56 protein-coding genes (2 of these 56 running past the window's edge) are annotated in these 57671 nt (G+C 33.4%); 22 read left to right on the top strand and 34 right to left on the bottom strand.

Annotated elements, in window-relative coordinates:
* Nucleotides 1–148, bottom strand: the 5' end (the start) of a protein-coding gene (locus ACHRWY_RS03265; protein WP_395352446.1) for a hypothetical protein. The gene continues 368 nt to the left of window position 1, outside the view; 148 of the gene's 516 nt are visible here — the first part of the coding sequence; it begins with the start codon at nt 146–148; the stop codon falls past the left edge of the window.
* 98 nt (nt 149–246) lie between these two features.
* Here ACHRWY_RS03265 and ACHRWY_RS03260 point away from each other — a divergent pair, with 98 nt between their 5' ends.
* The 3 genes from ACHRWY_RS03260 (at nt 247) to ACHRWY_RS03250 (ending at nt 5679) form a co-directional block, all read left to right on the top strand.
* Nucleotides 247–780: a hypothetical protein gene (locus ACHRWY_RS03260; protein WP_395352444.1), complete on the top strand. Its 534-nt coding sequence runs from the start codon at nt 247–249 to the stop codon at nt 778–780.
* A gap of 393 nt (nt 781–1173) precedes the next feature.
* Entirely contained in the window at nt 1174–2952 is a 1779-nt protein-coding gene (rpsA, locus tag ACHRWY_RS03255; RefSeq protein WP_029270489.1) for a 30S ribosomal protein S1, read from the top strand.
* A 141-nt stretch (nt 2953–3093) separates the two neighbouring features.
* Complete coding sequence (locus ACHRWY_RS03250) at nt 3094–5679, top strand: T9SS type A sorting domain-containing protein (RefSeq protein WP_395352441.1); 2586 nt, start codon at nt 3094–3096, stop codon at nt 5677–5679.
* A gap of 226 nt (nt 5680–5905) precedes the next feature.
* Here the strand turns inward: ACHRWY_RS03250 and ACHRWY_RS03245 are convergent, their stop codons facing one another.
* Entirely contained in the window at nt 5906–6430 is a 525-nt protein-coding gene (locus ACHRWY_RS03245; RefSeq protein WP_395352439.1) for an ExbD/TolR family protein, read from the bottom strand.
* A 34-nt stretch (nt 6431–6464) separates the two neighbouring features.
* The gene (locus ACHRWY_RS03240; RefSeq protein ID WP_395352437.1) at nt 6465–7004 is read right to left on the bottom strand and encodes an ExbD/TolR family protein; all 540 of its coding nucleotides are present in this window, start codon (nt 7002–7004) and stop codon (nt 6465–6467) included.
* Nucleotides 7005–7214: 210 nt separating this feature from the next.
* Here ACHRWY_RS03240 and ACHRWY_RS03235 point away from each other — a divergent pair, with 210 nt between their 5' ends.
* On the top strand, nt 7215–7769 hold the full coding sequence (locus ACHRWY_RS03235; protein ID WP_395352435.1) for a fasciclin domain-containing protein: 555 nt from the start codon (nt 7215–7217) through the stop codon (nt 7767–7769).
* 254 nt (nt 7770–8023) lie between these two features.
* Here ACHRWY_RS03235 and ACHRWY_RS03230 read toward each other — a convergent pair whose 3' ends face one another.
* The 8 genes from ACHRWY_RS03230 to ACHRWY_RS03195 all read right to left on the bottom strand — a co-directional run bounded on the left by ACHRWY_RS03230 (nt 8024) and on the right by ACHRWY_RS03195 (nt 16320).
* Entirely contained in the window at nt 8024–8869 is an 846-nt protein-coding gene (locus ACHRWY_RS03230; RefSeq protein ID WP_395352434.1) for an EamA family transporter, read from the bottom strand.
* A 103-nt stretch (nt 8870–8972) separates the two neighbouring features.
* On the bottom strand, nt 8973–9113 hold the full coding sequence (locus ACHRWY_RS03225; RefSeq protein WP_056209078.1) for a hypothetical protein: 141 nt from the start codon (nt 9111–9113) through the stop codon (nt 8973–8975).
* A 113-nt stretch (nt 9114–9226) separates the two neighbouring features.
* Nucleotides 9227–10675 carry a serine hydrolase gene (locus ACHRWY_RS03220; RefSeq protein ID WP_395352431.1) on the bottom strand — a complete coding sequence of 483 codons (1449 nt, stop codon included), beginning with the start codon at nt 10673–10675 and terminating at the stop codon, nt 9227–9229.
* Between the two features lie 17 nt (nt 10676–10692).
* Nucleotides 10693–12516, bottom strand: a complete 1824-nt coding sequence (locus ACHRWY_RS03215) for a M56 family metallopeptidase (RefSeq protein WP_395352429.1) — start codon at nt 12514–12516, stop codon at nt 10693–10695.
* Nucleotides 12517–12521: 5 nt separating this feature from the next.
* Nucleotides 12522–12893: a BlaI/MecI/CopY family transcriptional regulator gene (locus tag ACHRWY_RS03210; protein WP_395352427.1), complete on the bottom strand. Its 372-nt coding sequence runs from the start codon at nt 12891–12893 to the stop codon at nt 12522–12524.
* Nucleotides 12894–12917: 24 nt separating this feature from the next.
* Nucleotides 12918–14561: a M56 family metallopeptidase gene (locus ACHRWY_RS03205; protein WP_395352425.1), complete on the bottom strand. Its 1644-nt coding sequence runs from the start codon at nt 14559–14561 to the stop codon at nt 12918–12920.
* 5 nt (nt 14562–14566) lie between these two features.
* Nucleotides 14567–14935, bottom strand: coding sequence for a BlaI/MecI/CopY family transcriptional regulator (locus ACHRWY_RS03200; protein WP_395352423.1), 369 nt, complete (start codon nt 14933–14935; stop codon nt 14567–14569).
* Between the two features lie 167 nt (nt 14936–15102).
* Entirely contained in the window at nt 15103–16320 is a 1218-nt protein-coding gene (locus tag ACHRWY_RS03195) for an MDR family MFS transporter (protein ID WP_395352421.1), read from the bottom strand.
* 97 nt (nt 16321–16417) lie between these two features.
* Here ACHRWY_RS03195 and ACHRWY_RS03190 point away from each other — a divergent pair, with 97 nt between their 5' ends.
* The 7 genes from ACHRWY_RS03190 (at nt 16418) to ACHRWY_RS03160 (ending at nt 21274) form a co-directional block, all read left to right on the top strand.
* On the top strand, nt 16418–17017 hold the full coding sequence (locus tag ACHRWY_RS03190; protein WP_395352419.1) for a DUF1684 domain-containing protein: 600 nt from the start codon (nt 16418–16420) through the stop codon (nt 17015–17017).
* Nucleotides 17017–17664, top strand: coding sequence for a TatD family hydrolase (locus tag ACHRWY_RS03185; RefSeq protein ID WP_395352417.1), 648 nt, complete (start codon nt 17017–17019; stop codon nt 17662–17664). The genes ACHRWY_RS03190 and ACHRWY_RS03185 overlap by 1 nt, the downstream gene beginning before the upstream one ends.
* An 83-nt stretch (nt 17665–17747) precedes the next feature.
* Nucleotides 17748–18464 (top strand): ThiF family adenylyltransferase, encoded by a 717-nt coding sequence (locus ACHRWY_RS03180; RefSeq protein WP_395352415.1) that lies wholly within the window; start codon nt 17748–17750, stop codon nt 18462–18464.
* 132 nt (nt 18465–18596) lie between these two features.
* The gene (locus ACHRWY_RS03175; RefSeq protein WP_395352413.1) at nt 18597–19259 is read left to right on the top strand and encodes an HAD family hydrolase; all 663 of its coding nucleotides are present in this window, start codon (nt 18597–18599) and stop codon (nt 19257–19259) included.
* A gap of 73 nt (nt 19260–19332) precedes the next feature.
* Entirely contained in the window at nt 19333–20175 is an 843-nt protein-coding gene (locus tag ACHRWY_RS03170; RefSeq protein WP_395352411.1) for a DUF2911 domain-containing protein, read from the top strand.
* Nucleotides 20176–20333: 158 nt separating this feature from the next.
* Nucleotides 20334–20858: a TetR/AcrR family transcriptional regulator gene (locus tag ACHRWY_RS03165; protein WP_395352409.1), complete on the top strand. Its 525-nt coding sequence runs from the start codon at nt 20334–20336 to the stop codon at nt 20856–20858.
* A 2-nt stretch (nt 20859–20860) separates the two neighbouring features.
* Nucleotides 20861–21274 (top strand): DUF1348 family protein, encoded by a 414-nt coding sequence (locus tag ACHRWY_RS03160; protein WP_395352407.1) that lies wholly within the window; start codon nt 20861–20863, stop codon nt 21272–21274.
* Nucleotides 21275–21291: 17 nt separating this feature from the next.
* On the opposite strand, the gene ACHRWY_RS03155 is transcribed toward ACHRWY_RS03160, so the two are convergent.
* The 12 genes from ACHRWY_RS03155 to ACHRWY_RS03100 form a co-directional block, all read right to left on the bottom strand.
* Nucleotides 21292–21921, bottom strand: coding sequence for an MCP four helix bundle domain-containing protein (locus tag ACHRWY_RS03155; RefSeq protein ID WP_395352405.1), 630 nt, complete (start codon nt 21919–21921; stop codon nt 21292–21294).
* Nucleotides 21922–22133: 212 nt separating this feature from the next.
* Complete coding sequence (locus ACHRWY_RS03150) at nt 22134–22667, bottom strand: hypothetical protein (protein ID WP_395352403.1); 534 nt, start codon at nt 22665–22667, stop codon at nt 22134–22136.
* Between the two features lie 18 nt (nt 22668–22685).
* A complete protein-coding gene (locus tag ACHRWY_RS03145) occupies nt 22686–24410 on the bottom strand; it encodes a sodium:solute symporter (protein WP_395352401.1) in 1725 nt (574 codons plus the stop codon).
* A 122-nt stretch (nt 24411–24532) separates the two neighbouring features.
* Nucleotides 24533–27064, bottom strand: a complete 2532-nt coding sequence (locus tag ACHRWY_RS03140) for a PIG-L family deacetylase (protein WP_395352505.1) — start codon at nt 27062–27064, stop codon at nt 24533–24535.
* A 179-nt stretch (nt 27065–27243) separates the two neighbouring features.
* Nucleotides 27244–27771, bottom strand: coding sequence for a hypothetical protein (locus ACHRWY_RS03135; RefSeq protein ID WP_395352399.1), 528 nt, complete (start codon nt 27769–27771; stop codon nt 27244–27246).
* A gap of 196 nt (nt 27772–27967) precedes the next feature.
* A complete protein-coding gene (locus ACHRWY_RS03130) occupies nt 27968–29797 on the bottom strand; it encodes a hypothetical protein (RefSeq protein WP_395352397.1) in 1830 nt (609 codons plus the stop codon).
* Nucleotides 29798–29881: 84 nt separating this feature from the next.
* Entirely contained in the window at nt 29882–30982 is a 1101-nt protein-coding gene (locus tag ACHRWY_RS03125) for an AI-2E family transporter (RefSeq protein ID WP_395352395.1), read from the bottom strand.
* Between the two features lie 165 nt (nt 30983–31147).
* Complete coding sequence (locus ACHRWY_RS03120; RefSeq protein WP_395352394.1) at nt 31148–31678, bottom strand: mechanosensitive ion channel domain-containing protein; 531 nt, start codon at nt 31676–31678, stop codon at nt 31148–31150.
* 11 nt (nt 31679–31689) lie between these two features.
* Complete coding sequence (locus ACHRWY_RS03115; RefSeq protein ID WP_395352392.1) at nt 31690–32274, bottom strand: Maf-like protein; 585 nt, start codon at nt 32272–32274, stop codon at nt 31690–31692.
* A complete protein-coding gene (locus ACHRWY_RS03110) occupies nt 32267–33193 on the bottom strand; it encodes a geranylgeranylglycerol-phosphate geranylgeranyltransferase (RefSeq protein ID WP_395352390.1) in 927 nt (308 codons plus the stop codon). Before ACHRWY_RS03110 ends, ACHRWY_RS03115 begins: the two co-directional genes overlap by 8 nt.
* A 176-nt stretch (nt 33194–33369) precedes the next feature.
* Nucleotides 33370–33897: a KdsC family phosphatase gene (locus ACHRWY_RS03105; RefSeq protein ID WP_395352503.1), complete on the bottom strand. Its 528-nt coding sequence runs from the start codon at nt 33895–33897 to the stop codon at nt 33370–33372.
* Nucleotides 33881–34642, bottom strand: coding sequence for a Rossmann-like and DUF2520 domain-containing protein (locus ACHRWY_RS03100; RefSeq protein ID WP_395352388.1), 762 nt, complete (start codon nt 34640–34642; stop codon nt 33881–33883). The genes ACHRWY_RS03105 and ACHRWY_RS03100 overlap by 17 nt, the downstream gene beginning before the upstream one ends.
* Before the next feature lie 389 nt (nt 34643–35031).
* Here ACHRWY_RS03100 and ccsA point away from each other — a divergent pair, with 389 nt between their 5' ends.
* Nucleotides 35032–38235: a cytochrome c biogenesis protein CcsA gene (ccsA, locus tag ACHRWY_RS03095; RefSeq protein WP_395352386.1), complete on the top strand. Its 3204-nt coding sequence runs from the start codon at nt 35032–35034 to the stop codon at nt 38233–38235.
* 492 nt (nt 38236–38727) lie between these two features.
* Here ccsA and arsB read toward each other — a convergent pair whose 3' ends face one another.
* The 8 genes from arsB to ACHRWY_RS03055 form a co-directional block, all read right to left on the bottom strand.
* Nucleotides 38728–39786 carry an ACR3 family arsenite efflux transporter gene (arsB, locus tag ACHRWY_RS03090; protein ID WP_395352384.1) on the bottom strand — a complete coding sequence of 353 codons (1059 nt, stop codon included), beginning with the start codon at nt 39784–39786 and terminating at the stop codon, nt 38728–38730.
* A 1-nt stretch (nt 39787) separates the two neighbouring features.
* The gene (locus ACHRWY_RS03085; protein WP_395352382.1) at nt 39788–40417 is read right to left on the bottom strand and encodes a protein-tyrosine-phosphatase; all 630 of its coding nucleotides are present in this window, start codon (nt 40415–40417) and stop codon (nt 39788–39790) included.
* Nucleotides 40418–40434: 17 nt separating this feature from the next.
* A complete protein-coding gene (locus ACHRWY_RS03080; RefSeq protein WP_395352380.1) occupies nt 40435–40908 on the bottom strand; it encodes a DUF6428 family protein in 474 nt (157 codons plus the stop codon).
* An 18-nt stretch (nt 40909–40926) separates the two neighbouring features.
* A complete protein-coding gene (locus ACHRWY_RS03075) occupies nt 40927–41259 on the bottom strand; it encodes an ArsR/SmtB family transcription factor (protein ID WP_395352378.1) in 333 nt (110 codons plus the stop codon).
* A gap of 82 nt (nt 41260–41341) precedes the next feature.
* Nucleotides 41342–42076, bottom strand: coding sequence for a DUF3667 domain-containing protein (locus tag ACHRWY_RS03070; protein ID WP_395352376.1), 735 nt, complete (start codon nt 42074–42076; stop codon nt 41342–41344).
* A gap of 24 nt (nt 42077–42100) precedes the next feature.
* Nucleotides 42101–42484: a DoxX family protein gene (locus ACHRWY_RS03065; protein ID WP_395352375.1), complete on the bottom strand. Its 384-nt coding sequence runs from the start codon at nt 42482–42484 to the stop codon at nt 42101–42103.
* Between the two features lie 113 nt (nt 42485–42597).
* Nucleotides 42598–43386: an anti-sigma factor domain-containing protein gene (locus ACHRWY_RS03060; protein WP_395352374.1), complete on the bottom strand. Its 789-nt coding sequence runs from the start codon at nt 43384–43386 to the stop codon at nt 42598–42600.
* The gene (locus tag ACHRWY_RS03055) at nt 43386–43916 is read right to left on the bottom strand and encodes an RNA polymerase sigma factor (RefSeq protein WP_068840691.1); all 531 of its coding nucleotides are present in this window, start codon (nt 43914–43916) and stop codon (nt 43386–43388) included. The genes ACHRWY_RS03060 and ACHRWY_RS03055 overlap by 1 nt, the downstream gene beginning before the upstream one ends.
* Nucleotides 43917–44257: 341 nt before the next feature.
* Here ACHRWY_RS03055 and ACHRWY_RS03050 point away from each other — a divergent pair, with 341 nt between their 5' ends.
* Both ACHRWY_RS03050 and ACHRWY_RS03045 read left to right on the top strand, forming a co-directional pair.
* Complete coding sequence (locus tag ACHRWY_RS03050; RefSeq protein ID WP_395352372.1) at nt 44258–44395, top strand: hypothetical protein; 138 nt, start codon at nt 44258–44260, stop codon at nt 44393–44395.
* 399 nt (nt 44396–44794) lie between these two features.
* Nucleotides 44795–45382, top strand: a complete 588-nt coding sequence (locus tag ACHRWY_RS03045; RefSeq protein WP_395352370.1) for a glutathione peroxidase — start codon at nt 44795–44797, stop codon at nt 45380–45382.
* Between the two features lie 185 nt (nt 45383–45567).
* Here the strand turns inward: ACHRWY_RS03045 and ACHRWY_RS03040 are convergent, their stop codons facing one another.
* Nucleotides 45568–46065: a GNAT family N-acetyltransferase gene (locus ACHRWY_RS03040; RefSeq protein WP_395352368.1), complete on the bottom strand. Its 498-nt coding sequence runs from the start codon at nt 46063–46065 to the stop codon at nt 45568–45570.
* A 24-nt stretch (nt 46066–46089) separates the two neighbouring features.
* Nucleotides 46090–47268, bottom strand: coding sequence for a thioredoxin family protein (locus ACHRWY_RS03035; RefSeq protein ID WP_395352366.1), 1179 nt, complete (start codon nt 47266–47268; stop codon nt 46090–46092).
* Between the two features lie 178 nt (nt 47269–47446).
* On the opposite strand from ACHRWY_RS03035, the gene menD reads away from it, so the two are divergent.
* Complete coding sequence (gene menD / locus ACHRWY_RS03030; protein ID WP_395352364.1) at nt 47447–49108, top strand: 2-succinyl-5-enolpyruvyl-6-hydroxy-3-cyclohexene-1-carboxylic-acid synthase; 1662 nt, start codon at nt 47447–47449, stop codon at nt 49106–49108.
* A gap of 58 nt (nt 49109–49166) precedes the next feature.
* Here menD and ACHRWY_RS03025 read toward each other — a convergent pair whose 3' ends face one another.
* Nucleotides 49167–50516 (bottom strand): M28 family metallopeptidase, encoded by a 1350-nt coding sequence (locus tag ACHRWY_RS03025; protein WP_395352363.1) that lies wholly within the window; start codon nt 50514–50516, stop codon nt 49167–49169.
* A 166-nt stretch (nt 50517–50682) separates the two neighbouring features.
* Between ACHRWY_RS03025 and ACHRWY_RS03020 the strand changes: the two genes are divergently transcribed.
* The 7 genes from ACHRWY_RS03020 to ACHRWY_RS02990 all read left to right on the top strand — a co-directional run.
* Nucleotides 50683–51540, top strand: a complete 858-nt coding sequence (locus ACHRWY_RS03020; protein WP_395352361.1) for a S1 RNA-binding domain-containing protein — start codon at nt 50683–50685, stop codon at nt 51538–51540.
* A 732-nt stretch (nt 51541–52272) separates the two neighbouring features.
* A complete protein-coding gene (locus tag ACHRWY_RS03015; protein WP_035681238.1) occupies nt 52273–53106 on the top strand; it encodes a 1,4-dihydroxy-2-naphthoyl-CoA synthase in 834 nt (277 codons plus the stop codon).
* A 79-nt stretch (nt 53107–53185) separates the two neighbouring features.
* Nucleotides 53186–54148, top strand: coding sequence for a 1,4-dihydroxy-2-naphthoate octaprenyltransferase (menA, locus tag ACHRWY_RS03010; RefSeq protein ID WP_395352359.1), 963 nt, complete (start codon nt 53186–53188; stop codon nt 54146–54148).
* 30 nt (nt 54149–54178) lie between these two features.
* On the top strand, nt 54179–54856 hold the full coding sequence (locus ACHRWY_RS03005) for a metal-dependent hydrolase (protein WP_395352357.1): 678 nt from the start codon (nt 54179–54181) through the stop codon (nt 54854–54856).
* 155 nt (nt 54857–55011) lie between these two features.
* Nucleotides 55012–55527, top strand: coding sequence for a DUF2199 domain-containing protein (locus ACHRWY_RS03000; RefSeq protein WP_395352355.1), 516 nt, complete (start codon nt 55012–55014; stop codon nt 55525–55527).
* A 41-nt stretch (nt 55528–55568) separates the two neighbouring features.
* The gene (locus ACHRWY_RS02995) at nt 55569–56771 is read left to right on the top strand and encodes a tetratricopeptide repeat protein (RefSeq protein ID WP_395352353.1); all 1203 of its coding nucleotides are present in this window, start codon (nt 55569–55571) and stop codon (nt 56769–56771) included.
* Nucleotides 56772–56793: 22 nt separating this feature from the next.
* Nucleotides 56794–57671, top strand: the 5' portion of a protein-coding gene (locus ACHRWY_RS02990) for an o-succinylbenzoate synthase (RefSeq protein WP_395352351.1). Its footprint extends 157 nt past the window's final position; the window shows 878 of its 1035 coding nt (coding positions 1–878); it begins with the start codon at nt 56794–56796; its stop codon lies off the right edge, out of view.

Genomic DNA, 57671 nt, shown 5'->3' with positions numbered 1-57671 from the left:
GTTTTGCTTTTTCTCTGAATTCGAATCCTTTTAAGTTTTTGTTTTTGAGATTGTACTTTTTTAAAAGCCAGTAAACAGCATTGATCACTTGTCCGTTTTTATGGAAAGTTTCTATTTTTAGTTTTATTTCTTCGAGAGTTATAAGCATTAGATAAAAGTAAGAATTTTGAAATTTTCTATTATCATTTAGAGTATTAAAACTTATTATTTAAATCCGCTTTATTAGTTTTAAATTAAAGAAAAAATATGAAGTACGAATTAGTTTTTGATGAAGTTGTTTATAATAATCAAATGGATTTATTGTTTGATATTACCTGGAAACGAAAGATTTTATGTTATAAAAACTACCAATATTTAGGTGTTCTTTTGCTTGTGGTGGGAGCTGCTTTAATTTATAATCGACCTAATATATTTGGAATTGGTTATGCTTTTTTGTTTTTTGGATTGTCTAATTTTGTTCCGTTTGTTTATTATTATTTCAAAATCAGATCACAATACAAGAAATTTGAGAGTGCTAAAATAAGAGATAATGAGAGTTTTAAAGATGTAAAGATCGCTACGTTAGAACTGACAGAGAAATCCTGGATAATGAATGTTGAAAATAATATAATAGTTACCGATTGGGAAAATTTTGCTGCTCATTTAGTAAAAGAAGATAACCTAATTCTAATTACTAAAGATTATCGGCCTTATATATTAGGGGAGATTGAAGTAGGAGTAGAGAACTTTCGACAAATAATTTCTTTTGTAGAGGAAAAAATTAAAAGTAAAAACAGGTAATTACTAATATAGCCGCGCACAGTAAACCTAACAGGTTTCAAAAACCTGTTAGGTTTGTTACGAATTAAGCGACGAATCTAAAGTTCTAAAAACAATAAGCCTCTAATCTAGCCCCGATAGAGCGGATATCCTTTTTCCGGCTACTTTAACCGGAAAAAGACAGGAGCCAAAGCGGAACTTCAGGCCTTGAAAACCTTTAAATTTGCTGCTCCTGAACAATACACTCATAATCATATAGAATTGTTTTGCTATTACAAATAAATGTATTAATTTTGCAAACCTTTTGGCAGAGAAGAGTTTCCATTAGGTATCAACTATTTATGTAAAACAACTTCTGTTTTTTCTATCGCTTTATGAAACTCAAGAAAAGCAGAATACAAATTTTTTATCAGCATGTCTGAACAATTAAAATCACAAGAAGAGTTTTTAGCAAATTTTAACTGGCATAACTTCCAAGAAGGAATTGATGCAGTTGATGAGAAAAACTTACAAGAGTTTGAAGAACTAGTATCTAAAACTTTCATCGCTACAGATCAGGAAGAAGTAGTTGAAGGGGTTGTTGTTAGAATTACAGATAGAGACGTTATCGTTGATATCAATGCTAAATCTGAAGGTGTTATTTCTTTAAACGAGTTCCGTTACAACCCAAACTTAAAAGTTGGTGACAAAGTAGAAGTATTAATCGACATCCGTGAGGACAAAACAGGTCAATTAGTATTATCTCACAGAAAAGCACGTACTATTAAATCATGGGATAGAGTTATTTCTGCAAACGAAACAGGAGAAATCGTTAATGGTTTTGTAAAATGCAGAACTAAAGGTGGTATGATCGTTGACGTTTTTGGAATTGAAGCTTTCTTACCTGGTTCTCAAATTGACGTTAAGCCAATTAGAGACTACGATGTATATGTAAACAAAATGATGGAATTCAAAGTGGTAAAAATTAACCACGAATTCAAAAACGTTGTTGTATCTCATAAAGCGCTTATCGAAGCTGATATCGAAGTACAGAAAAAAGAAATCATCGGTCAATTACAAAAAGGACAAGTATTAGAAGGTGTTGTTAAAAACATTACTTCTTATGGTGTGTTCATTGACTTAGGTGGTGTTGACGGATTAATTCACATTACTGACCTTTCTTGGAGCAGAATCAACCACCCAAGTGAAGTTCTTGAATTAGACCAAAAATTAAACGTTGTAATCCTTGATTTCGATGATGAGAAAACAAGAATTCAATTAGGATTGAAACAATTAAACGCTCACCCATGGGATGCTTTAGATGCTAATTTAACTATTGGTGATAAAGTAAAAGGTAAAGTAGTTGTAATCGCTGATTACGGTGCATTTATCGAAGTTGCTGAAGGTGTTGAAGGTTTAATCCACGTTTCTGAAATGTCATGGTCTACTCATTTACGTTCTGCTCAGGATTTCGTAAAAGTTGGAGATGTTGTTGAAGCTGTTATTTTAACTTTAGATAGAGATGACCGTAAAATGTCATTAGGTATCAAACAATTGACTCAGGATCCATGGACTGACATTACTTCTAAATACCCGGTAGGTTCTAAACATACAGGTATCGTTAGAAACTTTACAAACTTTGGTATTTTCGTAGAATTAGAAGAAGGAATTGATGGATTAATCTACATCTCTGACTTATCTTGGACTAAGAAAATCAAACACCCATCTGAATTTGTAAATGTTGGTGAAAAACTTGATGTAGTAGTATTAGAATTAGATGTTGAAGGACGTAAATTATCTTTAGGTCACAAACAAACTACTGCTAATCCTTGGGATCAATACGAAGATTCTTTCGCTGTAGGAACTATCCACAATGGTGAAATTTCTGAAATCGTTGACAAAGGAGCTACTGTAGAATTCGGAGATGATATCGTTGCTTTCATTCCTACTCGTCACCTTGAAAAAGAAGACGGAAAGAAATTGAAAAAAGGTGATACTGCTGATTTCAAAGTAATCGAATTCAACAAAGAATTCAAAAGAGTAGTTGCTTCTCACACTGCTATCTTCCGTGAAGAAGAAGAGAAAAACGTGAAAGCTGCAACTGAAAATACTTCATCTAACTCTACTACTAATGCACCAGCTGCAACTTTAGGAGATAACAATGATGTATTAGCTGCATTAAAAGCTAAAATGGAAAAAACAGAGAAAAAATAATTTTCTAAGTTTCCTCTAAATAGAAAGTCCCACAGCAATGTGGGACTTTTTTTTGTTTTATAAATTTAATTTTAAGAAATTTTAACAAATAAAGTTGTGTTATTATCTCAAAAAGTTATTTTTGTGGTAAAATCTACACATATGAAGAAAATCTACTTTTTGGCTCTGGCTTTATGCTTTTTTAATGGTTTATATGCTCAGAATATTATTTTTCCAGATATTAATCTTAAAATGAAGTTGATATCATTAAATGTTGATACAAATTCAAATTTTGAAATTGAAGTTAATGAAGCCTTAAAAATTACCTTTTTAGATCTGAGCAATTCAAATATTGGTTCTTTAAAAGGATTAGAAAATTTCACTAATCTCCAATATTTAAATTGTAATAATAACCAAACTTTTTGGGATCTTGATATTACAAAACTAAATAATCTTCAATATTTGAATCTGTCTAATAATCAGAAAATTACTTATTTGTATATTCAAAATTCTAACCTTTCTTCACTAGTTTTAGAAGGCCTGACTAATTTAACTTATATTGAATGTACTTTAAACAAAAAACTTACTTCATTAAATATTAGCGGGGCAGTAAATTTAACAGAAATGCTGGTTTCAAATAATAATCTAACCTCATTAAATGTGGATGGATTAATAAATATAAAGAAACTATATTGTCAGGTTAATCAATTACCAAGATTAGATATCGATAATTTAACAAGCCTTGAAATTTTAGATTGCAGTGGTAATTTATTAACAGGACTAAGTTTAACTAAATTAGCAAATCTTAAGAGTTTATCGTGCCGTAATAATAGATTGTTCAAATTAGACGCCAGCAATTTATCAAAACTTACTGATTTAGAATGTGGCTCTAATGAAATATTTGACTTGAAATTAGTTGGACTGACTAATCTGAAAAGTTTAATTTGTCAAGCTAATCAATTGACAGTATTAGATACCCATGATTTAATAAGCCTGGAATCCCTTTGGTGTGGTGTAAATCAATTTAAGACATTAGATTTAAGCAGATCAACAAGACTTGTAGATTTGAGATGTGCTGATAATCAATTAACATCCTTAGACCCGAAAGGATTAGCCAATATTACCATTTTAGAATGCTTTCTTAATCAGCTCAAAGCTTTAGATTTAAGTGATTTAAAAAGTATTAAACGCTTAAGATGTGATCAGAATCAACTGACCACATTATTTATTAAAAACGGCAGTAATGAAGCGGATCTGAATTTCTCAAAGAATCCTGATTTGAAATATATTTGTGTTGACGAAATTCAAACAGAACAAGTTGAACAATTAGTTGATAATTATGGCTATACGAATTGTAATGTAAATTCATACTGTTCATTTACACCCGGCGCTAATTACTATACAGTTCAGGGAAATAATAAATTTGACAGCAATAATAACGGCTGCGATGCTTTAGACTCAAATTTTCCAAATTTGAAGTTTGCTTTATCTGACGGTAGCAATACAGGTAATTTAATTTCAGATAAAAACGGAAATTACACTATTTCTTTGCTGGCTGGTACACATACAATAACTCCGGTTTTAGAAAATCCAACTTATTTTTCTATTTCACCCGCTACAGTAAATCTTACTTTTCCAACAGAGATAACTCCATTTGAACAAAATTTTTGTACTACTGCAAATGGTACTCATCCTGATTTAGAGATCGCAATTTTACAAATTGTTCCGGCAAGACCAGGATTTAATTCGGATTATAAAATTATGTATAAAAACAAAGGAAATACAACAGAATCAGGTACTGTAAACTTAATTTTTGATGATTCTGTTTTAGATTTTATTACTGCAAATCCTATTGCAGTTACTCAAAAAACAAATAATTTATCGTGGGATTTTTCTAATCTAAAACCTTTTGAATCGGGAGAAATTAATTTTAGATTTACAGTAAATGCTCCAACGGCAGTTCCTCCGGTAAACAATGGTGATATTTTATCTTTTAAAGCAACTGTATCATCTACTAATACAGATGAAACTCCCATAGATAATACATTAACATTAAATCAAAGGGTTGTAGGTTCTTATGATCCAAACGACAAAACCTGTCTGGAGGGTTCGGTTATCACTCCAAATTTAATCGGAGAATATGTGCATTATATGATCCGTTTTGAAAACACCGGAACCTATCCAGCTCAAAATATTGTAGTAAAAGATATAATCGATTTAGCAAAATTTGATATTTCAACTTTAATTCCAACGAGTTCAAGTCATGCTTTTGTAACAAAAATTTCTGATGGAAATAAAGTAGAGTTTATTTTTGAGAATATTAATCTTCCTTTTGATGATGCGAATAATGATGGTTATGTTGCTTTTAAAATAAAAACAATACCAACTTTAAAAGTTGGAGATACCTTTGAAAACGAGGCTAATATTTATTTTGATTATAATTTCCCTGTTTTAACCAATAAAGCCACATCAAAATTTCAAACTACCTTAGGAACTTCAGATTTCGAGTTTTCTAATTATTTTACTTTGTATCCAAATCCTGCCAGTGATATTTTAAACTTTACTGCGAAACAAGATATCGAAATACAATCGGTTGCGATTTATGATGTTTTAGGGCAAGTGGTAATCGCAGTTCCAAATGCAAAAATGGTTTCTAATATTGATGTTTCAAAGCTTAGAACTGGTAACTATTTTATAAAAGTAAAATCAGATAAAGGAAGTTCAAATATTAAATTTATTAAAAAATAACAATTTAATTTAAATAGAAAGTCCCACTGTAATGTGGGACTTTTTTTATCTGTTTTGTTTCAGATTTTTCGTTGTTTCAGGTTTCAGGTTGTCACGGTGAGCGAAGTCGGGAACATTTTAATATTGGAGTTTGGACTCGGTCAACAACTAATTGGAGAAGCAATTTCGCACTGGAATTTTCAGGAACTGTTTTCTGTTTTTTCCTGCATAATGAAGCCGGAACTTTCTATTTCAAAGCCAACAAATTAGATTCTTCTTTAGTATAATAGTCATTAATACTGTAGTTAGTGATACCTGTAATTCTCATTTCATCAAGAATATCAATTAAGTTTTTGTAATTACATTTTTTACTTGGCTTTATAATTACGTAAACTCCTCTATCTGGTTTGCCAATACTGGCTGAATATGCCAGGATCTTTTTATTAATGTTTAGTAATTCCTGACGAATACCATTTTTGCCATACTTCACTTCTTTGGGATCTTCCAGAGGATAGGACAATAATCCGGCATAGGATATCAATCTATCATCCTCACCTAATAGTAAGGTATAAAAACGATCTGCTTTATAGCATCTAATCGATCCGTGACAATCTCCATAATCAGATAAGCTTAAGTCTACTGCTTTAGGTTTCGCCAACTCAATTGTTACCATAAAAAATACAATCAGCAAAAAAGAAACGCTCACCATTGCTGTCAAATCGACTCTTGTATTTGACTTTTTACTTCTCACTTTTTTAGGTAGATTGTGCATAGAACAACAATTTAATTATGCTGAAAATTATGTTTTAATTGGAAGCTAATAGTTTAGTTTCTTCTGATAAAAAATCATTTACAATTACATAAGTGTCAATATTTACAATTGCCATTTCGTCCAGGATATCAATTAGATTTTTAAAATTACTTTTTTTACCAGGTTTTATGATTACGATCGGACCATTTTTCGGCCTTCCTATTGCTGTAGAATATTCCAAAATTGCTTTCTTTTGACTAAAAAGTTCTTTTCTGATTCCGTTTTTTCCATAATTTACTTCTTTAGGATCTTTCAGGGGATTAAATAAATAGCCAGTATATGTAATGATTTTATCATTTTCATCCAATAGAACTGTTATAGTACGTTGACCACCGCCACCACCACAAACGATAACATGATTCCATTCATCGTCGACATATTTTTCCGGTAAACTTAAATCCATGATTTTAGGCTTAGCCAATTCATTTACAACCATAAAAAATATAATCAGCAAAAAAGAAACACTGACCATTGCTGTTAAATCAACTCGTGTATTTAACTTTTTACTTCTGACTTTTTTAGGCAGGTTTTCCATAATGAGTTAATTTTTTACTAAAGTTAATAATAAAACTAACATAGATGAGAGGCTAATTTCAAAAATAATTAAAAATAATTTCAGGCATTAAAAGCTTGTTTTACAGGTATGTTTGAACATATTCTAAGTTTTTTTTATTTTTTTTAAAGATTTAATAAAACCAAAACAATTATTACCGCGTAAATGAGCTTATAACTTAAAATATTAATTATGAAAACTAGAAAATTTTTAGCCGTAGCAATCTTAGCATTAGGATTTGGATTTACATCATTTGCACAAAAAACTGTAATGGTTGGTGGAGCTGCAATGTACCCAAACAAAAATATTATTGAAAATGCCGTAAATTCAAAAGACCACACGACATTAGTAGCTGCTGTAAAAGCTGCCGGACTGGTTGAGACACTAGAAGGAAAAGGACCATTTACCGTTTTTGCCCCAACAAATGCTGCGTTTGATAAATTGCCAAAAGGAACTGTTGAAACATTATTGAAACCAGAAAACAAAAAAATGTTGCAAACGATCTTAACCTATCATGTTGTTGCAGGAAAACTGAACGCTTCTGATATTGCTAAAGCAATTAAAGCCGGAAAAGGAAAAGCCACTTTTAAAACAGTTAGCGGTGGTACTCTAACTGCCTGGATGAAAGGAAAAGATTTATACATCAGTGACGAAAGCGGAAATAAAGCTAAAGTTACGATAGCAGATGTAAATCAATCTAATGGTGTGATTCATGTGGTTGATACTGTATTATTGCCAAAAAAATAATTAAAGTATATTTTGAGACCCAAAAAAGTCCTGTCATGCAGGACTTTTTTATGTATTTTTCTTTTTTAGAAAAGTAGACGATAACGCCACAAAGCAGTACAATAATTTGAGTTGAAAATAAAAATATTGACACAACTACTAATGTTTTGTTATCCGTTGTTGTAGATTTAAACCAGAAAAGCATCCAGATAAAAATTAAATAAATGCTATTACTAATTTTAATGAATTCCAGAAAATCTTTTTCATTTGTAAATTTATCTTTTAGCTGTTAGTGTTGAACCTACAGAAGCTATTACAACACAACCAACCGCCAGAATTTCATAAAAATTTAAATACTCCTGTAAAAATATAAAAGCACATATAGAAGCCGCCGCAGGTTCTAAACTCATTAAAATACTAAAGGTACGGGGAGGAAGCTCTCCTAAAGCTTTCATTTCTAAGGTAAACGGAATAGCACTTGATAAAAGAGCCAGTGCGGCTCCCATACCAAAAAGTTTCGGGGTAAGATTAGCCAATCCGTTTTCGTAGAAACCAAACGGCAGAATTAAGATTGCTGCAAATAGCATTCCTGTTGAGACAGCCTGTCCGTCATTCATGATTTGAGAAATTTTCCCTCCCAAAACAATATACGCTGCCCAAAGCGCGCCTGCTAAAAGAGCAAAAAATACCCCTAGTGTATCTACACGATCATTGGTCCAGGGAGCAATTAAAACGATCCCAGTAGCGGCCAGAAAAACCCAGCAATAATCAACTAAACGTTTTGAGCCAATGATCGCAACGAGTAAAGGCCCTATAAACTCTAAAGTAACCGCTAATCCAATTGGAATTCTTTCTATTGCCAAATAAAAAATTAAATTCATAGCTCCGAGGACTAAACCGTAAGGAATCACAATTTTCCATTGGTTAGGAGTAATGGCTCTTAAGTTTGGGCGGTACGCTAGTAATAAAATGATTGCCGAAATTCCAATTCGTATTGACGCAGTTCCTGCAGCGCCAATGGCAGGAAATAAGCTTTTAGCAATTGCAGCTCCGCATTGTACACTGATAATTGATAATAGCACAGCATAAACAGGAGGTATATTGAATTGTTTATTTTTCATGAGAAATAGCGAATGAAGTGAAAATACATGTAGAAACAAGTATTTTTTACTTCGTAAAAGTATGACTGAATTTTACTTCAGTTATTATCCAAAAGATGTCTAATTATCCTAAAGCTCTTTTAGTTACATAAGCACGATAACCAATAATAGCCATTTGCCATTTTTTTGCTTTTGAAATATCTAAACCTTGTTTGGTAAAACTGGGTAAAAGAATTTTATTTAGTTTGGCTAAAATTTTATACATGGCGGATCAATTTTGCTCAAAGATATAAAAAAAGACCTTGCGATTAGGCAAAGTCTTTTTTGAGTGTTTCTACTATAATAAGTATGAATGTATTCGGTTTTATGAAGATTGATTTACGATTTTTTAGTTAAAATTTTTTCGATCTTTTCCAGCATTTCTTTGGCATTAGAGTTATCCTGTTTTAGTTCTAATGACTTTTTATAATTTTCTTTTGAAGCTTCGAACTGATTATTTCTAAAATAACCGTCAGCTAAACTGTCAAAGGCATTTCCGGATTTTGGGTTTTCTTTTGTGTTTAATTCTAAAAGCCTGATGCCGTCGTTTAGTCTTCCGTAATCGATCAGGGTATAAGCAATAACATTTAATCGGTATTCAAAATTCCAATCCGGATTACTATTTTTTATATTTTGGTAATTTTGTTCTGCTTTTGCGATGTCGAGTTTTAAAAAATCCTGATTTATTTTTTCACCGGCAAGATAATACTCATCTGTCAAGGTTTTGTCTACAATGGAAGCAACATGGTTGATAACCTGACTTTGAACATACAAAGCAGAATATTTATGTCCGTTTGATAAAAATATAATCGTTAAATTATGGTCAGGGAATTTTCTAAAAGCCGTTTCATTGCCTCCGGTAAAACCATAAGACAAAACTTTGTTTACCGGAACTATTTCCCAACCATAAGCGAAACGATCGGTGTTGTTCGTAAAAGTAAAGGGTTTCCACATCGAATATTTCGTTTCTGTTTTGATATAAACCTCTTTATCCAGATTATCATTCCAGCGAATAAAATTTGGCAATGTAATATTTAAACCGTTAGCCGAATGAGCATCAAATCCAAAGTTGGAAGTATTTTTTATGTACTTATTGGTTTTGCTGTTATAATTATACCTGGGAGTGCTATAAGGTAAATTTTCCCCGAAGTTTGAGGAAAAATAAATACCTGATTTCATCGATGGAAATTGGTTTTTTAAGATGTAGTCATCAAAAGTGAAACCTGTGATTTTCTCGATGATTTTAGTCAGGAATAAGTAATTGGTCTGATTGTATCGGTATTCACTTCCTGTTACAAACTCCATTGGTTTTGTGGATAGTATGGCTAGTTTTTTGTCGAATGGCAATGTAATGGCGATATCTTCGAACATAATAATATTAGGTAAGCCAGAAGAATGTGATAGCAAATTTTTTACTTGGATAGTTTGCCATTCTTTTGGGAGATTGTCAATGTATTTAGAAAGAGGGTCTTCTAATGATAATTTTCCTTGTTCTATCAGCTGAAACACACCAACATTTGTAATGAGTTTTGTAGTAGAGAAAATTTTAAAAGCAGTGTTTTTATCCACTGCTTTATTTTCTTCCAGAGAAGCTTTTCCATAATATTTTTCATAAATGATTTTTCCATCTTTGATAACCGCCAATGCGACTCCTGGAATTTCATTTATAGCTATTACTTCCTTAATGTATTGATCAATTTTTTGTTCAATTAATTTATTCTCCTTTTTTTGGCTAAAAGACCAATTAACAACAAGTAATAATAAGGCGAGAAGAAAGGATTTTTTCATCTGTAAATTAGAATTAATTAGGATCTTTTACTCTCTCTTTCGTTTCTTTTTAGATCTTTTTCATGAAGTTTCATTTCTTTTTCATGAAGTTTCATGTCTTTTTCATGAAGTTTCATTTCTTTTTCATATTGCTTCATATCTTTTTCGAATTGCTCCATCTTTTTTTCAAAATCAGGTCCAAATTGCTTTTCGATACTGGCGCTGTATTTGTCCATATCTGCTTGAAATTTTTCCATTGCAATTTCGAACTTTTCCATTTCTTTATCGTAACCAAGCTCACGTTTAGACATGATTTCATCTACCTGTTTCTCATAAGCAGCTAATTGTGGTTCAAAAGCTTCCATTTTCTTATCAAATTCTTCCATCTTTTTTTCAAAATCTTTCATCGCAACTTTATCTTCATGATTTTTTGGAGGTACCGGTGGCTTTGGCATTTTTGACCTATTTGGCGGAGGAGGAATCATTAGCTCTTTTGGTAATACAGGTGCTATCGGAGCAATCGGCGCCGGTGGTAATGATGCTGTTGACGGAGGTGTGGGCGGAACAGGCGGAGTTGGCACTGTCATCGATTCAGGAACATGGGTTTCACTAACTTCTACAATGCGATTTCCTATTGCCGTGGGTTTGTCATCTGTAAGGATTCCCACTTTTGCAGAACCATTTGCTTCAGATGAAACTACAATTCCACAATTTTTAATTGGGTGATTTCCTTCAATCTCAAGAGTTTGAGCATCTCCGGTTCCCTTTTGTATTTCAACTTTAATCGCTGTTAACTCATTATTAGAGTTTCTTTTTACATTTGACACCACCATATCAATGTTATGATCTTTTTTTAATTTTTCAGCAATTTCTTTTAATTCCTGATCAGTGGTATTTTTTTGAATTTTTAAAACATGAATTGGATCTTCCTTTTCAACAACTTCCTGATTTTCTTTGCGTTCTTTTTCTTGTGCAACAGTTTTAATTTGAAATAAAAGCACAAAAGCTACAAGTGCCGGAATTATGGCGTAATATTTCCAGTAATTTCGTTTTTTTGATTGATTTTTGTTTAACATGACAATTCGTTTTTTGATTAATGATTGGTAAAAATGATTGGTGATGGCAACACAGCTTTCATGTGTTGTAATTTTTAAAAGCGTGTATTGATACGCTTTTTTGTCTGATATGTTTTTGGCAGCTTCGCTATCAGCAATAAATTCAAGGTTTTGCAGAATCGCTTTTTTATACAGCCAAATAATAGGATTGAACCAAAATAACACACAGAACACTCTCGAAACCAATACGTCTACGGTATGATTTTGATCGCTATGTACTTTTTCATGTTCAATAATATTTTCTAATTCTGCGGCCGTGTACATTGATGAATTGTATACGATATAGTCAAAATAAGAAAACGGGGCAATATTTTCGTTAATGTCTACAAATTTAAAATCGGCTTGTTGTTGTATTTTTTTACCTTTTAAAACGGAACTTAAACTATAAAAATCAACTGCAAATTTTATAACCAGGGCAGTAAAACCAAGAATATAAACTGCAAGCAGAACGTAATTCCAATTAATTTCAAAGGCTTCATTTTGAATATTATGCGGAATATAGGCATGAGAATAGTTTAAAGCCGAAACTGCATTGGTCATAATTCGGGCAGGAACAGGAGCAGGTTCAATCCAGATAATTTTTGTATAAAACAAAAATGGTAAAATAACTGAAGTAATGAGACCTGCTAATAAAAACCATCTGCTGCTATTAAAAAAAGTTTCTTTACGAAGTAAAAAATAATAAGCACAATAAAACAATACTAACAATAAACTTGATTTTGCGATAAAAATGAAAAGTGTTTCCATGATGATTATTTTTCTTCTTGTATTGGAGATTCGATCATAGCTAAAATCTCGCGCAATTCAGCTGCTGAAATTTTTTCTTCCTGAGCAAAAAACGAAACCATATTTTTATATGAACTATTAAAATAGTTGTCAATCGCAGTATTCATATACTTTTTACTGTAAGACTCTAATGTTACCACCGGATAATACTGATGAGTGTTTCCAAAAGCATTATGCCCTACAAAGCCTTTCTCTTCAAGATTACGTACTATGGTTGATAATGTATTATAGTGTGGTTGATCTTCAGTAATCTCTGCCTGAATTTCTTTTACGAATGCTTTTTTAAGCTTCCATAAAATATGCATGATTTCCTCTTCTTTATTGGTTAGCTTTTGCATGATTTATTTTTTTATGCAATGAAATCATTTTTTAGTTTCAATTACAATTACACCATTTTTCCCTTGCTCACCAAATTTAACAATGGCCTGAGAACCTTTGTAAACATCCATTGTTTTGATATTTAATTCTTCCAGTTCTTCAATGGTTACCGGTTCAGAAATTACCACACCATCAACAACAACTAATTGCGTTAGCTCTTTTGTGTTCCCGTCTTTTTTAGAAGATACCTTGATAACTGTACCTGTTTTGGTGTCACTATTTACATGGACAGTAACAGAAGTATTTGTGTCAGTATTTATAACATTTGTACTAGTACCTGCACTAGCAATTTTATTAGGATTACGATTAGCTTCAGCATTATTATCTTGATTTGCGTTAGTGTTCTTGTTTGAATTATTATGAGGATTTGGGTTTGAATCCTCCTTTTCTTCAGCTTTAAGCTGTTGCGTTATTTTTGTAGCGCTGATATCATTATCGGTCATAAAACTAATCTTGTTAGAACCATCATGATTAGTTGTTACAATTATTCCGCAGTCATTAATAGCTTTGCTTCCACCAATTTGAAAAGTTTTTGACAGTTTAGAACCTTTTGTAAGATCTAATTTGAAGGAGGTTAATTCATTATCTGCATTACGTTTTAAATCAGATACCACTACATCAAAACCATATTTCTGCTTTAAGGTTTCACTCATTACTTTTAATTCCTGATCTGTTGTGTTTTTCCTGATTTTGTAAACATCTGTAGCAGCAATTTTTTCTTTGGAAAGTTTTATTGAAACTTCTCTTTTAACTAATTCTTTTTCTTTTGCAATTACTTCGACCTGAAATAAAAGCACAAAGGCTGCAAGTGCGGGAATGATAACTCCAAATTTCCAGGAATTTCTCTTTTTTGATTGATTTTTGTTTAACATAATGATTCGTTTTTTGATTAATGATTGATAGAAATGATTGGTAATGGCAACACAATTTTCATGTGTTGTTATTTTTAAAAGCGTGTATTGATACGCTTTTTTATCGGCTATTTTTTGAGCAGCTTCACTATCAGCAATAAACTCAAGGTTTTGCAGGACAGATTTTTTGTAAAGCCAGATGATGGGATTGAACCAAAACAGAACACAAAACATTCTGGAAACCAAAACGTCAATCGTATGATTTTGTTCACTATGTACTTTTTCATGTTCAATAATACTTTCTAATTCTGAAGCGCTGTACAATGATGAGTTGTAAACAATATATTCAAAATAGGAGAAGGGGGCAATGTTTTCTTTTACGTCTATAAATTTAAAATCGGCTTGCTGTTGTATTTTTTTACCTTTCAAAACAGAATTTAAACTATAGAAATCGAAAGCAAGTTTTATCATTAAAGCCAGAAAACCAATACTATAAATAACGATTAAGGCGAGATTCCAATCTATAACAAAAGGGGTACCCGGATTAGCCGGTGGAGCGTAAATTTGATAGTTGTTATCTGAAACCGGAGCCGGATCAATCCAAACCGTTTTGGTATAAACAATAAAAGGCAAAATTACCGATGTAAACAAACCGCCTAGCAAGAACCACCTGTTACTATTAAAAAAAGTTTCTTTGCGCAATAAAAAATAATAAGCACAATAAAACAATATTAGCAATCCGCCTGATTTAATGATATAAGTAAAAAGTGCTTCCATAAGTATTATTTTTCTTCTTGTGGATTTTCAATCATGGCAAGAATTTCCCGTAATTCGTCTGCTGAAATTTTTTCTTCTTTAGCAAAAAATGAAACCATATTTTTATATGAGCTATTAAAATAGTTGTCAATAGCAGTTTTCATGTATTTTTTACTGTACGCTTCTAAAGTAATTAGAGGATAATACTGATGTGTGTTTCCAAATGCATTGTGCCCCACAAAACCTTTCTCTTCAAGATTGCGCACAATAGTAGATAATGTATTGTAATGCGGTTGATCTTCCGTGATTTCTGCCTGAACTTCTTTTACAAATGCTTTTTTAAGTTTCCATAAAATGTGCATTATTTCCTCTTCCTTGTTCGTTAACTTTTGCATGTTTTCTAATTTTAATTCAAACCTACAACTATTTTTTTAGTTACACAACTATAAATATAGTTATTTAACTAAAAAACGCGTTTGTTTTCAATTTAGTATACGGAAAATCGATTCGAATTAAAGACTAATTAATTGAATTGTAGTGATTTGTTATGATAAAAAAGATACTAAGAAACTTTCTCGTCGCGTAAAGCTTTTTTAATCCAGATGCAGCAAAGTGTTGCAACAACTCCGATAGAAGCCATAAAGAGCCAATTGATTTGGTATCCTAAACGGGAAATAATTTCGAATCCAACTTTTGAACTGATGATATGGGCGAGACTAAAACTCATGGTATAAAGTGCCATGTAACGGCCCTCCTGACCGCGCGGTGCACGGCTTAATGCAAATGCATTTGAAAAAGGAAAGGTAAGAACCTCTCCAATCGAAATACAAATCATACTGATAACAAGCATTCCGGCCCAAACGTTAATTAATAATAGAAAGAAACTCAACGCCATTATAAAAGATCCAAGAATGATAATCCGTATTTTGGCAAAGGCTTTTCTTTCCATAAAACCCACAATTGGCATTTCTAAAGAAAAGATCAAAAGCCCGTTTAATGTCATTAATAAACCGGTCTGAAATTCACTCAGGCCAAATTTCTCGTTATGATATAAAGGTAATGTTGTAAAAAGCTGAAAGAAAATCATTGCGGTAACAAAACTTACAAATAAGAAAACCCAAAAGATTTTATCATGAAAAACCGATTTTATTTCTGCTGCACTTTCTGTTTTATCTTCGTGAATAGCTTTTTTCTTTTCCTTAACCAATAAAGCGAAAATTGAAATAGAAACGATACAGGAAGCACCATCCACCCAAAATAGACCAGAATATCCAATTCCCATAATAATTAATCCTCCCAAAGCCGGACCGGCCGCGAAACCAAGATTTACCGCCAAACGCACTAAAGTTAAAGCACGGGTCCTGTTTTCGGGTTTAGCATAAGCACCAAGCGAAACAAACATAGCAGGTCTAAACATATCCGCAATGGCCATTAAGATAAACATTGCAATACACAAAGCCCAGAAAGTAGTGATATACTGTATGAAGAATAGCGAAACCCCACTGGTAAACAAACTAAAAATCATGATTTTGTAAAACCCAATCTTATCGGATAATTTTCCACCCAACCACGAACCTAACATCGATCCTAAACCAAATGCGACCATAATCCAGCCTACCTGATTATAAGTAAACTGAAGATCTTCTTTTAAATATTTGGATAAAAAAGGAAGCACCATTGTGCCGGCACGATTAATAAAGGTAACAATAGCAAGTATCCAAATTTCTCTTGAAAATCCTTTAAAATTATTGATGTAGTGACCAAAAGCGGTTTTGAGCATTATAAATGAGTTATTTGCAACAAAGTTAGGAAACTTTGTAGTGATCTGTGGTTGTTGCTTTGTTACTTTTAAACTATTTTTGCTCAAAATTTCCAAGATGAAAAATGTAATTGCTTTTTTAGTGTTGCTGATTGTTAATTTCTGTTTTGCTCAAAATAAATTTGATCAGAAAGAAACTGAAAAATTTCAAAAGACAATCAATGGTGAATATGCTGATCCTAAGACAAGTCCGTTAATGGAAGAAGATTTAAAAACTTTTCAAAGTTTAGATTTTTATCCTGTTAATGGGAAATATTTTGTCAATGCAAAATTTGAAAAAGCAAAAAATGAAAAAGTTTTCGAAATGAAAACTACCGGAACAAGAACACCAAAATATATTAAATACGGAACATTATATTTTACAATAGATGATGTGCCGATTAAGCTTAATGTATATCGTAATATAGAACTTTCGAAAACCAAAGAGTATAAAGATCATTTATTCCTGCCTTTTTCAGATTTAACGTCCGGAAAGGAAAGTTACATTGGCGGAAGATACATCGACTTGAAGATCCCGAAAGGAAACACAATTGCAGTTGATTTTAATCAGGCTTACAATCCGTATTGCGCTTATAATCATAAGTATTCCTGCCCGCTTGTTCCTTTAGAAAATGATTTGAATGTGGAAATAAAAGCAGGGGTTAAAACATTTCATTAATGGAATTCTTTAATTGTCATACCCATCAATTTACGAATCAGTCTAATATTTTAGAATTGGTGAATCAGTATCCGCAAGAGTTTGATGCTTCGATTCCTTTTTATTCGATTGGAATTCATCCCTGGTATATAAAGCAAGACCAAATTGATACTGATTTAAAAATTATCGAAGAAAAACTGCAAACCGTAAATTGCCTCGCTATTGGAGAATGTGGTTTGGATAAACGCATTGAAATTCCGTTGGAAGAACAAATTGTAGTTTTCGAAAAACAATTGGCTTTAGCCGAAAAATATAAAAAACCTGTCGTTATACATTGTGTTGCCGCTTTTCAGGAAGTGATCGCAATCAAAAAGAAAATGAAAATTTCAGTCCCGATGATTATTCACGGTTTTTCGAAAAACAACCACATTGCCAATCAGTTAATTACAGCAGGATTTTATCTTTCATTTGGAAAATACTTATTAAGAAATCCGGATTTAAAAACTGTTTTTCAGCATATTCCAAACGATCGTTTTTTTCTGGAAACGGATACCATCGAAGAAGGAATTAGCGAAGTTTATAATTTAGCATCAGAATATAAGAATATAACAATTAAAGGGTTAAAAGAGCTTATCTCAAGTAATTTTGCAATTGTATTTGAGAAATAAATGTAGAAGCTATAGATCAGAACCTGAGACCTGAAAATTGAAACAATAATAAAAAAACAAACAAAAATAACAAAAGAATATATATGGCAGAGTGGACAGAAAGAGCCGAGCTTTTATTTACAAAAGAAGGATTACAAAACTTGCAAAACTCAAATGTTTTGGTAGTGGGTTTAGGAGGAGTCGGATCATTTGCAGCTGAATTTTTAGCAAGGGCAGGAGTAGGGAGTATGACTATTGTAGACGGAGATGTTGTAGACATTACCAATATCAACAGACAGTTACCGGCTTTGCATTCGACTGTAGGACAACCAAAAATTACAATTGTTGGCGATCGTTTAATGGATATTAATCCGGAATTGAAACTAACCCGTGTACAGGAATTTTTATCTCCTGAAAGAGCCTTTGAAATCGTTTCACCTGAATTTGATTATGTATTGGATTGTATTGACAGTATTACTCCAAAATTAAATTTAATCATAGCAGCAAAACGCAAAAGAGTTAAAATTATAAGCAGCATGGGCGCCGGAGGAAAAATGCTGGCTTCAAAAGTAAAAGTGACGGATATCTCGAAAACGATTAACTGCTACTTTTCTAAAACCATAAGAAAACGCTTAAGAGCAGAAAAAATAAACAAACTAAAAGTAGTTTTCTCCTCTGAAATACAGGACGAAAAAAGCTTAAAGCTAACGGATGGGAAAAATTTCAAAAAATCATTCTACGGAACGAATAGTTATATGCCGGGCTTATTTGGTCTTCATGTAGCCGAAACCGTGATCAGACATTTGCTTAAAAAAGAATAAAATTTTGTTTCAAGTTTCTGGTTTTTAACAGGCATTTTTCAAAGTTGTAATAACAGAATAGTTTGAAAGCTGAATAAAAAGAAACTTTGAACCTTTGTTGCTCAGAACCTCAAGTACCTTTAAAAGAAAAAAATGATAAAAACAGTAATTTTTGATATGGATGGTGTAATTGTAGACACTGAACCAGTTCACCGTTATGCCTATTACAAACAATTTTCAGAATTAGATATCATCGTAAGTGAAGAGATGTATACTTCGTTTACGGGATTTTCGACCCGAAATACATTTCAAAGCCTGAAAGGATTTTTTCCAACGATAGAACATGAAGTAGAGGATTTGATCCAGAGAAAAAGAAGTATTTTTAATGATGCTTTCGACACGAAAGAAGATTTATATTTACTGGAAGGCGTTGAAGATTTGATTCAAGATTTATACGCTAACGGAATACAATTAATTTTAGCTTCTTCAGCTTCAAAAGTGACTATTGAAAGGGTATTTACAAGATTTAATTTACATCAATATTTTACAGCTATTGTTAGTGGAGAAGATTTTCCGCAATCAAAACCAAATCCGGCAATTTTTAACCATGCAGCTTCTTTATCACTTGCTCCAAAAGAAAATTGTATTATCATTGAAGACAGTACAAACGGTGTAAAGGCAGCAAAAGCGGCAGGAATTTATTGTGTAGGATATAACAGTCATCATTCTAAGTTGCAGGATTTGTCAGAAGCGGATATGATTATCAATCATTTTAGCGAGCTAAACGCTCAAAAAATATCACAGTTAAAGGACTGAATTATATAAAATTTAACATTTGTTCGGTAATTGAATTTGTAAATTTGAACAAAAACAAATAAACTCCTAAATAATGAAAAAACTACTTATTGCATTCGCCATTATTCTGGCACCTTTTGCTACAGAAGCACAAATAAAAACGCCACAAGCGAGTCCAAAGGCTTATATAAAGCAAACTGTTGGATTAACAGATGTTGAAGTAACGTATTCAAGACCCGGTGCAAGGGGAAGAGCGGTATTTGGAAACCTGGTTCCGTTTGGAAAATTATGGAGAACCGGAGCTAATGAAAATACCATCATTAATTTTAGTGATGATGTGGTGATCGATGGTAAAACATTGAAAAAAGGGAAATATGCAATTTATACTATTCCTAAAATCGAAAGCTGGGAAGTTATTTTTTATCTTTCTACTGACAACTGGGGACTGCCTGAAAACTGGAGCGATGCTTATGTAGCATTAAGAACTACTGTAAAAGAAGATGCTTTACCAACACCATTAGAGACATTTACTATCGGAATTAGTGGCATCGATCCTAATTTTGCTTACCTGGATATGGCTTGGGAAAACTCACATGTTGCTTTAAAATTTGAAGTTCCAACAGCAAAAGTAGCTACTGCAAGTATCGAAAAAACGCTGGCCGGACCAACTTCAAATGATTATTTTGCTGCGGCTACGTATTTGTTTCAATCAAACGGAAATATCGAAACAGCCAGAACTTATGTAGATAAATCTTTAGATATGAGTACTGACAAACCCTATTTCATTTTAAGGCTAAAATCACAAATCCAGGCAAAACAAGGCGACAAAAAAGGAGCGGTAGAAACTGCAAAAGCTTCTCTTGCTGCTGCTGAAGTAGCTAAAAATCAGGATTACGTAAAATTGAATAAAGACAGTATTGCTGAATGGAGCAGATAATAATCCTCTGAGTAAAGCCATTTCGAATATTCTAAAATCCAAATTCCAAAACTTAAATAAAGTTTTGGAATTTGGATTTTTTTTTAGAAAAAATATAGACAGACTTGTCTGTATTTTTAAGCAAAATACCTATATTTGCTATTCTAAATATAGCAGGAATGCAGCCCAAAGAAAGAATTTTAGATACAGTCTCTGTTTTATTTCATAAGCAAGGATATAATGCCACCGGTATCAATCAGATTATTGAAGAAGCAAAAGTGGCAAAGGCAAGTTTTTATCAGCATTTTAAATCTAAAGAGGATTTATGTGTTGCTTTTTTAAGTCAACGGCATTTGTTTTGGTTCGATGCGCTGGAAAAATTCAGCAGTAAGGAGAAAGATTCAAAATCAAAAGTTTTAGCTTCGTTTAATTTTTTAATTTTCATGAATCAGAATGAAAACTTCAGAGGATGCAGTTTTTTAAATATTCTTTCTGAGATCCCTTCGGATAATGTAAAAATAATACAGGTTATTCAAAGTCATAAAACAGACCTGCAACATTATTTTAGGAACATTATAGCTGATCATCTTTTGGCAGATCATATTTATCTGCTGTTTGAAAGCAGCATTATCGAAAGTCAGGTATTCAAATCCAATCAGCTTATAGAACAATCAAAAAAAATCATTCAAACTTTAATTTCATAAAAATGGAACAAAAACTGCCTTTGCCACCCTTCACATACGAAACGGCACTAGAAAAAATTAAGTTGGCCGAAGAGGCCTGGAACAGCAAGGATCCTGAACGTGTTTCCAAAGCTTATACTCTTGACAGCGAATGGAGAAACAGAAATGAATTTGTAAACGGAAGAGAAGAAATCGTTCATTTCCTGACCCAAAAATGGAAAAAAGAGCACCATTATAAGTTAAAAAAAGAATATTGGGCCCATACTGAAAACCGAATTGCGGTTCGATTTGAATACGAATATCAAAATCCGGACGGGCATTGGTTTAGGGCTTATGGAAACGAAAATTGGGAATTTGATTCTAATGGCCTTATGCAAAAAAGATTCGCCAGCATCAATGATCTTTCTATCCTTGAAGAAGAAAGAAAACTAAAGTAAACAGCAGGTATAGAAAGTTAATTTAAACTTGGGGGTTCCGGAATTTTAATATTTCTTTTTATCTTTTTGACAATAAGCAAATAAAAAGTAATGCCGCCTAAAATGATCAGTAAGGCAATTTGCAACTGTCCCAGACTATTATTTTTGTTGTACATCGCATTTGCGCTTGCCAATTTCGCTTTGCCTTCCTCAATCTGAATTTGTGATAAAGATTCTAAAGTTTTTAGTGCATTAGCACTTGAAATCGCAATCTGTTTCCAGTTTTTATTTTCGACCTGATTGTTGATTTCTTTGCAGGAACTTAGAAAGACATCGAAATATTGTTTTTCTTTATTCGTCAGGACAGTTTTAGCGTACAGATCATCAATATTGTGAATAATATCTAAAGTATGATTGATTTCATTTTTCTTGATTTCATCACTTAGGTTCATTTTTTCGGCATCTGCTTTTATAAAATGAAGTTCTTTTGAATATTTAAAAATGTAATGTGCAACAACAAGGCGATCATTGTAAATTTCATTAATATTCTTGTTTACATTTTTGGAATTGAGTAGTGTATTAAAGTTTCCCAGTAAAATTATAAGCATTACAATAAGTAAAATAAAAGCAGCTTTGGTTTTATTGCTGTATTTTTTCAGATCTTTCATAAGGCTAAAAGTTTAAGGGTATCTTCTCAAAGATAGAGAATTTGAAAAGAATTTACAGCCTTTTGAAAACTCAAATTTAAGACCGGATATTAGAACTTTACGTCTTGATTTTTTGTAGCTGTTCCTGCTGTATGCTCTATCTTTTGCGCCGAACCCCGGCAGAAAAGGATGCCGCTTCCATCAGGGCTAATTTATCCCTAAAAAGAGAGATATTATTTAGAAGAAGCTTGTTTAATTAAGAGCTCGGTTTGTTTATTTACAATTTCCGCAGCTCTGGTTAAGTAATAAGGATTTGTACATTCTCCGTAACTAATGTAGACAATATGATTATTGTCTTCCAGATTTTCATTTTCCTTTTTTACCCATAAAAAACTTTCCATTCCCATAACCAGATTAACCGGATTTCCTTCTCTAAACAATTGAGTTGCAATTCCTGTTAATCTATTCTCCCCTGCAATTTGTATATCTTTTTCCTTATATGAAAGCAAAAAGCTACAGGTAATGATGGAGCAAAAAGGATTATTTTTTAGTGCGGGATATTTTTCAAATATTTCGGCCCCCTGATTTAAATTCTCGAAACATTTGGTATAAAGCTGGGTGGAGATCGAATTATCTTCAGTTACATTATTTCCTGTTTTGGGTGTGTTTCGAACATTTACATATCCATCTGCATCATGAACTATTGCAAATTGAGAGAAGCATAAGTTAGAGCTTAAAATCAAAAAAAAATAAAAAGTTTCCTTCATAAAAATGAATAAAAATGGTTACTCCAAAACTACTTCCTCAACATCCGGCTCTTTTCTAAAAAAGACAATTTGTATAAACAACGCAAGAATAATAGTTAACATGGCCCCAATGAAATTCAGCCATAAATAACCTAATTTTTCCTGTCTGTAAATCATGAAATAATAAATGATAAAAATGGTAGTCTGGCTAATGATAGCGCTGTAAAACATTGCTTTTGCCTTGACACGACGAAGATAGAATCCAACCAGGAATATTCCTAAAACAGTTCCGTAGAAAATAGAACCAATGATATTCACCAATTGAATTAAGTTTTCAAACAAGGTTCCAACACAGGCAAAAAGTATTGCCACAACTCCCCAGAACAGTGTGAAAAATTTAGTAGCATTGAGATAATGTTTCTCTGATTTTACAGTTTTTAAGTTTCGCTTGTAAATGTCTATTGCTGTAGTTGAAGCCAAAGCATTTAATCCCGAAGCCGTTGATGACATTGCTGCAGAAAGAATTACAGCCAATAATAAACCAATAAGCCCTTTTGGTAAATAGTTTAGTATAAAGTGAAAAAAGACATAATCTTTATCATTGGTTTCGCTGTTGCTGTCAGCTCTTAAAATAATTTCTTTGGCACGATCGCGTAAATCTTTTTCTTTGTTAGATAAAGTCACTAATTCTTTTCGTAAAATCGGATTGTCGAAATCCTGATTCAACTGGTCGATGTACAAGAGGTTAATTACCTTTTTATCTTCAGAAAGGGTACTTAATTTTTTCTCTAAAGCATGATATTCTTCTTTATATATAGATTTTTCAATGACAATTTTATTATTCGGATTAAAATTTAAAGGCACCGGATTGAATTGAAAAAACACAAAAACCATAACTCCGGTTAACAGAATAAAGAATTGCATGGGTACTTTTAAAAGTCCGTTCATGATTAGTCCCATTTGGCTTTCACGAATCGACTTGCCGGATAAATAACGTCCAACCTGAGACTGATCAGTTCCAAAATAGGCGAGGGCAAGAAAAAATCCACCAGTAATACCACTCCAGAAAGTATACTTTTCTTCAGGGTCGAAAGAGAAATTTACAATATTCATTTTATCATTGGCACCTGCAATATGCATCGCACTTGAAAAAGTCATATCGTTTGGCAAATAGTGTAAAATCAGAAAAAAGGTAATAAACATCCCCGACATGATTACAAACATTTGTTGTTTCTGGGTTACGTTTACGGCTTTTGTTCCTCCTGAGAACGTGTATATGATTACGAGAACACCAATAATGATATTCATTAGAGTTAAATTCCAGCCTAAAAGCGCTGATAAAATAATTGCAGGAGCATAAATAGTAAGTCCGGTCCCTAAACCTCTTTGTACCAAAAACAGAATCGCTGCCAGAGAACGTGTTTTAAGATCAAATCGTTTTTCTAAAAATTCGTAAGCGGTAAATACTTTGTTTTTATGATATAGCGGAATAAAAGTCACACAAATCACAATCATGGCGATTGGTAATCCAAAATAGAATTGCACAAAACCCATTCCATCATGATACGCTTGTCCCGGAGTCGACAGAAAAGTAATAGCACTGGCCTGTGTTGCCATAACCGAAAGCCCAACGGTGTACCAGGGCGTTTCGTTGTTTCCCAGAATGAAATCCTCGACATTCTTACTTCCTTTGGTTTTCCAGGAACCGTACCCAACAATAAATAAAAGTGTAACAATAAGTACGATCCAATCAAATAGTTGCATAGGTTATGAGTATAATTGCATGATTAAGAAAAAAATCACAATGTAAATAGCATTGGCCACCAAAACATAGGTGTAGCTTTTTTTCCATTTTTTTGTTTTTTTAGCTTCCATATTTTGAATGTTTATTTCTTTATTTCCTGTTTTGGCGCTTCGACAGGTTGCTTTAACGAAATCATATTCGATAATAATCGATAAGCTCCGGCAACGCCTTCGGGTAATTCCCTGAAAAAGCTCAAACCAGTGTAAATATAGTATCCTTTTCCGTATGGAGCGACCAATAGGGCGCCATTTTTAGGAGATTCACCTTTGTCATGCGATGATATAACAGGAGTAAAGGCAGGATCGTATTGATCCGGATAATATAAACCCTGTTCTTGTGTCCAGCCTTCAAAATCTTTCGGGCTAATTTTGTTTGGCGTGTTCAAAATAGGATGATTAGGAGCCAGGAAGGTGATTTTTGCATTTTCTTCGGTCACACGGTCATTTGATATTCTTAACGGATACGGTGCAATCTGATCCGTTACCGTTTTGCCATAAGTATTGTATTGTACAATCATATTCTTTCCGCTTTTGACAAAATTAAAAAGAATGTTTTGTTTGTGTGCCAAAGCGTTTACGGTATTGTAAGCACGAATCCCGGTCATTACAACATTGAAAGAATCCAGTTTTTCAGGAGTGATTTCTTCGGGTTTAATAATCGTAACTTTATATCCCATTTGAGTCAGGCTTTCAGGAACTTCGTCGCCCGCCCCCATAATGTAAGCAATGGCATCTCCATTTGTTTTTAAGTCAATTCGAATGCATTTTGATTCAGCCGGTTTTAAAACCATTTGCTTGGTAATATGGCTGTAATCAATAATGGTCTGGTCTTTGTCAAAACGTTTATTGTCAACAATTGCAATGCTTTTGACAACGGCTTCTTCCGGATTTACAGGTGGCGTTATTTCAAAATAAAAGATCTGCTCGTTTCCTTTTTTTTCTAAAGTAAAAGAAATCTCTTTTGGCGAAACATTCCAGCTATTGGGTAAGTCCAATTGTAAGTTTCCTTTAATACCGTCTTTTCCTGCACGAACTTTTACAGGAATCATTTTACTTTTAGTACTTCCAAAAATTAAAACTTTTTCCAGTATTGAAGTGGTAACTTCCGGAACGATGTCCAGAAAATTATACATTTCGCCCTTTACACCATCGTTATATTTATAAACAATAGTACGTTCAAACGGGATTTCAATACCCTCTATTTTAACATTAAAAATAACTTTTGCTTGTCGGATGATATCCGGAATTCCAATGTTTTCCTGATTTGACACCGTATACATTCCTACGCTTGCTTTTTCTTTTAACCAATAAGGCTGAGTATATTCAATCGTATTTGGAAGCTGAACATTGAGGACTAATTTTTGGTCGTTGTTATTTTTTAACAGAATGTTCTGAGCTGTATTTTTATTGTCCGGCAATGATGTTACACTCGTCAATTGCATTTCAAGAGGAGATCTGTTAATCGCTTCAAGACTTACTTTGATTACACTTCCGGGAGTTGCTTCTTGCTCACTTGCAACCGCTTCAAGATACAATCCCGAACAAGATGCGATGATGTTTTTTACTGCAGCCGATTTTAAAGGTTTCCAATGATCATCATCTAAGGCTTCAATCAGGCTGTAAACTTTTACTAAATCAGGAATACTGGCAGACGGATTACTAAAGTCATACTTTGCAATAATAGTAGTAATTAAATCTCCAATTGGTTTTCCGTTTTTAACACGGTTCCAGCTCGTATCAATTCCGTCAAATAAATTGTCACGCGCTACAGGATTGTCACCATTAATTAATTCTAAATATTCCGTTTCTTCACCTCGCGCTCCGGTACTTCCGAAACCTTGTGACTGATGACGGCTTCGGCTTAGAGCTGCAATTTCCTGATTTGATTTTCCAATTCCGGAATAATAAACGCCTGTTTCCAATTTGGTAAATCGTGATTTATTAGCAGCATCGAATTTCTCCTGGCTTCCGTAAAACCACCACGATGGATTAAAAAACTGACGTTTTACCTGCCATGGTTTTACATATTTTAATTGTTCCGGATATATTTTGGGATCATTTGTCAACTTAAAACTTTCTACACTTAACATGGCTGAGGATGTGTGATGCCCGTGTGTTGTACCCGGAGAACGGTGGTCAAATCGATTTATGATTATGTCCGGCTGAAATTTTCTAATCGTCCAGACTACATCAGCCAATACTTTGTCTTTGTTCCAGATTTCTAAAGTTTCATCCGGATTTTTTGAATAGCCAAAATCATTAGCTCTTGAAAAAAACTGTTCACCACCATCAATTTTTCTGGCTTCGATTAATTCCTGAGTACGTATAACCCCTAATAGCTCACGCAATTGCGGACCAATTAAGTTTTGTCCTCCATCACCACGAGTCAATGATAAGTATCCTGTTCTGGCATTCATTTCATTTGCCATATAGGTAATTAAACGGGTGTTTTCGTCATCAGGATGAGCCGCAACATACAATACAGAACCTAAAAAGTTTAGTTTTTTGATTTGATTGTAAATTTCGACTGAACTTGGTTTTTGTGGTTGTTGTGCAAAAGAAATGGAAATTCCCGTTAAAAAAACAATAAGAATTTGAATCTGAATTTTTCGCATGGTGTAGTGAAATGTTTTTGAAATAGCTTCAAAAATACTAATTATATCTTTGAACAATGTTTAAATGAAATGTTAATGTTTGGTTATTGATTTCCTTTTTTAAGAAAATTGATTCCAAAAAAAAAGAGAGTATCAAAAAAATGATACTCTCTTGTATTGAAAATTACGATCTTATAAAATTATCTTCTTCCTCCACGGTGATCATCATGGTCGTGTCTGTCATCATGATCATGTCTATCGTGTTTGTCGTGTCTGTTATGACCTCTGTCATCGTAACGTTTGTAATCTCTGTGATCATTGCGACGTTCGTTGTAACCATAAACTTCTCTTGGTCTGTATGGTCTTTGTGGGGCACCATGATATCCTTTGTAATATTTTACTCTGTGACGATCAAAATAGGCGTAAGGTGTTCTTCCATGGTAATCATTTAAAACTACTTTATAACCTCCGTACAAATCATAGTTTCTGTATTGTCTTGGTAAATAAGTGGTTCTAACCCATCTTCCTCCACCGAAATAAATAAACTGAGAAGCCCTAACATCATAATAAGCTTCAATGTCCGGCAGATAATAATACTCCATTTCAGCATATCCCGCAGGTCCCCAGGCCGGAGGTGTTCCTATGTTAACATTTATAGATACTTGGGCTTGTGTGGCATTTGCAACGATCAGAAATAATCCTACGATTGCTATTTTTATTGTTTTCATTTTTTTTAGTTTTAATATTAATGTTATTCCTGTTTAGGGATATTCATATACTGTGCCAAAAATGAAAAACCTATGCAGTTCGTCGAGTAAATAAGTTTTTCGACGATTAAGTTAAAGTTATTTTTGTTTGTAAATAATTGATTTTTAAAACGTTTTGTAATGTTTGAAATTTTAAAAAAAAATGAAGTTTATTTTATTATCTATAGTCAACGGCCCTTGGTTTTGCCAATTCAAAACTTTGTAAACCATAGTCCGTTGTTTCAAAAGTATTTGTTTTAAATACATTATCTCCCTGATAAGGAATTGTGGGATAATAGGAGATAGAAAGCTGAAAGGAACTAAATACCAAATAGTCATTACTAATCAATAAGCCTAAGGTTACTTTTTGATAGGCTTTATTATTGCCCATTGCATTATGCGGACTTCCTAAACCGGCAATTGTATAATTAAAGAATGGATTCATACGAAAACCCCAAAGCGCATACGGAGAGTAGGTTTGGGTCTGAAGCGACAAGACCATTTTATTTGTTCCGTAAATGGCACTATTGAAACCTGCTAAGCCATTTTGCTCATTGATATTAAGCTCATCACCAATAATATTCTCCCGGTTTATACCAATTATCAATTTAGGATTCACAAATTGTCTCAATTTCCATCTTCCTATACTATATAACTTTGTAAAGTAATTGGTCTCCATCGAAAACGCTGTCTGATAGGTTTTGGACTGATGAAAGAAGGTTCCGGCTTCAAAATTCATACTTAAAAAACCTAATCGGTAGTAATTTCCAAAAGAAAATTGGGCACCAACATAAGGGCGCCAAAAGGTGTTTTTATATTGATAGCCTAATGTTATGCCATAGATTCTTCCAATGGGCACATCCTCCGTTTGTCCATTTCTGAAAATATAATTGTCTTTTATAAACTTACGTCTGTTAAGTCCAATTCCGGCTAAAATAAATTTTTCATCAGAATAAAAATGTGTTGGATCGTAGAGATCTGTTGGCGACTCACCATAATTAACATTCAAAAAACGTCCGGTAGCTACCAAATTCGTGATACCATTATCGTCTTCAAATACTTTACTGGCATGTCCGGCCCACAGATCCTGAAAGTTATTCTTAAAAGGCTGATAAGCGTAAGACATATCAGGTGCCTGCAAAGTATCTTTTCTATAAACCTGACCTACATACACACCGCCTGCCCATTTGGTCAATGGAGAGTAGAAGAGACGCTCTACATTGATGCTTTTAATGTAATTGTTGTCCAGGTCCATTTTATAATACAAGGTAGTTCCTATATATGTATTTTTTATATTAGGCACAGTATACGTTACTTCATTTGCATTTCTTCCGTCGTCAAACCTGTTGGCAAACCGGTATTCAAGTTGCTGACCTGAACCAAAAAAATCTTTTTCTTTTATTCCCAAAGAAACCTGATTACTGGAAATGGAAAATTTGGGAATAGTACTCCATGAATCTAAAACGCGAATGGTAACATCAACGGAGTCCGAAGCTACACCTGCAACCTTATTTGTAATTCTTACGGCTGTTACATATTTCTGGGATCGTATTAAACGCTCAGATTCCTGTACTTTATACGTATCATAAATACTATTTTTTTTAAATAACAGTAAGTTAAGAATTGCTATTCTTTTGGTTTTTAAATGCAGTCTGTTTCCTGTTCTTTCTCCCCAGTTTCTGGGCATTTGGGTAGTATCGGTAATAGAGTGCCCAAAAGGGTCTAAAGTTATAATATTGATGTTACGAATGATTTTTCCACTAAAATCGGTAGTATCGTTTTGTACCAGGATGGTTTCTTTTTTTCGTGGTTTATTAGTCCTGAATAATAGCTTATGAAGTGTTTGTGTAAATTTATTCTTTTTCGAGTAATTTTTTATTTTGGTATAAACTTCTGTACTGTCTTTTTTTTCTTTGGGAGCTGTTTTTGGCTTATTAATTTGGGCATAGGTGCCTTGTAAGCAAAAGCATAATAAGATAAAAAGGACTATTTTTTTATTTACAAACATTAGATACTCGATGACTCGCTTTAAAGTTGATTATACTATGAATATAAGGAATTAATGGGACTATTTTAGAAAATGGTATGCTATTTAGTTTTCAACCTTCAGTTTTCTAATTCTCCAGGTAAATTTCTTTGGCATGTGGTTTCCCATTAAATATCCCCATGGCTCCAGCGATTCAATTCTTTCAAATATAATTTTTAGAATGGCTAAAAGTGGAATGGCCAGAAACATACCCGAAATTCCAGCTGCCGCACCTCCAACAATAATTCCGATAATAGAAACAAAGGCATTAATTTCTACTTTTGAATTAATAATTAAAGGGACAAGGATATTATTGTCAATTAACTGAACAATAATATTGACAATCAGAATACCAAGGATGATTGATGTTTCAGGTGTTCCGGTTAAAGAAGCTAAAACAGTGATGATACCTGCAATTAAGATACCGATATACGGAATCATATTTAAAATTCCGGTAATCAGACCTAACAAAATAAAGTATTTAATACCAATAATCCACAGCCCTAAACTGGTTAAAACCGAAACTACAATCATTTCAAAAATCAAACTGATAATATAATTATTTATAGAAACTTTTATTTGTGATAAAATATCTTTTAAGGCAGGATGATCTTCTTTATGAACCAATTTGGCCAAAAACAGGATAAAATGATCCTTATATAAAAGGAATAAAAAGGTATAAATTGGGATAATGGTACAATCTAAAAGCAAATCTGATATCGATATGATGGCAGAGCCAATGGTAGCTTTCCCGTTTTGAACAGAATCTTTGGCCACATTATCAAGATATTTTTTCTGTTCACCAATACTTACATGAAAATATTCTTTTATAAATTTATGAATATCAGTGATAAAAGAGTTTGCATTCTTTTTTATGGTATCAAAATCATTCGCAATATCACTTACCTGATAGGATATAAACACCAAAATACCAACAATGCACAAGGCAAAAAGTAAAATGCAACAACCGGCAGCAAGATGTCTTGGAAATTTTAATCTGGCATGAAGAAAAGTGAAAACAGGGACTAAAAGTACAGCAAACAAAAACGCCATTAATACGGGAGTAATAACATCTTTTCCGATATAAAATATAAAAGCAAAACTAATAAAGCTAACTAATATCAAGGCAAGTTTAGCATAAAACGGTAATTTTATGGAATGAATCATTTTATCTGGTGATTTAAATAAACTAGAAATTTGGTAAAGCAAATATTATATTTTATTCAAAAATTAACGTTTTAGCTTTTTCTTAATAGTTTATAAAATTCCCATTCTAAAAATCAGGCTGTAAATCTGCTGTAAAATTTGGAGCGGATTTTAAATAAAATAATTTTAATCAAAAAACTCCTTATCCTCGTAGTGCGAAGGCATAATTGAGATCCCTTTTTGCAGTAAGAGGTTGTTTGGAAAGATAATTCGTTCGCCTTCTTTTGTTCTTAGGTTAACGTGAAAAGCACTTATATCTTCAATTTCTGCTTCTATCGGAAAATCTTTGTCATGAATCTTTATGGTATCCCCAATTCTGAAAGGAAATGAAAAAAATAAAATCATCCCGGAAGTAATGTTACTTAAAATAGACCATTGCGCAAACATGGCCACTCCAATAACGGTTGCAATTGAAGAAACAGTAATAAAAATGTCTTTTGTATCTACGCCCCAGATTACGATTAAACTAATCGTAACCAAAATATTCATTAAGATATGAATGTATTTGATAACCAGATTGGTCCGGTGTTCTAATAATTGGCTTGTACTGGCGTAACGACGGATTAATTTTGCAATAATAATCCGTAACGCTACTAAAGCGAAAAGAAGAACTACGGTGCTTAATATTTCCTGGCTATATTCTTTAAACGAAAACATAAATATTTTTTTTACACTAAAGTACTCAAATATTCGTAAACTTTAGCTGTTGGCAACCCCATAACATTGGTATAAGAGCCATCAACTTTTGCCACTGCCATAAAACCAAACCATTCCTGAATACCATAAGCACCGGCTTTGTCGTAAGGCTTGTAGTTTTCGATATAATATAGGATAGCCTCATCAGATAAATCATTAAAAGTTACTTTTGTGACATCATTTATTACAGTAGAAGTAAAGTTTGTCCTAAAGCATACTGATGTGAAAACTTCATGTGTGGCACCGGACATCGATTTGATCATTTCAAAGGCTTCTTCCGGATTTTTCGGCTTTCCTAAAGCTTTGTTTTGATGCCAGACTATTGTATCGCTGGTTACTAAAATTTCATTTTCGTTAAGCTCCCCTTCAAAAGCACTTGCTTTTAGTGCTGCTAAATAATCGGTAATTTCAACTGCTTTTAATTCCGGCGGGTATATTTCTTCAATTTCCTTTAATCTTATTTCAAAATCAAGATCCAGATCTTTAAAAAACTGTTGTCTGCGAGGCGATCCCGAAGCCAGAATTAAAGTATATTTTTTTAATTTTTCTTTAAGCATTGTATTTGATATTTAAATTGATAACCAAAATAGATAGAATTCCGAAGAATAAAATTAGTTTTAAAACAGTGCTTAAATGATGGAAATCTTTTTTAGATTTTGCAGAAAATATTTTTACAATGAAATATAAAAGAGGAGCCAAAACAAAAGCAAAAGCATAAAAAGCAGCTACAAAAAGACCATGTTTAATAAAGTAAGTATTGATATAAAGCAAACAGGAGATAAACGGAATGATAGCAAACCCTAAGGCTATTTTTGCAGCTCTGTTAATTCCAATTGCAATTGGTAAAGTATTCATCCCTTGATTGTAATCTCCGTTTACATCTTCAATATCTTTAATAATTTCACGAATAAAGTTAACCATAAAAGCAAACAAAGCATAATCAGTCAGGATAGAAAAAAGACTTGCCATTTGCGCCTGATTCTCTGAATTCGTTACCGGAAAAAGATCAAAAACCCCAATGATAAGAACGCTTACAGCAAGCAAGATAGCCACCACAAGATTCCCTAAAATCATGATTTGTTTCAAGGTTGTCGCGTAAAAATAGAGCAAAGAAGCAATCAGTATAAAAAGGGAAGCAAAACCGGGTTTTAGTATCATGTTTGATAATAGAAAACCAATTGCTACTCCTGTTATATTTAATCCGATATATATGTTATAACCGGCTGTTTCAGAAATTCCCTTTCCGATCACTACATCTTCCGGTTTATTAATGTTATCCGTAGCAACATCATAAATATTATTGATTACATAACCGGCGGCAGCCAATAAAACAGTACTTAAAACCAATAATCCGTATTGCCAATCGTTTAAAGCTAAAGGAATATTTTGCTGTTTTAGAAAAGCATAACGAAATAATACCTGCATAAAAGCAAGCATGAGCAGGTTTTTGTACCGAATGAGTTTGAGGAATTTCATTTTTTTGTAAGTTACAAAGGTTTAAAGGGGGCAAAGGCTCAAAGGCTTTTATTGCCTGAAAATCTTTGTCAAAGTTTAAAGCCCTGACAAAGATAGTTTTACATTTTATTACCGAAAACTAAAACGGAATACTGCCAAAATACATTCATATATAACAGTCTAAAATCAAAAATTATTTAGTCGTGTTTTCCACTAAAATGTTCCATCCATTTTTCCTGTACCTTCATTACTTGTTCAATAACATCGCGTGCAGCACCTTTACCGCCTTTTACGTGAGATACATAACGACAAATATTTTTGATTTCCGGGCTTGCATCTTGCGGACAAGTTGGCAAGCCAACCAATTTCATCACATGAAAATCGGGAATATCATCACCCATATACAATACTTGTTCCGGTTTGATATTATAAATCTCAGTATATTCTTTGAAAGTTTTTACTTTGTCAGGAGTTCCTAAATAAATGTCTGTAATACCTAAATTTCTTAGTCTAACGCGAACGCCTTCATTGCTTCCGCCAGAAATAATGCAAACATGATAACCACTTTCAACAGCTGCTTTCATTGCATAACCGTCGCGAATGTTCATCGTACGAAGTATTTCTCCTTCATTGGTTACAAAAACCGAACTGTCTGTAAGCACGCCATCAACATCAAAAACAAAAGTGGTGATGTCGTTCATTATTTCTTTAAAATGTTTTTCTATCATCTTGAATAGATTGTGTTAGGAGTTTATAGATATTTTTTTGATTTTCACGGGTTAAATAGTCTAAATGCGATTCAATTGTATTAGAATCATGACGTTTGGCAGGTCCCGTTTGCGCATCAACCGGACTTAAAGTATTTATTTTCTCAGCGGTTTCCCGGATCAAAGGTTTTAAAACCTCAAAAGGAACCTGATGTTCTTCACAAATTTCCTGTCCAATCTGATACAAATGATTCGTGAAATTATTCACAAAAACAGCCGCAACGTGCAATGCTTTTCTTTTATCAGAATTAATTGGGAAAACAGCATTAGAAATACTTTTGGCCAGAGCTTCGAGAACACGAAAATCAAAAGTATTTTCAGCTTCCAGACACATCGGAATTGTTGAAAAATCGAGATCTTTCTTTTTAGAAAATGTCTGAAGAGGATAAAAAACACCTTTCCTGTTTTTAGAATCTAAAACATCCAGTGAAGCCGCCCCAGAAGTATGAACCACAATCCGGTTTTGAAAAGGTAATTGTCTGGAAACCTCCGAAATAGCCTTATCAGAAACTGCGATGATGTATAAATCGGCTTCTTTTAATTCCTGAAAATCGTTTACAATTTTATCATAATCAAGTAAAGAAGCTAAGTTTTCTTTTTTTCTGGAATATACCTGTACAATTTCTACAAGTTCACTTTTAGTGAAAGCTTTTATCAAATGTTGTGCAACATTTCCGGAACCAATTAGGGTTATTCGAATCATAGCGCAAAATTAGCATTATTTTTTTTAAAGAAAATACTCAAAATAGAGTTTACCTCCAGATTACTGTGATTAAACTTATTTTCATGAATATTATTTTGTTAATGATATTTAAACGACATCTAAACCGGGATTATTTTTCAGGCTTTGATTTTAAAGCAGAAGAGAAGACTTTAATAATTAGAAAATCAGTTCAATCGTTTTATTCTGTAGGGTAATCCTAATTTTAAAAATAATCACAGCTGTTATTGATCTATAGAAATCAGCGTACGTTTTTAAGAATTTGATGGATTTCGAGCTCTTTTTTAGTTTTTATTAACAAACTTCAAATATTGGAACTCAACATTTTTAAGTACTTTTGTCCCACTTTTATACAATGTAATTCCTCAGAAATGGATAAAAAAATATTCTCTTTTTTGTTTTCTACACGATTAATGTCTGTTCTTTTTTTAACATTTGCAATCGCAATGGGTATTGGTACTTTTATCGAAAGTAAATACAATACAGACACAGCCCGAATTTTAATTTACAATACCTGGTGGTTTGAAGCAATAATGGTCTTTTTTATGATCAATTTCTTCGGAAACATCAAACGTTACCAATTACATAAAAAAGAAAAATGGGCAACATTAATACTTCATATTGCCTTTATTTTTATTCTTTTAGGAGCCTTTATTACACGCTATATCAGCTACGAGGGGATGATGCCCATTCGTGAAGGTGCTGCCGAAAACCAAATTTACTCCGATAAAACATTCTTAACTGTTTTTGCAGACGGAGAATATAAAGGCGAGATGAAACGCAGGGTTTTCGAGAAAAGCCTGTTGTTTTCGCCAGTTACCAATAATGATTTTACGATTTCAGGAAAATTCGATGAAACCCCCTTTGAAGTAACCTATGTAAACTACATTATGGGCGCCAAAGAAACAATAAAGCCAACGGCAAACGGAACTTTATACCTTAAACTGGTTGAAGCAGGAGCAGGCGGACGTGAAGAGCATTTCCTGAAAGAAGGAGAAGTACAAAACATTCATAATGTATTGTTTGCTTTGAATAAACAAACAGATGGCGCAATCAACATCAATACGAAAGGTGAAAAATATACCATTCAGACACCTTTTGAAGGGGAGTTTATGAGAATGGCAGATAAACTAAAAGGAACTGTAACCAAAGATAATGTACAGCCTCTTATGATGCGTTCGTTATATAGTATTGGTGATATCCGAATTGTATTTCCGGATCCTGCAGTAAAAGGAATTGTTGATTATGAATCAAATAACGATTACAAAGCAAAATCACATCATGATGCTTTAATTGTAAAAGTTAAAGCAGATGGCCAGGAAAAAGAAGTGAGACTTTTAGGGTCTAAAGGTAGTGTAGGGGAGCCTCAAACCGTAAAAATTGGTAAAATCGAATACAGCTTATTCTACGGAAGCAAAGCATATATCCTGCCATTTAAAGTAAAATTAAACGATTTTATTGCTACAAAATATCCGGGAACAGAGAAAAGTTACTCCTCTTTTGAAAGTAAAGTAACCGTTCAGGATTCTACCGAAACTTTTGATGCCAGAATTTATATGAACCACGTTTTAGACCATAAAGGATATCGGTTTTTTCAATCTTCATTTGATCCGGATGAAAAAGGAACTGTATTATCTGTAAACCATGATTTCTGGGGAACCTCAATTACATATTTAGGTTATTTTATGTTGTTTTTTGGTCTAATGGCAATTATGTTTACCAAACATTCCCGTTTTGCCGATTTGAAACGCAAATTAGAAGGTGTGAAAAAGAAAAAAGAAGCATTAATTACCATTTTGGTTTTGATGATTAGTATGAGTGGTTTTGCACAAGCAGCGCACGTTCATACACCAGGCCATGATCATAATCATACCGCAGATCCAAATGATCATGCCAATCATGTAACAGCAGCACCAAGTCAGAAACAATTGGATTCTTTATTGACTATCTATAAAGCACCGGAAGCACACGCTGCCAAATTTGGGCGTTTAATTATTCAGGATGCAGGAGGTAGAATGAAACCTATTAATACTTTCTCATCTGAGCTATTGAGAAAAGTAAGTCAGAGCGATACCTACAACGGAATGAATTCGGATCAGGTATTTTTGTCCATGACGCAGTATGCTCAGGTTTGGATACAGGTTCCGCTTATTTATTTAAATACAAAAGATGACAGTATTCGTAAAATCATTGGCGTAGACAGAAAAGCAAAACTGGTACCGTTTGTAAAATTCTTTGATGAAAACGGAAATTATAAATTATCCCCTTATCTGGATGCAGCTTACAAAGCAGGGAATCCAAATAGCTTTGAAAAAGATTTTATCGATACCGATAAAAAAGTAAACCTAATGGAATCTGCTTTAAGCGGAAGTATCCTGAAGATTTTCCCAATTCCGAATGATCCAAACAACAAATGGATTTCGTATTTGGAAATTCAGAATGCAGGATTAAAAGGAATGGATTCTACTTATGTAAAGCAAATTTTACCAATGTATTTTAGTGCTTTAAATAACGGTTCAATCTCTAAAAACTTTAATACAGCCGATCAGCTGGTGGAGAGCATCAATGGCTTTCAAAAGAAGTTTGGAAGTAAAGTACGCCCAAGCGATAAGAAAATTGATCTGGAGATCGCGTATAATACCTATAATATTTTACCAAAAATGTTCTATTGGTATTCTCTTGCCGGAATCTTCATGTTGATTTTTACACTTTTCAGTATCTTTTTCGATAAAAAGTTTTTACGAATCACCGTAAATGGTTTTCATATCTTAATAGGTGTAATATTTGCTTTTCATACCGTTGCATTAATCGCACGTTGGTATATTTCAGGTCACGCACCGTGGAGTAACGCCTATGAAGCAATTGTTTACGTTGCCTGGGCAACCATGTTCTTCGGACTGGCTTTTGACCGAAAATCGAAACTTACCGTTGCATCAGCAGCCTTCGTAACATCGATGATTTTTATGGCGGCAAATGCCAACTGGATCGATCCTGAAATTGCAAACCTGCAACCGGTGCTTAACTCATATTGGTTAATGATTCACGTAGCAGTAATTGTAGCCAGTTATGGTCCGTTTGCACTTGGAATGATTTTAGGCTTGGTTGGATTGATTTTAATCTTCTTTACCAATGAAAAGAATAAAGCCAAAATGGACCTGAACATTAAAGAAATTACCTATATCAATGAGATGGCGTTAACCATTGGTTTGATTATGCTGACCATTGGTAACTTCCTTGGAGGACAATGGGCCAACGAAAGCTGGGGACGTTACTGGGGATGGGACCCAAAAGAAACCTGGGCTTTAATCTCGATTATGGTATATGCCTTCGTAATTCACGCTCGTTTCGTACCTTCATTAAGAGGACAATGGTTCTTTAATTTAATGAGTATGTACGCTTTCGTTTCAATTTTGTTTACGTATTACGGAGTAAACTTCCACTTAGTTGGATTGCACTCTTATGCAAGCGGAGACGCACATTCATTAAGCTGGACCTGGTATTCGTTAGGAACAATCTCTCTTATCGGAATCCTGACCTATCCAAAGTACCGTAAGTATTATAAAAAGAAAAAATAATTAAATAAGGAGTTTATTAATTCGTAAAAAAGGTTCAACTAAATTTAGTTGAACCTTTTTTTTGTGACGAATACGAAGTATAAATTCCGAAATTTTCGTCTGTTAATCTGAGTCTCCCGAAGCTTCCGGGGAAGAATTAGGAGCTATTTTCTGCTATCCGCTTGTATCTTTTCCTTGCTAAAGAAGCAAGAAAAAGGATACTGCTTCTATCAGGGCTAAGACCTCTGTTTTCAAAATATCATTATTAAAGACAAAGGAATAATACAAAAAGTATGAAGCTTTAAAATCAAACTAATAACTAATAGTGGTCATAAATGCAAATATCAGCATTCAAACATAGCGAATGGTTTCAACCGTTTGGAGATCAATAATTATAGACAATTCATAATATTCATTGTTTTTTTTTAACGCGATCCCAAGGTTAAAACCTAGGGCTATGTTTGATTACGAAAAAAAACTTAGCAACTTAGAATCTTAGCATCTCAGCAACTTTTAAAAAACTCTCTTTCGAAACCAGAAAGCCACATTAACCAAAGCAATCAAAGCAGGAACTTCGACCAGAGGACCAATTACGCCCGCAAAAGCCTGACCGCTATTGATACCAAAAACACCAATGGCAACAGCAATCGCCAATTCAAAATTATTTCCAGTTGCGGTAAAAGCGATTGCGGTACTTTTAGAGTAATCTGCCCCAAAATATTTTCCTGTAAAAAAGCTAATCATAAACATTAATAAAAAATAGATTGTCAAAGGAACTGCGATCCGGACCACATCCATAGGAATCTCAACGATTAATTCTCCCTTTAAACTAAACATTAGGACAATGGTAAATAATAGAGCGATTAAAGTGATAGGGGAGACAAAAGGAATGTATTTAGTTTGAAACCATTCTTTCCCCTTACATTTTATCAATACATACCGACTTGTAATACCAAGCGCAAACGGAATTCCTAAATAAACCCCGACACTTTTTGCAATCTGAAGAATACTAATATCAACATTGAACCCTGTATATCCAAAATAGGGAGGCAAAACAGTTATAAATATATAAGCATAAACACTATAAAGTAAAACCTGAAAAATACTGTTTAAAGCAATTAATCCGGCAGCATACTCCCGGTTGCCCTCAGCAAGATCATTCCATACTACAACCATGGCAATACAGCGCGCCAGTCCAATTAAAATTAACCCAATCATATATTCAGGATAATCTTTTAAGAACAACAAAGCCAAAGCAAACATTAAAAAAGGACCAACGATCCAGTTTAAGAACAGGGAGGCCCCCAAGACCTTTGTATTTTTGAAAACTTCGCCCATTTTTTCATAATTTACTTTGGCCAGTGGCGGATACATCATTAATACAAGACCAATGGCCAAAGGAACATTAGTGGTTCCGCTGGAGAACGAATTAATGAAATTTCCGCTTGACGGAAAAAAGGATCCTATAGAAACACCAGCACCCATGGCCAGAAAAATCCAAAGTGTTAGAAAACGATCCAAAAAACCTAGTTTTTTTCTTTCAGCGACAGGATGACAATGGTCTGCAATCATATTATTTTTTTATTTGAGAAAAAACGTAAAACATTTCGGTTGCAATCTGCAGACTTCTTGCATGATATTTTTCTGTTTCTTGTGTAGTACCATCAAAAGATTTTGGATCATCATAGGTTACTGCAATTCTTTTCTCTGCTCCGGCAATAAAAGGACAGCCATCGTCGGCTTGTGAACAGGTCATGATAGCTGCAAATTCATTTTGAGGATTAAAATCAGCATCATACGTTTTAGAAAAACCTATCACTGGAGTTTCATTTTCAGAGAACTTTATCATGTAAACAGGATTATTTCCTTTAGAAAGCGTTTTGATTTTAAAACCTGATTTTTCTAATGTTTCAGCCACTTTAGGATATAAAGCAGTAGCTTCGGTTCCGCCGGAATAGCAAAAAACATTTTCAATTCCATAATAATGTGCTGCTGTTTGCGCCCAAGCTTGCGCTAAATGACTTCTTCTGGAATTATGTGTGCAAATTAAATTCAATCTTATTACTTGCTGATTCTCAAGTTTCAATTGAATAAAATCAACAAGAAGTTGCAGGGTGATTTTGCGATCTTTAGAAATTGCTGCAAAATCAAAAGACTGAACTAATGATTGAATATTGGGAAATAAAGTATTTTTATCCGACATTTTATATTCTTTAAAATTTAGCAACAAGTGCCGCCAGGTGTACAAGAATTAGCATCATCAGTATGTAACTGAGTCAGTTTTAGTTTTGGTTTTTCAGACGGAATTCCGCATTGATCCTGAGCTAAGCAAGCTGTCGTTTTATTCAACAGAAGAAAATCTTTTCCGTTAAAGCCTAAATCATATTTACCAATGGTGGTATTCTGGTATTCGACTTCGATTTCAAAATCTTCAATTCCCAAAACTTTTTCTGAAAGCTCAATGATATGAATTAATTTTTGAGGTTTTAAACGGTGCTCATAATCGTTGGCATCCCAAAGCTGGAAATTGACAACAGTTTCTTTACGAACAACTCCGCCACAATCAATAAAGTTTTTGGTCACCAAACCCACTTCAGTTACGTGAAAATATTCAGGAACAAATTTTCCGTCCGGTAATTGAAAATTTACGGCTTCAACAGTAGTAAGTATTTCTTTAATTTCTGATAATTTCATGATAATTGATTTTAAGGATTAACAACATTCGTTTTTTCTTTTCTCTAAATGAAGGTCTATTTGATTGAATAAAACTTTTATTTTTTTAAAACCCACTTCGTTAATACAATAACAAATAGCGTTTCCTTCAATATTTCCTTTTATTAACCCCGCGTTTTTAAGCTCTTTTAAATGCTGGGAAACCGTTGGCTGAGATAAAGGAAGTTCGTTTACGATATCACCGCAAATACATGCATTAACTTTCAATAAGTACTGAATAATAGCGATTCGTGCCGGATGACCTAAAGCTTTTGTTAAGATAGCCAATTCGTTTTGGTCGTCTGTAAAATGATCTGTTTTAGTAGCTCCCATTGTTTTATTTTTATATTGCAATACTACGATATAGATTTATTAAAAAAAAGAAAATGGTTTATTATTTTCTTTTTTAAGGTTTTTAATCAGAAAGTTTTCCTGATAACAAAAGCACAATAGCTAATACCAATATAAAACATACTAAAAATATAATATGGCTTAACAAGGATAAAAAGAAAGCTTTTGCCTTCGACATTTTATTAAAAAACTGAATGTTGGTCCAGAATATCAATACTATGTCAATGGCATAAATCAGGCTTGTAATCTTTTGGATTTCTGGTGTGCCATTAAAATATATTAATAACGGAAACGATAAGAGATGTGCAAAAAGCTTTTGTGAAGCTTTAAAAGTATTCAGAACAAAAAGCTCAACAAAATTATATCCTTGCTTTCTAAAACAAATATACGTACCAATAGTAAACAAGGGAATAGTCGCAATAGTTACCCATGAAAAATGAGTAGACACCCATTCGTTAAATTCGGTATAATTTAAAGTACTATCTGATGTAGTCAGAAATAAATTAATTTTAAAATAATGATATAAAACACCATAAAGAGTAGCTAAAACCACAACCAGGGATAAAGGTTTAAAATGTTTTACCCTTTTCCCTTCAATAAACTCACGAACAGAATGCCCGGGTCTTGTAAATAATTGTTTTATCGAATAAGGAATCCCCTGATCAAAATGCAATAATCCATGCTGAATATCATGCCATAAAAAATGCCAGTTTATTTTGTGCGTTTCAGCAGGCTGGCCACAATTATTGCAATAATGCCCTTTGTAAGTCTGATGACAATTTTTACAGGTTATTTCCATCTTTTTTAATTCTTAATCACACTATTAAACCCCATTCTTTTTAAATCCGTTTGGATACATTATAGCAAGTAAAACCATAATGAGTAAAAAATTGTATTCCATTCCGTTTCTACCGCCCCCTACAACAAACCAGCCTTCCTGAAAATGAACCAGAATAATACCCATGATCAGAACAAAAATGGTTACAAAACCAGCCAGCTTAATATACTTGTTTAATATTAAAAGTACAGCAGCCACTACATGTGACAATTTAATTGACCAGGCTATAACAACGCCAAAAGGAGCAAAGCCAATCTGATTCAGATATAAATTTCCAAAGTCATTAACTCCGTTATCGAACATTCCGAATACAGAATGGGTTAATAGAATAATAGCAAGTGTTAGTCGTAATAGTAAAGTTCCGTTCATGGTTAATTTATTGGTTTATTTTGATTTATGGTTCTTATCCGAATTAAAAATAATAAAAAAACGCATATTAATTTATTTTAATATGCGTTTCAGGTTTTATGCTAAATTTAGTTTTATACTTTTCCTAAAGTGTACAATTGTGTCATTGTAGGCGTTAAGCTTCCTCCCGCAGGTTCCAGTGTAATTCCAAAGGCTTCTGCTGAATCTGTCTGGCTAACAGCAAAGATCTTTTGTGTATTTCCTTCAAAATTATCCAGTAAACCTATACTTGTCGGTGTAAGTACCGGGCTCAATTTTAAAGACCAAACCTGATATACCATTCCTTTTGGAGGTTTTGGCAAGCCAGCCGCATCAATGTACGTTGTTTTGGTATCTTTATTCCAATATACTTTTGCAAATGAAGTAGGGGAAACTGCTTGGCCACCAAGTGTTACACCAGTATTTTTAATATCTCTTACGATTGTTAAATTTTTCTCAGTTTCTTTATTCTGCTGGTCTAAAAAAGCATAATCTCTTTGAATTTTATTTTTTTCAGTACCAACTGTTGCAATAGCTTCTTTTGTTTTTGTAAGTTCTAAAGTTTGGTACCCAAAACCTAAAAGTAAGAGTACTGCAGCGGCCCAGCCCACGTATTGAGACCAGTTTGATGCTGGTTTCATATCAACTACTTTGCCATGTTTCAGTTCTAAACGGGCTTTTATCTTTTCGAAATTGGCTACCGAATGAAAAGGTGAAAAACTGGATGACAAAGCTACAATAGCTCTTTCTATCGAAATAATTTCCTGATCAACGTCGGGATTTTTCCTGGCCAATTCGGCTATTTCCAGATTTTCAGTTTCGGTTAATAAACCATAAACGTATAATTCCAGAATTCCTGATTCTATATATTCTTGTGCTTCCATTATATTTTTAGATAATTTCTTAAATCATTAATACAGTTTCTGTTTTGCGTTTTGATAGTTCCCAGTGGCATTGCCAATTCTTCTGAAGCTTCTTGTTGGGTATATCCTTTAAAAAATAATAAATCAATAATCTCAATACATTTTGGTTTCAGTTTTTTGACGAATTCCTGAATTCCAATCGTGTCAATTCTATTAGTTAATTTATTGCTGTCGTCTAACAGATTTACGAAATTATCTGAAGAAAGGTTTTTTTGACTGTTATTAAAATTTTTAGATCTTAACTTGTCAATAGACGTATTCCTTGCTATATTAAGGATCCACGTATAAAACCGCCCTTTACTTTCATTATACGAATCAATATTTTTCCAGATTTTGACAAAAACTTCCTGCAAAACATCTTCGGCTTCTTCGCGGTTTTTTATGAGAACATTAATGACCGAAAATAAACTTTTCGAATACATATCGTACAAATGGGTAAAAGCTCTTTCGTCTTTCTTGTAAATTAAAACTAATAATTCTTCTTGACTCATACATTTTGATTTTAAGCTTAAACAAAATTTTTGGAAGCATTTTCATGCAATGAGATAAAGATAATTTATTTTTTTGTGAAAAACATAATTTTTTTAGCAAGCTCAACCCCAGTAAAACAAGGGAATTAAAAAAAATATTACTTTTTTTTCACTTTTTTAAAACCAAAAGCAATCCAGTTACGTAAATGCTATTATAACATCAGCCAATAATTTTAGATAATAGCAGGTAAAGATAAAAGTAGCCGAAAATTCTGATATTAAAAGTTTAGATAAAAAAGGAGGATTTAGATTTATTAAAAAAGAGCTGTAAAGTAAATCTCAATAAATTAAAATTTAATGTCATGAATAACATCTGTAATTTACGAATATTGATAGTGGGATTAACGACAGTTTTGTCCTTAGCCAGTTTTAATAAAAGTGATTTTTGCCATGGCATTATTCAGCATAAGGAATATCAAAATATTCATTTAGTTGAATAGATCGTTAAAAATAATAATTCAATTTCAGATATAAAATAGTTGATGTCTTCGGACTTCCAACCGAAAATTAAAAGACGGGGTTAAAGTACCGGATTCATCTTGTTATAAGAATTAGTAACTTTTAAGATATAAGCGCCAGAAAAAAATACACAGAACTATAGGAGGTACTAAGATTCCATTGACAATTTTCAATATAACCGGGGCATCAACTATAATTTATAATAAGAAACAAAATAGTATAACAATTAATTCATGGTTTGATTTGTTTGTATGGGGGGAAGCCTAGCGTCTGATTAACGCTAGGCTTCAATTTTTTATTTAACTTATGTTTAATAAAAATAAAGTCCTGAAAGCCATTCCGTAAAACAGATTTTAACTAATTTTATAAAAAAATATACAATGAAAAAAATAGCATTTATAGCATGTAGTTTTGTTCTTTTAGTAAGTACACAAATTCAGGCTCAAACCAGTAAAAATAAATTATCTAAAACAGATAAAGCCATGGCAAAAGAAACCATTTATCAATTTAAGGTTGAAGATTTATCAGGAGATACTTTTGATTTTGCTTCTCTAAAAGGTAAAAAAGTAATGATTGTAAACACCGCTTCAAAATGCGGATTAACGCCTCAATACAAAGATCTTGAAGCAATTTACAAAGAATACAAAGACAAAGGTTTTGTAATTGTAGGTTTTCCGGCTAATAATTTTGCATCACAGGAACCGGGTACAAACAAAGAAATCGAAACATTTTGTCAACAAAATTACGGTGTAACCTTCCCAATGATGGACAAGGTTTCTGTAAAAGGAGATGATATGTGCGAGGTTTACAAATTCCTTACACAAAAATCTAAAAATGGTTTACAGGATTCTGAAGTAGAATGGAATTTCCAGAAATACTTAATCAACGAAAAAGGAGAATTGGTAAAAGTAATTAAGCCTAAAACATTGCCAACTGATCCTGAAGTGATCAACTGGATAAAAAGTTAAATAACTATCTAAACCAAAAAATCCACAAATTTGAATGTAAGATTCAGGTTTGTGGATTTTTTATGCATCATCTTTAAGGTAATATCATGAAATACTTAATTGTATAGATTTCAATAAAGAAAAAACTTAAATTCATGTAAATCATTAATTTAACTATGTTGAATCCTTATTGATCTGTTGTTATTTTACTTTAATATCAATTGCATGAAAACCAAATCAAGCCAATGATCAAACTTATAACCAACCTCACGAATGGTTCCGGTGGCTACAAAGCCAAAACGTTCATGAAAGGCAATGCTTCCCGCATTATCAGCATCTATAGCGCCAATCATAACATGATAACCTTGTTCTTTGGCCAAACGAATTAATTCTGTTAACAATTTAGACCCAATACCTTTTCCAATTACGTTATCGATCACATAAACAGAATGCTCGACTGTATACTGATAACCAATTTTTTCACGGAATTGCCCATAACTTCCAAACCCAACAACTTCGCCATCTAAATCAGCAACAACAATAGGCAGATTTTTGGCTGTTTTGTCTTCAAACCACTTGGTTTGTACTTCAATAGTCTGAATTTCGTAACTATAATTTGCGGTTGTATGTAAAATCGAGTGGTTTACAATTTCAAGGATTTTTTCCAAATCCTCTACTGTTGCAGGTCTAAGCGTTAGGTTCATGATATTTAGTGGTGTTTTTTTAGGTTATTTGCTGTTGAGTTCTGCTAACAAAGCATCAGCGTCTTTGGTACTCCAGGTCATTTCAGTACCAATAGTTTTGGCATCTTTGGCATACTTCAGCGCTGATTTTTTATCCTTTATTTTATTATAAAGTCTGGCCAAAAGAAGATTTCCATCATAGGAATTATTTAATTCTATAGCATGCCCGACCCAAAGAATAGATTTTTTTAAACTCTCTGTATCTGAAATGTGTTTTAAATACGTTTGCCCGATATCTTTTAAGAAACTTGCGTCATTCCAGGCTAATTTTTCAGTGTTTTCAAGCGTAATTTTTTTATAAAATTGCCATTTTTCTGTTCTTTCGGCCAGGGTCAAATCAAATTTAAAAACTAAGGAATCTGTTTTCTGCAATCGAATAGATTTTGCAATTTCTCTTTGCTTATAGTAGTTTATGGTGTCTAAATTGTCAACATACGGACGGAGTAATTCTGAAACAATACTTTCTATCTTACGATCGACACGATTTTGAGATGCTACAGCAGCAAACTCTTTCTGATGGTTTAAAACATATTGAAATTCCCTTGATTTGATATCTGTAACTCCATTAGCAATAACGCGCCAGTTGGTTTCGCTTACTAGCTGGGCATCAGATTGTGTATTAAGATAAATATGGGTCGGGATTGACAAATCGGTTCTGTCTTTTCCTTTTTTTAAAGTATTAAGATAGGTGAAAAATTTATTGGCATCACTTGGGTCGGCCAGAAACTGTTTCTCTAGGTACGGCAACTGCATTTTAGGATTCAGCGCATAATTAACTTCTGTCATAAACTCTTCTTTCTTTGATTCCCCTTTTAAAGCATACAAAAGCGTTTCATTGGCAGGATCTATAAACAAAAAAGTAGGTAATGATTTGGTATTGTATTTGTCCCTAAGCGCAATTCCTTCTTCTTTTTCAATATTTTTCCAGGAACACACATAATTCTTCTTTAAAAAATCCATTACGACAGGATCACTAAAAACTTCTTTTTTCATTTGGTTACAATGCGGGCACCAATCGGCATACAGCATTACAAAAAGAGGTTTTCCCTGCGTTTTAGCATTTTCTAAAGCCGTTTTATAAGGCACATCATCCGGAACAAACTGATTTTGTGCATGTATGGCCTGTAATGTGATAAATAGGAGTAATGTATATAAGAAACGCATACAGAGTTTAGTTTTATTAAAAAATCGCTTTTACAAATATATCTCCTTTTTCTAAAAACCAGCCTTAATATCTTCCTATTTATAAGTTAAATCCAACCCGAAGTTCGTAACTTTGTAGTATCAAAAAAAAGAAATCTGAGCCTTTGGATTCCTTTCAAAATAGTAATACGCCATTATAATGATTTACCCCAAAATAGCGCTTGCACAAAGCATTATCGAAATTTGTTCAGCAAAAGGAATCACTAATATTATCATTTCTCCGGGATCAAGAAACGCACCTTTAACAATTGGATTTGCACAAAATCCAAACTTTAAGTGTTACAGCATTGCAGATGAACGTTGCGCTGCTTTTTTTGCCTTGGGTATTGCACAACAAACCAAATTGCCAACTGCAATTGTCTGCACTTCCGGATCAGCATTATTAAATTATTATCCGGCTGTAGCCGAAGCATTTTACAGTCAGATTCCGTTAATTGTGATTTCGGCTGATCGTCCGCAAAGCAAGATTGATATTGGTGACGGACAAACCATTCGCCAGGAAAATGTTTTTCGGAACCATGCTGTTTTTAATGCTAATTTAGTAGAAGAAGCTTCTGTTGAAAATGATTTAAAAATCAATAAAGCGATCGAAACAGCGATCCTTCAAAAAGGGCCGGTTCATATTAACGCCCCTTTTGAAGAACCTTTATACGAAACTGTCGAAACCCTTTCGGTAACATCAAAAATTACCCATTCAGAAGAAATCATCGGAACTAAAATCATTGAAAATATCGCTGATTTTGTTTCAGTTTGGAATTCGGCCAAAAAGAAATTAATTGTAGTAGGAGTAAATGAAGCAAATTCTATTGATCAGGAAGTAATCGAAAATCTTGCCAATGATCCGTCAATAGTAGTCCTGACAGAAACCACTTCCAACTTACACCATCCTAATTTTATTAATAGTATTGATACTTTAATTACCCCCTTTGAAGAGATTGATTTTAAAGCTTTTCAGCCTGAAATCCTGATCACTTTTGGAGGTATGATTGTGTCTAAAAGAATAAAAGCTTTCCTGAGAAAATACAAACCAAAAGAACACTGGCATATTGATACTTTACGTGCTTATGATACTTTTGGGGCTTTAACGCAGCATTTTGTGATGCAGCCCAATGATTTTTTCACTGATTTATTGACTAAGACTACTTTTGCAGCGAGCAGCTACTTTTCAATTATCAATGAAATTTACGATTTACGAAAAATAAGAAGACAAGAATATCTGGATAAAATTTCTTTTTCGGATTTTAAAGTTTTTGAGAAAGTAATCGAAACTTTACCTGTAAACAGTCAGTTGCAAATTAGCAACAGTTCTGCAATTCGATATGCACAACTGATTGATATTGATGAATCGATTGAGGTTTTTTGCAATCGTGGAACCAGCGGAATTGACGGGAGCACATCAACAGCCATTGGAGCTTCAGTAGGCAGCGGAAAACAAACTGTTTTTATTACCGGGGACATCAGCTTTTTATATGATAGTAACGCATTGTGGAATGCGTATGTTCCAAAAAACTTTAAAATTATTTTAATCAATAATGGAGGAGGAGGAATTTTCAGGATTTTGCCCGGACACGAAGAAAAACCGGTATTTAATACTTATTTTGAAACCTCTCATCATTTAACAGCCGAGCATTTAGCTAAAATGTACAAAATGAATTACCTGTCGGCTTCTGATGAAGATTCATTAGCAAAAAGTATTGAGGATCTTTATGCAACAAATGACGAACCAGCAATTTTAGAAATTTTTACCCCAACTTTTGAAAATGATGTTGTTCTAAAACAATATTTTAAAGAACTGATTTAGTTATAGTCTCTACTTAAACAATAAAAGCGCCCATTGAGGCGCTTTTATTGTTTTATAATTATTTAATAGGAATAGGAAATACAGGTAAACTGGCATGTCCTAAAGCATCGACAGCCTGAACAGCAAAAAAGTAATTGTCTTTGGAATAAGGTATCTCAGCTTTGGTTTCTTTGACAAAAAAAGTTTTTTCCCATTGAGAAGAAGAAGTTTCTCTCATCAAAATCTGATAACCGTATGGCGCTGTTCCTTCAGGCGCACTCCAGGCCAGTGCCGAAGAATTGGAAAGCTGTTTTACTTCGATTCCCACATTCACGGGAGCTTTTGGCGACCATGCCAAATTAGCCAGAGTCGCTAAATTAGAACATACATTTTTTCTTAGGTAATCAAAATCCATGAATTCAACCAAATCACCGTATTTAATATTATTTTCTGTTCTTAAATCCTGATGTTGATGATCAAAATTTTCATTCATCTCACAAAAACGAACTGCTGTGAATCCGTTTTGACTGAACGGAGTATGATCACCGCCACGTAAAAAACGATCGTTTCGGTAAACCAATTTCACTTTAAGCTGGTCAACATATTGTTCTGTAACCGTTTTTATATAACGGGCCAGTAATCTCGAGGGACTATCGTTATCACGACTTGTCGCTTTACGCATTTTAGCTTCATCTTCTGTTTCCAGAAACGGAATAGTTTCGCTAAAAACCCTGATTTGTGTATTATCTCTTAGATTCGTTCCGCTGGATAAACTGTTTCCAATCATGTCATTGTTTAGCATTGCAACGATATTCCAATTCGATTCTTTGGCGTATTCTGCAAGATGTCGCGCACCAATTAAGCCTTGCTCTTCACCAACAACAGCAACAAAAATAATGGTTGCCGGAAAAGATCGTTTGCTCATTACTTTGGCCAATTCTATTACGGCAGCCACTCCGGATCCATCGTCATTTGCGCCGGGTGCGTCAGATTTTATATTCATCACATCAGAAACCCTGGAATCCAGATGTCCGCTTATAATAAGTATACGATTGTCATTGGGATCCGTTCCTTTTAAAGTAGCCATCACATTTCCAAGCTGGCTGTCTTTATTGATTCGCTTTCCATCGGCTTTAACGTCAAAATAATCAATTACAGAACTTAACCTTCCATTTGATTCCAATGCAAATTTGTCAAACTCAGATTTCACCCATTGCTGAGCAGCCCCAATTCCTTTTGTTTTGCTTTTAGTATCACTTAAAGTATGCCTCGTACCAAAAGAAACTAATTTTCGAACCGTAGCCTCCAGATTTTCAGCTTTAATTTCGGTAATCATTTTTTTTATTTCAGGATCTTCAACAACCTGGGAAATTGACATCTGTGTAAAAAACAGAAAGGTAAAAACGGAATAAAATAAGGTCTTTTTCATTGATTTGAGATTAATTTCGGATTCTCAAATTTAATTAAAAATATGTCAAACCGGGAAATGAGAGGCATTACTTTTTTATTTAAAACATTTTCACCGTACCATTTTCAAACTTCGTACATTTGCACTTTAAAAACTCAGCTACTTTATAGCTTAGAATCTCAAGAATATGATTGAAATAGGAAAATACAATACCCTAACTATATTACGTGATACCAAAGTTGGTTTATTTTTAGGAAATCCTGAAAAAGACCCGGAAGGAATTCACGACATTTTATTACCAAACAAATACGTTCCTAATGAATTTGAAATAGGCGAAGAACTTGTTGTTTTTGTTTATCTGGACCACGAACAGCGTCCGGTTGCCACTACACTTGAACCTTATATCTTATTGAATGAATTTGCCCTTTTAAGAGTAAATTATATTAATCAGGTAGGCGCTTTTATGGATTGGGGAATGGAAAAAGACATTCTGGTGCCGTTTAAAGAACAAGCCCGCCCGATGGAAAAAGGAAAACGCTATTTAGTTTACCTTTATATGGATGAAAAGACCAATCGTCTGGTAGCTTCAAGTAAATTGAACCAATTTTTAAACAATGATCAGCTTACGGTTGAAAAAGGAGAAGAAGTTGATTTGATCGTTTCTCATATTACCGAATTAGGAATCAACGTGATCATCAACGAACAACACAAAGGGTTGTTGTACAAAGATGAAGTATACGATGACGCAATAAGAACCGGAGACAGAATGCGTGGTTATATAAAAAATATCCGTCCTGATAATAAAATAGATGTGGCACTGCAAGTTCAGGGATACCAGAGTATTGAGCCAAATGCAGAAAAAATACTGGATGAATTAAGAGCCAATCGCGGTTTTTTACGTTTAAACGACAGTTCGCATCCTGAAGATATCAAAACTGTTTTAAAAATGAGCAAAAAGACCTTCAAAAAAGCCATTGGAGCTTTATACAAAGACAAACTAATAGAAATTAAAGACGACGGGATTTACCTGGTACAGGGGAATTAAAGATTTCTTTAAAATATTGGATTTTATATAATTATAACAGGAAAGGCTGCTCATTACAAGCAGCCTTTCCCTTTTTATTCTAGTTTTAAAAAAAATTGTAATTAAAAAAAAACAGAAATAAAATTATTCGAATCCATTCAAAAAATAATAGCTTTATGAATTTTAGAAACTACTTTCTGAATCGGTATGTCTTTAAACAATTTATACATTCATATTAAAATCAAAAATTCAATTTCACGGCTAGTCCATTTGGTTTGATAAAATAACTTATAGAAAGTTTAGTTAGCATTTTTTCCTCTTTTCGTAATCAATTTTATACTAATTACTAAACAATTCCAGCGTTTAACCTTAGGTGTTACTGTCTCCTTTTTGAAGTTTCAACAAACGAATAAATCATTTGCTCATTAATCAGGGGCTTATGAATAAAAACCGTAAAAAAATGAGCGACAAATTTTTTAAATTTTCTCAAAAAAATCATTTTTTAGGTTAATAAATCAGTGAAAGAAAATCAATCCAAAATCGATAAAATAAAATGTATCTCATTGATTTCTAGGATGTAAAATTACTTATTATTTTTTGAAACTAATGTTAAAAAATGTTATTTTTTGTAAGGGAGTGCCAATTGTTAACATTAGAAGTTATTTTCTCACAGACTTAAAGCAAATAGAGTAGGTAAAAATGTAAAAAATGGTTTATTTTTACACTATAAATTTTTAAAATAAACAAATAGAAATGGATTGGATTACTGCCAGAGAATTCGAAGATATAACGTATAAAAAATGTAACGGAGTTGCCAGAATCGCTTTTAACAGACCAAATGTTAGAAATGCTTTTCGCCCTAAAACAACTTCAGAATTGTACCAGGCTTTTTATGACGCACAAGAAGACACCTCAATAGGAGTTGTTTTACTTTCTGCCGAGGGGCCATCTACTAAAGACGGTGTTTATTCTTTTTGCAGCGGAGGTGATCAAAATGCCCGCGGACATCAGGGATATGTGGGCGAAGACGGACAACATCGTTTAAACATCTTAGAGGTTCAGCGTTTAATCCGGTTTATGCCAAAAGTTGTTATTGCAGTTGTTCCGGGTTGGGCAGTTGGCGGCGGACACAGTTTACATGTAGTCTGTGACATGACACTGGCGAGTAAAGAACACGCTATTTTTAAACAAACAGATGCTGATGTAACCAGTTTTGATGGTGGTTACGGATCTGCTTACCTCGCTAAAATGGTAGGGCAGAAAAAAGCACGTGAAATTTTCTTTTTAGGAAGAAACTATTCCGCTCAGGAAGCAATGGACATGGGAATGGTAAATGCAGTTATTCCTCATGATGAGTTAGAAGACACAGCGTACGAATGGGCTCAGGAAATTCTTCAAAAATCGCCAACTTCTATAAAAATGCTGAAATTCGCTATGAATTTAACAGATGACGGAATGGTAGGACAACAAGTTTTCGCCGGAGAAGCAACCCGTTTAGCCTATATGACCGAAGAAGCAAAAGAAGGAAGAAATGCCTTTTTAGAGAAAAGAAAACCAAACTTTGGAGAGAACAAATGGCTTCCGTAAAGAAGTTATAAAAATAGTTTAAAGTTTCAGGTTCTTAACCTGAAACTTTAAACCTTAAACTAAAAAAACTAAATTTAAAATGAAACATTGGATTGAAGCCGCCAGATTGCGCACATTGCCTTTATCAGTTTCGGGAATTATAGTAGGAAGTATTTATGCGCTATCAAACCCAACAGAAACAATTAACACGCCAACAGAAGTATTTAGCTGGAAAATATTTGGTTTTGCTTTATTAACAACATTAGGGTTACAGATTTTATCCAATTTTGCCAATGATTACGGAGACGGAGTAAAAGGTACTGATAACGAAGACCGAATAGGGCCAAAGCGCGCCATTCAGAGCGGTGTTATCACGCCTCAGGCTATGAAAAAAGCAATCATTATTACATCAGTATTGACTTTATTATCAGCTATAATTTTAATTTACTTTGCATTTGGAGAATCCAATTTTGGATATTCCATCTTTTTTCTTTTGCTTGGAATAGCAGCAATTGCATCGGCCATTCGTTATACAGTTGGAAATTCAGCTTATGGATATAAAGGATTTGGAGATGTATTTGTTTTTGTTTTCTTCGGACTGGTGAGTACATTGGGGGTTAACTTTTTATATTCTAAAGAAATAGATCCACTATTGATTTTACCTGCGGTTGCCATTGGTCTGCTAAGTGTTGGCGTTCTAAACCTAAACAATATGCGTGACGAAGAATCAGACAAAAAATCAGGAAAAAATACAATTGTAGTACAAATAGGAGGTCCAAAAGCTAAAATTTATCATTTCACATTGATTATTACGGCTATGGTATCTGTAGTTGTTTTTGCCATTTTAAGCGATTACAATTTTGATCAGTATCTGTTTTTATTAGCATATATTCCTTTAACCAAACATTTAATTACTGTTTATAAAAATCAGGATCCTAAGCTTTTAGATCCCGAATTAAAAAAACTGGCACTAAGCACATTCTTGCTTTCCATATTATTAACAGTATGCATGATTTCATTAATTTCAGACATTATCGTTAATCTTTTCCTGGGCGGAAGATAAAACAAAGTTCAACTTTAAAAACGTATCAAGATGAAAATTACATTTTACGGACACGCGTCATTAGGCATAGAAGTAGGAGGGAAACATATCATTGTGGATCCTTTTATAACAGGAAATCCACTAGCCGAAGCAATCGACATAGAAACATTAAAAGCCGATTATATTTTGCTTACACACGCTCATGGAGACCATGTGCTGGATGTTGAAGCTATTGCAACCCGCACGAACGCAGTAATTGTTTCGAATGCAGAAATTACAAGCTATTACGCAAAAAGAGGCTTTAACGCACACCCAATGAATCACGGTGGAAGCTGGAGTTTTGATTTTGGAAAAGTAAAATATGTAACTGCAATTCATTCCAGCTCTTTTCCTGACGGAAGTTACGGTGGAAATCCGGGAGGTTTTGTAATCGAAGGCGAACATAAAAACATCTACATTGCAGGTGATACAGCACTTACAATGGATATGAAGCTAATTCCTTTGAGAACAGAACTGGACCTGGTGATTCTTCCAATAGGAAACAATTTCACAATGGATGTTGAAGATGCAATAATAGCTTCTGATTTTGTAGAATGTGACAAAATTCTCGGTTACCATTTCGATACTTTTGGTTACATCAAAATTGACCATGAAGAAGCTATTCGCAAGTTTTTTGACAAAGGAAAAGATTTAATGCTCCTTGAAATCGGAGAATCAATAGAATTGTAATTTACAGATTAGGCATTTTGGAATTGGGATTTCTAATATTCGAATTTTAAGAAGCTGTTTCCCGCTATCCGCTGTATCTTTTGTGGCGAACCCCGCCACAAAAGGATGCCGCTTCTATCGGGGCTAATACATTAATTTTCATAAGAAAAGTTTTTATGGATACTATCACTAAATTTATTTGTGCGTGCTGCGGTGAAGAGCATGAAAGCTGGCCGGCAATAGGCTATAATTCTCCGGGCATTTATAACAATCTTTCGCCTCAGGAAAAAGAAGAAATTGCAGTTATCGATGAAGATTTTTGTGTAATAAAACATCCTAATGATCATGTTGACCGATTTGTCAGGTGTGTCTTCATTCAAAAAGTAAATGATCATTGTGAAGATCTCGAATATGGTTTCTGGGTATCATTAAGCGAAAAAAGTTTCAAAGATTATCTCGAAAACTTTGATAACGAAAATCATGAAACCCAATATTTTGGCTGGCTTTCCAATTATATTCCGCAATATCAATTTGCAGAAAGTATTCCAACAACAGTTGTCACTAAAAGCGGGAACGACAGACCGGAAATTTTCCCTCATAAAGATTTTGATCATCCTTTTGTAAAAGATTATTATGAAGGAATTACGAAAGAAGAAGCAGAAAAAAGGATTAAGGAAATACTAAAAAATTAGGCTTGAAATTTGTACGGGATATTTAAAATAAAATTTCTAAAATGAATTTAAAAAGATTTACTCTATTTCTTTTACTTACAGTTTCGTATACCGCTTTTGCACAAAGAGACGGTTATTGGGACAAAGAACGTGCTACAACAAAAGAAATTATTGTTTCTGCACGTGATCGAATTAGTTTAAAAACAGAAGATTTACCTGTTGGAACCACTGAAATTGTCTACAGAATTACACTTTTAGATGAAAATCAGGAAATGACAAACAGTTTAGTTTCTGTTTTAAAATCAATTCCGGATCCAACCGGAATCAGCCAGGGATCAGCCGGCGCTGTTTTTATCATGTCTAAAATTTCCGGTGACGACACTTGTACATACGCCCTTTTTACTTCGGCCGAAAATGCAAAAAAATACATCGATGATGGTAAAACGGATAAAGCCTGTTATGCTCAGGAAGATCCCGTAAGCAAAGATGCAAAAAGATTATCTCTTGATAAATCGTCTTGTTTAGGGCAAAATATAAATACAATCTGGTTTGGTATTCACAGTAAAAACTGGGTTTTGAATCAAAAAGTAGTTTTAGAAGTAGTGCCCTGGGTAGATACAAAATTAAATCGTGGCTGGAATCAGGACAACAAAAATGAAATCATAAGTCTTTGCAAAACGTCGACTATGGCTCAAAAAATGGCCAATTCTGATGATTTTTGTGTTTGCATCCTCAATAAAATCATGAAGCAATATCGCTATGCCGAGTTTCAGAAATTATTGCCTATAGAAAAAACTAAAGTGTACAAGGATTTTGGAAATACCTGCTATAAAGATGCTGATATTTCTAAGAACGTTTACAATGACCTCAGAATTCAGGCTTCTGCTTTAATAAAACTTCAAAAATACAACGAAGCAATTCCTAAATTGAATACTATTATCAACGACGGAAAGGCAACAGCATTAGATTACAGTTCCATTGGTTATTGCTATATTTTAACGAAGCAGTATGCTAAAGCAATTAAATTTTTGAAAGAAGGCGAGAAATTAGATGACACTGAATTATTGGTAAAACTAAATTTGGCCCATGTTTATTTGGTAAACGATGATTATAGTGAAGCAAAAGCAATCTATAAAAAATATCAAACTCAAAATGTTACCGACAGCCTGAGCTGGAAGGAAAAAACACAACAAGACTTTATTATTTTTCAAAAAGCAGGATTACCATCAAAAGACTTCGAAAGAGTTTTAAAGCTATATAACTAGTACTGATCTGGTTTAAAAAAACATGAAAGCAACTTACCATCAATACATGTTGGAGTTCAAACGCCCTTCCGGAACTTCCAGAGGCGTTATGACCGAAAAAGAAACCTGGTTTATTGTCCTTGAAGAAGAGGGCAAAAAAGGAATAGGCGAATGCGGAATCCTTCGCGGTTTAAGTGCAGACGACAGGGCAGATTATGAAGAAAAATTGCAATGGACATGCGAGAATATCCATTTGGGAGAAAAAGCACTTTGGGAAACTCTTTTAGAATTTCCGTCTATTCAGTTTGGGATCGAAATGGCTTTTTTATCCTTAAAAAGTCAAAATCCATTTCTATTATTTCCTTCAGATTTTACCAATACTGTAAAATCAATTGTCATAAATGGTTTAGTCTGGATGGGAGAAGCTTCTTTCATGAAACAACAAATTGAAGAAAAATTGGCTGATGGGTTCAATTGTATCAAACTTAAAATTGGTGCAATAGATTTTGAAAAAGAATTAGAGTTATTACATTTTATCCGAACACATTTTTCTGCCGGACAAATCGAAATCAGAGTAGATGCAAACGGCGCTTTTGCTTTAAATGAAGCTTTAGATAAACTAATTCAATTAAATCAATTTCAGCTTCATAGTATTGAGCAGCCAATAAAAAAAGGAAATATTGAAGCGATGAAAGCTTTATGTGAAGCCACTCCTTTTCCAATCGCATTAGACGAAGAGTTAATTGGCGTATTTTCTTTAGAAGAAAAAGAAAGGCTACTTCAAAAAATAAGGCCACAATATATTATTCTGAAACCAAGTTTTGTAGGCGGGTTCAGAGGAACTCAGGAATGGATTACTTTAGCCGAAAAATACAATATAGGCTGGTGGATCACATCGGCATTAGAAAGCAATATAGGACT

It is taken from the genome of Flavobacterium sp. FlaQc-48, assembly GCF_044007335.1.
In the GTDB taxonomy this organism is placed as follows: domain Bacteria; phylum Bacteroidota; class Bacteroidia; order Flavobacteriales; family Flavobacteriaceae; genus Flavobacterium.
The sequence above is the reverse complement of the archived record's forward strand: the minus strand, read 5'-3'. Positions and strand labels throughout refer to the sequence as shown.

Bases quoted from the DNA above. Each gene is read 5' to 3' on its own strand.
- ACHRWY_RS03260 (WP_395352444.1), top strand. From the start codon at position 247: ATGAAGTACGAATTAGTTTTTGATGAAGTTGTTTATAATAATCAAATG.
- rpsA (WP_029270489.1), top strand. From the start codon at position 1,174: ATGTCTGAACAATTAAAATCACAAGAAGAGTTTTTAGCAAATTTTAAC.
- ACHRWY_RS03250 (WP_395352441.1), top strand. From the start codon at position 3,094: ATGAAGAAAATCTACTTTTTGGCTCTGGCTTTATGCTTTTTTAATGGT.
- ACHRWY_RS03245 (WP_395352439.1), bottom strand. From the start codon at position 6,430: ATGCACAATCTACCTAAAAAAGTGAGAAGTAAAAAGTCAAATACAAGA.
- ACHRWY_RS03240 (WP_395352437.1), bottom strand. From the start codon at position 7,004: ATGGAAAACCTGCCTAAAAAAGTCAGAAGTAAAAAGTTAAATACACGA.
- ACHRWY_RS03235 (WP_395352435.1), top strand. From the start codon at position 7,215: ATGAAAACTAGAAAATTTTTAGCCGTAGCAATCTTAGCATTAGGATTT.
- ACHRWY_RS03230 (WP_395352434.1), bottom strand. From the start codon at position 8,869: ATGAAAAATAAACAATTCAATATACCTCCTGTTTATGCTGTGCTATTA.
- ACHRWY_RS03225 (WP_056209078.1), bottom strand. From the start codon at position 9,113: ATGTATAAAATTTTAGCCAAACTAAATAAAATTCTTTTACCCAGTTTT.
- ACHRWY_RS03220 (WP_395352431.1), bottom strand. From the start codon at position 10,675: ATGAAAAAATCCTTTCTTCTCGCCTTATTATTACTTGTTGTTAATTGG.
- ACHRWY_RS03215 (WP_395352429.1), bottom strand. From the start codon at position 12,516: ATGGAAACACTTTTCATTTTTATCGCAAAATCAAGTTTATTGTTAGTA.
- ACHRWY_RS03210 (WP_395352427.1), bottom strand. From the start codon at position 12,893: ATGCAAAAGCTAACCAATAAAGAAGAGGAAATCATGCATATTTTATGG.
- ACHRWY_RS03205 (WP_395352425.1), bottom strand. From the start codon at position 14,561: ATGGAAGCACTTTTTACTTATATCATTAAATCAGGCGGATTGCTAATA.
- ACHRWY_RS03200 (WP_395352423.1), bottom strand. From the start codon at position 14,935: ATGCAAAAGTTAACGAACAAGGAAGAGGAAATAATGCACATTTTATGG.
- ACHRWY_RS03195 (WP_395352421.1), bottom strand. From the start codon at position 16,320: ATGCTCAAAACCGCTTTTGGTCACTACATCAATAATTTTAAAGGATTT.
- ACHRWY_RS03190 (WP_395352419.1), top strand. From the start codon at position 16,418: ATGAAAAATGTAATTGCTTTTTTAGTGTTGCTGATTGTTAATTTCTGT.
- ACHRWY_RS03185 (WP_395352417.1), top strand. From the start codon at position 17,017: ATGGAATTCTTTAATTGTCATACCCATCAATTTACGAATCAGTCTAAT.
- ACHRWY_RS03180 (WP_395352415.1), top strand. From the start codon at position 17,748: ATGGCAGAGTGGACAGAAAGAGCCGAGCTTTTATTTACAAAAGAAGGA.
- ACHRWY_RS03175 (WP_395352413.1), top strand. From the start codon at position 18,597: ATGATAAAAACAGTAATTTTTGATATGGATGGTGTAATTGTAGACACT.
- ACHRWY_RS03170 (WP_395352411.1), top strand. From the start codon at position 19,333: ATGAAAAAACTACTTATTGCATTCGCCATTATTCTGGCACCTTTTGCT.
- ACHRWY_RS03165 (WP_395352409.1), top strand. From the start codon at position 20,334: ATGCAGCCCAAAGAAAGAATTTTAGATACAGTCTCTGTTTTATTTCAT.
- ACHRWY_RS03160 (WP_395352407.1), top strand. From the start codon at position 20,861: ATGGAACAAAAACTGCCTTTGCCACCCTTCACATACGAAACGGCACTA.
- ACHRWY_RS03155 (WP_395352405.1), bottom strand. From the start codon at position 21,921: ATGAAAGATCTGAAAAAATACAGCAATAAAACCAAAGCTGCTTTTATT.
- ACHRWY_RS03150 (WP_395352403.1), bottom strand. From the start codon at position 22,667: ATGAAGGAAACTTTTTATTTTTTTTTGATTTTAAGCTCTAACTTATGC.
- ACHRWY_RS03145 (WP_395352401.1), bottom strand. From the start codon at position 24,410: ATGCAACTATTTGATTGGATCGTACTTATTGTTACACTTTTATTTATT.
- ACHRWY_RS03140 (WP_395352505.1), bottom strand. From the start codon at position 27,064: ATGCGAAAAATTCAGATTCAAATTCTTATTGTTTTTTTAACGGGAATT.
- ACHRWY_RS03135 (WP_395352399.1), bottom strand. From the start codon at position 27,771: ATGAAAACAATAAAAATAGCAATCGTAGGATTATTTCTGATCGTTGCA.
- ACHRWY_RS03130 (WP_395352397.1), bottom strand. From the start codon at position 29,797: ATGTTTGTAAATAAAAAAATAGTCCTTTTTATCTTATTATGCTTTTGC.
- ACHRWY_RS03125 (WP_395352395.1), bottom strand. From the start codon at position 30,982: ATGATTCATTCCATAAAATTACCGTTTTATGCTAAACTTGCCTTGATA.
- ACHRWY_RS03120 (WP_395352394.1), bottom strand. From the start codon at position 31,678: ATGTTTTCGTTTAAAGAATATAGCCAGGAAATATTAAGCACCGTAGTT.
- ACHRWY_RS03115 (WP_395352392.1), bottom strand. From the start codon at position 32,274: ATGCTTAAAGAAAAATTAAAAAAATATACTTTAATTCTGGCTTCGGGA.
- ACHRWY_RS03110 (WP_395352390.1), bottom strand. From the start codon at position 33,193: ATGAAATTCCTCAAACTCATTCGGTACAAAAACCTGCTCATGCTTGCT.
- ACHRWY_RS03100 (WP_395352388.1), bottom strand. From the start codon at position 34,642: ATGATTCGAATAACCCTAATTGGTTCCGGAAATGTTGCACAACATTTG.
- ccsA (WP_395352386.1), top strand. From the start codon at position 35,032: ATGGATAAAAAAATATTCTCTTTTTTGTTTTCTACACGATTAATGTCT.
- arsB (WP_395352384.1), bottom strand. From the start codon at position 39,786: ATGATTGCAGACCATTGTCATCCTGTCGCTGAAAGAAAAAAACTAGGT.
- ACHRWY_RS03085 (WP_395352382.1), bottom strand. From the start codon at position 40,417: ATGTCGGATAAAAATACTTTATTTCCCAATATTCAATCATTAGTTCAG.
- ACHRWY_RS03080 (WP_395352380.1), bottom strand. From the start codon at position 40,908: ATGAAATTATCAGAAATTAAAGAAATACTTACTACTGTTGAAGCCGTA.
- ACHRWY_RS03075 (WP_395352378.1), bottom strand. From the start codon at position 41,259: ATGGGAGCTACTAAAACAGATCATTTTACAGACGACCAAAACGAATTG.
- ACHRWY_RS03070 (WP_395352376.1), bottom strand. From the start codon at position 42,076: ATGGAAATAACCTGTAAAAATTGTCATCAGACTTACAAAGGGCATTAT.
- ACHRWY_RS03065 (WP_395352375.1), bottom strand. From the start codon at position 42,484: ATGAACGGAACTTTACTATTACGACTAACACTTGCTATTATTCTATTA.
- ACHRWY_RS03060 (WP_395352374.1), bottom strand. From the start codon at position 43,386: ATGGAAGCACAAGAATATATAGAATCAGGAATTCTGGAATTATACGTT.
- ACHRWY_RS03055 (WP_068840691.1), bottom strand. From the start codon at position 43,916: ATGAGTCAAGAAGAATTATTAGTTTTAATTTACAAGAAAGACGAAAGA.
- ACHRWY_RS03050 (WP_395352372.1), top strand. From the start codon at position 44,258: ATGAATAACATCTGTAATTTACGAATATTGATAGTGGGATTAACGACA.
- ACHRWY_RS03045 (WP_395352370.1), top strand. From the start codon at position 44,795: ATGAAAAAAATAGCATTTATAGCATGTAGTTTTGTTCTTTTAGTAAGT.
- ACHRWY_RS03040 (WP_395352368.1), bottom strand. From the start codon at position 46,065: ATGAACCTAACGCTTAGACCTGCAACAGTAGAGGATTTGGAAAAAATC.
- ACHRWY_RS03035 (WP_395352366.1), bottom strand. From the start codon at position 47,268: ATGCGTTTCTTATATACATTACTCCTATTTATCACATTACAGGCCATA.
- menD (WP_395352364.1), top strand. From the start codon at position 47,447: ATGATTTACCCCAAAATAGCGCTTGCACAAAGCATTATCGAAATTTGT.
- ACHRWY_RS03025 (WP_395352363.1), bottom strand. From the start codon at position 50,516: ATGAAAAAGACCTTATTTTATTCCGTTTTTACCTTTCTGTTTTTTACA.
- ACHRWY_RS03020 (WP_395352361.1), top strand. From the start codon at position 50,683: ATGATTGAAATAGGAAAATACAATACCCTAACTATATTACGTGATACC.
- ACHRWY_RS03015 (WP_035681238.1), top strand. From the start codon at position 52,273: ATGGATTGGATTACTGCCAGAGAATTCGAAGATATAACGTATAAAAAA.
- menA (WP_395352359.1), top strand. From the start codon at position 53,186: ATGAAACATTGGATTGAAGCCGCCAGATTGCGCACATTGCCTTTATCA.
- ACHRWY_RS03005 (WP_395352357.1), top strand. From the start codon at position 54,179: ATGAAAATTACATTTTACGGACACGCGTCATTAGGCATAGAAGTAGGA.
- ACHRWY_RS03000 (WP_395352355.1), top strand. From the start codon at position 55,012: ATGGATACTATCACTAAATTTATTTGTGCGTGCTGCGGTGAAGAGCAT.
- ACHRWY_RS02995 (WP_395352353.1), top strand. From the start codon at position 55,569: ATGAATTTAAAAAGATTTACTCTATTTCTTTTACTTACAGTTTCGTAT.